50 protein-coding genes are annotated in these 57,671 nt (G+C 59.8%); 13 read left to right on the forward strand and 37 right to left on the reverse strand.

Annotated elements, in window-relative coordinates; genetic code table 11:
• From SE16_RS15450 to SE16_RS10915, 5 genes are all read right to left on the reverse strand, one after another.
• On the reverse strand, nt 1-127 hold a 127-nt coding region (locus SE16_RS15450; protein WP_236693746.1), incomplete at its 3' end, for a GTP-binding protein.
• Nucleotides 128-155: 28 nt separating this feature from the next.
• Nucleotides 156-2,249: an elongation factor G gene (gene fusA, locus SE16_RS10900; protein ID WP_054492575.1), complete on the reverse strand. Its 2,094-nt coding sequence runs from the start codon at nt 2,247-2,249 to the stop codon at nt 156-158.
• A gap of 24 nt (nt 2,250-2,273) precedes the next feature.
• On the reverse strand, nt 2,274-2,744 hold the full coding sequence (rpsG, locus tag SE16_RS10905) for a 30S ribosomal protein S7 (protein ID WP_054492574.1): 471 nt from the start codon (nt 2,742-2,744) through the stop codon (nt 2,274-2,276).
• A gap of 204 nt (nt 2,745-2,948) precedes the next feature.
• Nucleotides 2,949-3,365, reverse strand: coding sequence for a 30S ribosomal protein S12 (gene rpsL / locus SE16_RS10910; protein ID WP_054492573.1), 417 nt, complete (start codon nt 3,363-3,365; stop codon nt 2,949-2,951).
• Nucleotides 3,366-3,609: 244 nt separating this feature from the next.
• Nucleotides 3,610-7,482: a DNA-directed RNA polymerase subunit beta gene (locus SE16_RS10915; RefSeq protein WP_054492572.1), complete on the reverse strand. Its 3,873-nt coding sequence runs from the start codon at nt 7,480-7,482 to the stop codon at nt 3,610-3,612.
• Nucleotides 7,483-7,879: 397 nt separating this feature from the next.
• On the opposite strand from SE16_RS10915, the gene argS reads away from it, so the two are divergent.
• Nucleotides 7,880-9,553: an arginine--tRNA ligase gene (gene argS / locus SE16_RS10920; RefSeq protein ID WP_054492571.1), complete on the forward strand. Its 1,674-nt coding sequence runs from the start codon at nt 7,880-7,882 to the stop codon at nt 9,551-9,553.
• Nucleotides 9,554-9,612: 59 nt separating this feature from the next.
• Entirely contained in the window at nt 9,613-10,194 is a 582-nt protein-coding gene (locus SE16_RS10925; RefSeq protein ID WP_152918061.1) for a hypothetical protein, read from the forward strand.
• Between the two features lie 14 nt (nt 10,195-10,208).
• Here the strand turns inward: SE16_RS10925 and SE16_RS10930 are convergent, their stop codons facing one another.
• The 14 genes from SE16_RS10930 to SE16_RS10995 form a co-directional block, all read right to left on the reverse strand.
• Nucleotides 10,209-10,631 (reverse strand): hypothetical protein, encoded by a 423-nt coding sequence (locus tag SE16_RS10930; RefSeq protein WP_054492569.1) that lies wholly within the window; start codon nt 10,629-10,631, stop codon nt 10,209-10,211.
• Between the two features lie 119 nt (nt 10,632-10,750).
• The gene (locus SE16_RS10935) at nt 10,751-13,570 is read right to left on the reverse strand and encodes a helicase C-terminal domain-containing protein (RefSeq protein WP_054492568.1); all 2,820 of its coding nucleotides are present in this window, start codon (nt 13,568-13,570) and stop codon (nt 10,751-10,753) included.
• Nucleotides 13,571-13,674: 104 nt separating this feature from the next.
• Nucleotides 13,675-15,393, reverse strand: coding sequence for an ABC transporter ATP-binding protein (locus SE16_RS10940; RefSeq protein ID WP_054492567.1), 1,719 nt, complete (start codon nt 15,391-15,393; stop codon nt 13,675-13,677).
• The gene (locus tag SE16_RS10945; RefSeq protein ID WP_054492566.1) at nt 15,386-15,913 is read right to left on the reverse strand and encodes an ECF transporter S component; all 528 of its coding nucleotides are present in this window, start codon (nt 15,911-15,913) and stop codon (nt 15,386-15,388) included. The genes SE16_RS10940 and SE16_RS10945 overlap by 8 nt, the downstream gene beginning before the upstream one ends.
• 17 nt (nt 15,914-15,930) lie before the next feature.
• Nucleotides 15,931-16,704, reverse strand: coding sequence for a hypothetical protein (locus tag SE16_RS10950; RefSeq protein ID WP_054492565.1), 774 nt, complete (start codon nt 16,702-16,704; stop codon nt 15,931-15,933).
• A complete protein-coding gene (locus tag SE16_RS10955; protein ID WP_161804536.1) occupies nt 16,701-17,492 on the reverse strand; it encodes a type III pantothenate kinase in 792 nt (263 codons plus the stop codon). The genes SE16_RS10950 and SE16_RS10955 overlap by 4 nt, the downstream gene beginning before the upstream one ends.
• Entirely contained in the window at nt 17,489-18,919 is a 1,431-nt protein-coding gene (gene guaB / locus SE16_RS10960; RefSeq protein WP_054492563.1) for an IMP dehydrogenase, read from the reverse strand. The genes SE16_RS10955 and guaB overlap by 4 nt, the downstream gene beginning before the upstream one ends.
• Before the next feature lie 50 nt (nt 18,920-18,969).
• Entirely contained in the window at nt 18,970-19,827 is an 858-nt protein-coding gene (locus SE16_RS10965) for a purine-nucleoside phosphorylase (RefSeq protein WP_082374149.1), read from the reverse strand.
• A gap of 49 nt (nt 19,828-19,876) precedes the next feature.
• A complete protein-coding gene (locus SE16_RS16415) occupies nt 19,877-20,509 on the reverse strand; it encodes a PH domain-containing protein (RefSeq protein ID WP_054492562.1) in 633 nt (210 codons plus the stop codon).
• Nucleotides 20,510-20,526: 17 nt separating this feature from the next.
• On the reverse strand, nt 20,527-21,402 hold the full coding sequence (locus SE16_RS10975) for a tyrosine-type recombinase/integrase (RefSeq protein ID WP_054492561.1): 876 nt from the start codon (nt 21,400-21,402) through the stop codon (nt 20,527-20,529).
• 81 nt (nt 21,403-21,483) lie between these two features.
• Nucleotides 21,484-21,729, reverse strand: a complete 246-nt coding sequence (locus SE16_RS10980) for a DUF2905 domain-containing protein (protein ID WP_054492560.1) — start codon at nt 21,727-21,729, stop codon at nt 21,484-21,486.
• A 23-nt stretch (nt 21,730-21,752) separates the two neighbouring features.
• Nucleotides 21,753-22,796 carry a Holliday junction branch migration DNA helicase RuvB gene (ruvB, locus tag SE16_RS10985; protein ID WP_054492559.1) on the reverse strand — a complete coding sequence of 348 codons (1,044 nt, stop codon included), beginning with the start codon at nt 22,794-22,796 and terminating at the stop codon, nt 21,753-21,755.
• Nucleotides 22,797-22,885: 89 nt separating this feature from the next.
• Nucleotides 22,886-23,785, reverse strand: coding sequence for a 1,4-dihydroxy-2-naphthoate polyprenyltransferase (locus tag SE16_RS10990; RefSeq protein WP_060687593.1), 900 nt, complete (start codon nt 23,783-23,785; stop codon nt 22,886-22,888).
• Nucleotides 23,786-23,973: 188 nt separating this feature from the next.
• On the reverse strand, nt 23,974-24,900 hold the full coding sequence (locus SE16_RS10995; protein ID WP_054493401.1) for a proline dehydrogenase family protein: 927 nt from the start codon (nt 24,898-24,900) through the stop codon (nt 23,974-23,976).
• A gap of 182 nt (nt 24,901-25,082) precedes the next feature.
• Here SE16_RS10995 and SE16_RS11000 point away from each other — a divergent pair, with 182 nt between their 5' ends.
• The 6 genes from SE16_RS11000 (at nt 25,083) to rfbC (ending at nt 30,548) form a co-directional block, all read left to right on the forward strand.
• Complete coding sequence (locus SE16_RS11000) at nt 25,083-26,264, forward strand: ABC transporter substrate-binding protein (protein WP_054493402.1); 1,182 nt, start codon at nt 25,083-25,085, stop codon at nt 26,262-26,264.
• A gap of 184 nt (nt 26,265-26,448) precedes the next feature.
• Entirely contained in the window at nt 26,449-28,113 is a 1,665-nt protein-coding gene (locus SE16_RS11005; protein WP_054493403.1) for a hypothetical protein, read from the forward strand.
• A 9-nt stretch (nt 28,114-28,122) separates the two neighbouring features.
• Nucleotides 28,123-28,593 carry a TlpA family protein disulfide reductase gene (locus SE16_RS11010; RefSeq protein ID WP_054493404.1) on the forward strand — a complete coding sequence of 157 codons (471 nt, stop codon included), beginning with the start codon at nt 28,123-28,125 and terminating at the stop codon, nt 28,591-28,593.
• Nucleotides 28,594-28,596: 3 nt separating this feature from the next.
• Nucleotides 28,597-29,370, forward strand: a complete 774-nt coding sequence (locus SE16_RS11015) for a PIG-L deacetylase family protein (RefSeq protein ID WP_054493405.1) — start codon at nt 28,597-28,599, stop codon at nt 29,368-29,370.
• Nucleotides 29,367-29,987, forward strand: a complete 621-nt coding sequence (thpR, locus tag SE16_RS11020; protein ID WP_060687595.1) for an RNA 2',3'-cyclic phosphodiesterase — start codon at nt 29,367-29,369, stop codon at nt 29,985-29,987. Before SE16_RS11015 ends, thpR begins: the two co-directional genes overlap by 4 nt.
• 15 nt (nt 29,988-30,002) lie before the next feature.
• Entirely contained in the window at nt 30,003-30,548 is a 546-nt protein-coding gene (gene rfbC / locus SE16_RS11025) for a dTDP-4-dehydrorhamnose 3,5-epimerase (protein WP_054493407.1), read from the forward strand.
• 53 nt (nt 30,549-30,601) lie between these two features.
• Here the strand turns inward: rfbC and cobA are convergent, their stop codons facing one another.
• A complete protein-coding gene (cobA, locus tag SE16_RS11030) occupies nt 30,602-31,387 on the reverse strand; it encodes a uroporphyrinogen-III C-methyltransferase (RefSeq protein WP_201782268.1) in 786 nt (261 codons plus the stop codon).
• A complete protein-coding gene (locus tag SE16_RS11035) occupies nt 31,387-32,247 on the reverse strand; it encodes a sirohydrochlorin chelatase (RefSeq protein WP_060687597.1) in 861 nt (286 codons plus the stop codon). Before SE16_RS11035 ends, cobA begins: the two co-directional genes overlap by 1 nt.
• 410 nt (nt 32,248-32,657) lie before the next feature.
• Between SE16_RS11035 and SE16_RS11040 the strand changes: the two genes are divergently transcribed.
• The 3 genes from SE16_RS11040 (at nt 32,658) to SE16_RS11050 (ending at nt 35,062) form a co-directional block, all read left to right on the forward strand.
• Entirely contained in the window at nt 32,658-33,416 is a 759-nt protein-coding gene (locus SE16_RS11040; RefSeq protein ID WP_152918152.1) for a hypothetical protein, read from the forward strand.
• A 9-nt stretch (nt 33,417-33,425) separates the two neighbouring features.
• On the forward strand, nt 33,426-33,848 hold the full coding sequence (locus tag SE16_RS11045; RefSeq protein ID WP_054493410.1) for a hypothetical protein: 423 nt from the start codon (nt 33,426-33,428) through the stop codon (nt 33,846-33,848).
• A 155-nt stretch (nt 33,849-34,003) separates the two neighbouring features.
• Nucleotides 34,004-35,062 carry an aminopeptidase gene (locus SE16_RS11050; RefSeq protein ID WP_054492814.1) on the forward strand — a complete coding sequence of 353 codons (1,059 nt, stop codon included), beginning with the start codon at nt 34,004-34,006 and terminating at the stop codon, nt 35,060-35,062.
• Nucleotides 35,063-35,134: 72 nt separating this feature from the next.
• On the opposite strand, the gene eno is transcribed toward SE16_RS11050, so the two are convergent.
• The 10 genes from eno to SE16_RS11100 form a co-directional block, all read right to left on the reverse strand.
• On the reverse strand, nt 35,135-36,427 hold the full coding sequence (gene eno, locus SE16_RS11055) for a phosphopyruvate hydratase (protein WP_054492815.1): 1,293 nt from the start codon (nt 36,425-36,427) through the stop codon (nt 35,135-35,137).
• A 138-nt stretch (nt 36,428-36,565) separates the two neighbouring features.
• On the reverse strand, nt 36,566-38,893 hold the full coding sequence (locus SE16_RS11060; protein WP_060687599.1) for a PEP/pyruvate-binding domain-containing protein: 2,328 nt from the start codon (nt 38,891-38,893) through the stop codon (nt 36,566-36,568).
• 18 nt (nt 38,894-38,911) lie between these two features.
• Nucleotides 38,912-39,958, reverse strand: coding sequence for a DNA polymerase III subunit delta' (gene holB, locus SE16_RS11065; RefSeq protein WP_054493314.1), 1,047 nt, complete (start codon nt 39,956-39,958; stop codon nt 38,912-38,914).
• Nucleotides 39,930-40,436, reverse strand: coding sequence for a metallophosphoesterase (locus SE16_RS11070; RefSeq protein WP_054493313.1), 507 nt, complete (start codon nt 40,434-40,436; stop codon nt 39,930-39,932). Before SE16_RS11070 ends, holB begins: the two co-directional genes overlap by 29 nt.
• Before the next feature lie 71 nt (nt 40,437-40,507).
• On the reverse strand, nt 40,508-43,498 hold the full coding sequence (locus tag SE16_RS11075; RefSeq protein ID WP_060687601.1) for a glycine--tRNA ligase: 2,991 nt from the start codon (nt 43,496-43,498) through the stop codon (nt 40,508-40,510).
• Between the two features lie 168 nt (nt 43,499-43,666).
• Nucleotides 43,667-45,397, reverse strand: coding sequence for an amidase (locus SE16_RS11080; protein WP_060687603.1), 1,731 nt, complete (start codon nt 45,395-45,397; stop codon nt 43,667-43,669).
• A gap of 95 nt (nt 45,398-45,492) precedes the next feature.
• Nucleotides 45,493-46,743 carry a 2,3-bisphosphoglycerate-independent phosphoglycerate mutase gene (locus SE16_RS11085; RefSeq protein WP_054492916.1) on the reverse strand — a complete coding sequence of 417 codons (1,251 nt, stop codon included), beginning with the start codon at nt 46,741-46,743 and terminating at the stop codon, nt 45,493-45,495.
• A 23-nt stretch (nt 46,744-46,766) separates the two neighbouring features.
• Nucleotides 46,767-46,970, reverse strand: a complete 204-nt coding sequence (locus SE16_RS11090; protein WP_054492915.1) for a hypothetical protein — start codon at nt 46,968-46,970, stop codon at nt 46,767-46,769.
• 24 nt (nt 46,971-46,994) lie between these two features.
• Nucleotides 46,995-47,816 (reverse strand): SAM hydrolase/SAM-dependent halogenase family protein, encoded by an 822-nt coding sequence (locus SE16_RS11095; RefSeq protein WP_054492914.1) that lies wholly within the window; start codon nt 47,814-47,816, stop codon nt 46,995-46,997.
• A gap of 19 nt (nt 47,817-47,835) precedes the next feature.
• Complete coding sequence (locus SE16_RS11100) at nt 47,836-48,918, reverse strand: polysaccharide deacetylase family protein (protein ID WP_060687606.1); 1,083 nt, start codon at nt 48,916-48,918, stop codon at nt 47,836-47,838.
• A 169-nt stretch (nt 48,919-49,087) separates the two neighbouring features.
• Between SE16_RS11100 and SE16_RS11105 the strand changes: the two genes are divergently transcribed.
• Nucleotides 49,088-51,751, forward strand: coding sequence for a thioredoxin domain-containing protein (locus tag SE16_RS11105; protein WP_160316946.1), 2,664 nt, complete (start codon nt 49,088-49,090; stop codon nt 51,749-51,751).
• Between the two features lie 117 nt (nt 51,752-51,868).
• Here the strand turns inward: SE16_RS11105 and SE16_RS11110 are convergent, their stop codons facing one another.
• Complete coding sequence (locus tag SE16_RS11110) at nt 51,869-52,195, reverse strand: DUF2200 domain-containing protein (protein WP_235472321.1); 327 nt, start codon at nt 52,193-52,195, stop codon at nt 51,869-51,871.
• Nucleotides 52,196-52,837: 642 nt separating this feature from the next.
• Between SE16_RS11110 and SE16_RS16030 the strand changes: the two genes are divergently transcribed.
• On the forward strand, nt 52,838-53,026 hold the full coding sequence (locus SE16_RS16030) for a hypothetical protein (protein WP_161804537.1): 189 nt from the start codon (nt 52,838-52,840) through the stop codon (nt 53,024-53,026).
• 28 nt (nt 53,027-53,054) lie between these two features.
• On the opposite strand, the gene SE16_RS15455 is transcribed toward SE16_RS16030, so the two are convergent.
• The 5 genes from SE16_RS15455 to SE16_RS11130 all read right to left on the reverse strand — a co-directional run bounded on the left by SE16_RS15455 (nt 53,055) and on the right by SE16_RS11130 (nt 57,398).
• Nucleotides 53,055-53,510 (reverse strand): hypothetical protein, encoded by a 456-nt coding sequence (locus tag SE16_RS15455; protein ID WP_082374067.1) that lies wholly within the window; start codon nt 53,508-53,510, stop codon nt 53,055-53,057.
• Nucleotides 53,511-53,677: 167 nt separating this feature from the next.
• Nucleotides 53,678-54,799, reverse strand: a complete 1,122-nt coding sequence (locus SE16_RS11120; RefSeq protein WP_054492281.1) for a DUF4236 domain-containing protein — start codon at nt 54,797-54,799, stop codon at nt 53,678-53,680.
• A 114-nt stretch (nt 54,800-54,913) separates the two neighbouring features.
• Nucleotides 54,914-55,258 carry a hypothetical protein gene (locus SE16_RS11125; protein WP_054492282.1) on the reverse strand — a complete coding sequence of 115 codons (345 nt, stop codon included), beginning with the start codon at nt 55,256-55,258 and terminating at the stop codon, nt 54,914-54,916.
• Nucleotides 55,259-55,489: 231 nt separating this feature from the next.
• Nucleotides 55,490-56,299 (reverse strand): TIGR02391 family protein, encoded by an 810-nt coding sequence (locus SE16_RS15460; RefSeq protein ID WP_082374070.1) that lies wholly within the window; start codon nt 56,297-56,299, stop codon nt 55,490-55,492.
• 499 nt (nt 56,300-56,798) lie between these two features.
• Nucleotides 56,799-57,398, reverse strand: coding sequence for a hypothetical protein (locus tag SE16_RS11130; RefSeq protein ID WP_054492283.1), 600 nt, complete (start codon nt 57,396-57,398; stop codon nt 56,799-56,801).
• Nucleotides 57,399-57,671 lie beyond the last annotated feature (273 nt).

Below are 57,671 nucleotides of genomic sequence, written 5' to 3' on the forward strand. Positions count from 1 at the left end.
CCGCCCAGCCCTTCGTGCTCAATACGCGCGTAATCGCCGCCGTCAGCGTGGTCTTCCCGTGGTCAACGTGACCAATGGTCCCCACGTTGACGTGCGGTTTTGTACGTACAAATTTTTCCTTCGCCATAATTCCTCACTCCTCTTTCGCGTCTACTTTACTTCCGACGACCACTCATGACTTCTTCAGCCAGGTTCTGCGGCAACGGCGCGTAGTGGTCGAATTCCATCGTGAACGACCCACGACCACTTGTGCGCGAGCGCAAGTTGGTCGCGTAACCAAACATTTCTGACAGCGGAACCAGCGCGCGGATCGCCGTCACACCTTCACCGCGCGGTTCCATCCCCTCAATCTGACCACGGCGGCTGCTCAGGTCCCCAATCACGTCGCCCGTGTATTCATCGGGCACCGTCACTTCCACTTTCATGATGGGTTCCAGCAACACCGGGCCAGCCTTCGGCACGGCTTCCTTCAAAGCCAACGAACCGGCAATCTTGAAGGCCATTTCGCTGGAGTCCACTTCGTGGTACGAACCATCCACCAGCGTGGCCTTGATGTCCACCATGGGATAGCCGGCAATCACGCCGCTTTCCATGGCTTCCTTAATCCCCTGCTCGACCGCCGGGATGTACTCCTTCGGAATAGCACCACCGACAATCTTGTTCTCGAAAACGAAGCCTTCACCACGCGGCAGCGGTTCAAATTCAACAACCGCATGCCCGTACTGACCACGACCACCCGTCTGGCGCACGAAACGCCCTTCGGCGCGCACCGGACGCGTAATCGTTTCACGATACGCCACCTGTGGGCGCCCCACGTTCGCCTGGACTTTGAATTCACGGTGCAGACGGTCCACAATCACTTCCAGGTGCAGCTCACCCATCCCGGAGATAAGTGTCTGCCCGGTTTCGTGGTCAGTCTGCACACGGAACGTTGGGTCCTCTTCCGCCAGGCGGCGCAAGGCATCACCCAACTTGTCCTGGTCAGCCTTCGTCTTCGGCTCAATCGCAATCGAGATAACGGGCTCAGGGAATTTGATGCTTTCCAGCACAATCGGGTCGTTGGGGTCGCACAACGTATCACCTGTGAAGGTGTTTTTCGGCCCCAACACTGCCCCGATGTCACCCGCCATAATCACGTCAATTTCTTCGCGGTGGTTGGCGTGCATGCGCATCAAGCGACCAATGCGCTCTTTCTTGCCCTGGGTGCTGTTGAGCACCGTTTCACCACTACGCAACGCACCACTGTACACGCGCACATACGCCAGACGACCAACGTAGGGGTCAGTCACAATCTTGAACGCCAAAGCCGCCAACGGCTCGTTGGGGTCCGCCTTGCGTGTGATAACAGCCTCAGGGTCATCAGGGTCAGCACCCGGGCGGAAACCGCGCACAGGCGGAATATCCACCGGCGAGGGCAGATAATCCACCACCGCGTCCAGCACGGGCTGCACACCCTTGTTCTTCAAGGCCGAACCACAGAGCACCGGCACCAACTGGCGGCTAATGGTAGCGGCGCGCAGCGCCTTCTTGATTTCGGCCGGCGTGATTTCTTCCCCTTCGAGGTACTTCAACGTCAGTTCCTCATCGGTTTCCGCCACGGCCTCAATCAGGCGCTCGCGGTATTCCGCCGCTTTCTCGGCCAATTCAGCCGGGATGTCGGTATCTTCACTGCGCGTTCCCAGGTCGTCCACATAAATAATGGCGCGGTTGTTCACGAGGTCCACAACACCCACGAACGAATCTTCCGCGCCAATGGGCAACTGCACGGGGATGGGGTTGGCTTTCAAGCGCTCGCGAATCATCTCGACGGTGCGCTCGAAGTTCGCCCCCATGCGGTCCATCTTGTTGACGAAACAAATGCGGGGCACGCCGTAGCGGTCAGCCTGGCGCCACACCGTTTCCGATTGCGGCTCCACACCCGCCACAGCGTCAAACACCACCACACCACCGTCGAGCACACGCAGCGAGCGCTGCACTTCAACTGTGAAGTCAATGTGCCCCGGGGTGTCAATAATGTTGATTTGGTGCCCACGCCAGAACGTTGTCGTCGAAGCCGCGGTAATCGTAATACCGCGTTCGCGCTCCTGCTCCATCCAGTCCATCGTCGCGGCGCCTTCGTGCACCTCGCCGATGCGGTGAATCTTCTGGGTGTAGAACAGGATACGCTCGGTCGTCGTCGTCTTCCCGGCGTCAATATGGGCAATCACCCCGATATTGCGAATTTTCGTAATGTCGTACTGCTGACTCATCTCTCCACTCTCATTCTCTCGGCATTACCAGCGGAAGTGGCTATACGCCTTGTTCGCTTCCGCCATGCGGTGCACTTCTTCCTTCTTCCGCACCGCCGCGCCGGTGTTGTTGTATGCGTCTACAAGTTCAGCGGCCAATTTTTCGGCGAACGAACGCCCATTGCGGGCACGCGCGGCCTGCACCAGCCAGCGCAAAGCCAGCGACACACGACGTTCAGGGCGCACTTCCATCGGCACCTGATACGTCGAGCCACCCACACGCCGCGGGCGCACTTCCAACAGCGGCGTCACATTTTTGACAGCCTGCTCAAAAACTTCGAGCGGTGGCTTGTTCAAGCGCTCCGACGCCATATCGAACGCCTGGTACACCAAGCGCTGCGCCAGACTCTTCTTGCCGCCAATCATCACCTTGTTGATGAGGCGCGCCACCAACTCACTATTGTATTTCGGGTCGGGTTGAACGGGCCGACGTGGGGCCCTTCCGCGTCTCGGCATTTTTCACCCCTCGACTTTCTTACAAATTCATACTTCCGTCTTTCGACAACAAAAATCCCTCGCGTGGGCTCGACCGCAGACTTCACCCCAGCCGTTTTCAAGCGGCTGCCGCGAGGGATTCCAGATTCACTCTGTGCAGCGCCGATGCGCTGTTCCCTAAGCCTGCGGTTCTTATAGCCCAACGGCTACAGCGGAACCGACACGTTACTTACCCTTCTTCGTGCCGTACTTGCTACGACTCCGCTTACGTCCTTCAACACCACCAGCGTCCAACGTCCCACGGACGATGTGGTAGCGCACACCGGGCAAGTCCTTCACACGACCACCGCGCACAAGCACCACAGAGTGCTCCTGCAAGCGGTGCCCTTCACCCGGAATGTAGGCCGTCACTTCAATACCGTTCGTCAAGCGCACACGGGCAATCTTGCGCAATGCCGAGTTCGGCTTCTTCGGCGTCATCGTACGCACAACCGTGCAGACGCCACGCTTTTGCGGCGAACCTTTCGGCAAGCGCACACGCTTCCCTTTCAGCGCGTTGTACGTGTATTGAAGCGCGGGAGCCTTACTCTTCTTCTTTGTCTTTTTGCGGCCTTTTCGGACCAACTGGTTGATCGTCGGCACTGCTCAACTCCCACTCTTTGGTCTGAATTTCGTCTCGACTCGGTCTTCTTCACACAACGAACGGCCTCGCGGGACGATGCGGGCCGTTCTTCGTTTCACAAATTCCACACAGGGATTTGTTGCCCTTCCGGGCTCACAGCCGCGTACTATAGCATATCACGAAGTTTTGTCAAATGCTTTTTCTTTGTGAACGGGAGACGGTGTGGGGGCGGTCTGTTCACGCCACCGCCCCCACGGAAGACGCTTAGGAATCGAGGTTGGGCAACCCGGAAAGGTTGAGCCCACCAAAGCCCAGTTTGGGCACTGGTTCTTCCTTGACTTCCTTGACACCCAAGGGGATGCGCTGGTCGTTCTCATCAATCACTTCGACGCTCAAGCCGAGGCTTTGCAGCTCCTTGACCAGCACGCGGAACGATTCGGGAATGCCCGGCTCGCCAATCGGTTCACCCTTGACAATGGCTTCGTATGTCTTCGTGCGGCCTGTGACGTCGTCCGACTTGACGGTGAGCATTTCTTGCAGGGTGTAGGCGGCGCCATAGGCTTCCAGCGCCCAGACTTCCATTTCACCGAAGCGCTGACCACCGAATTGGGCTTTCCCACCGAGCGGCTGTTGCGTGACCAGGCTGTACGGCCCCGTCGAACGGGCGTGCACCTTGTCCTCGACGAGGTGCGCCAGTTTGAGCATGAAAATGACACCGACCGTTACGGGCTGGTCGTATGGTTCGCCGGTCTTGCCGTCGTAGAGAATTTGCTTGCCGCTGATGGGCAAGGGCCACCCGGTTTCCTGGCTCACTTCACGCGCCAGCGGGATGACGTCGTCATCTTCACCCAACGCCTGCAAGCGGTCGCCATACCCACGGTGCTCGATCCAGAGGCGCAACCCCACCTGGATGGCTTTTTCATCGGCGGCATGGCGTTCTTCAAGGGAGCGCGGGTCGTCTTCCCACACCAGCAGACTATCGGGGTCGTAGCCCTTTTCTTGCAGCCAGAGGTGCAACCAGGCGCGGCGCATGGCCGTGCGGTCTTGCAACACTTCGTCAGGGTTGGGCCACTCCGCTTCGACCAGTTTTTCGTAGAGGTACAATTGCCGCGCTTCGTGGTCGTCCCACAACTGGCTGAAATCGAAGTCCTGTTCTTTGAGCCAGGCAATGGCGCGCTCGGTCAGATCCAGCCAGGCGCGGTCAATCATCCAGGCGCGCGCCAATTCGGCGGCGATTTCGTCTTCCGTCGCACCGTCGAACACGGGGGTAATCGCGCGGAACCCAAGGCGCGATGCCGCCCAGCCAAGGTGTGTTTCCAAAATCTGCCCGATGTTCATACGCCCGGGCACGCCCAACGGGTTGAGGATAATTTCGACGGGCGTCCCGTCTTCCAGATAGGGCATGTCCTCGATGGGCACCACCTTGGAAATGACACCCTTGTTCCCGTGGCGACCAGCCATCTTGTCACCCTCGGTAATCTTGCGCACCTGGGCGACGCTGACGCGCACCATCTGTTCGACGCCCACGGGTAGCTCGCTGTGGGTCTCACGCGTGAATTCTTGCACATCCACAACCTTCCCGCGTTCACCGTGCGGCAGGCGCAGGGACGAGTCCTTGACTTCGCGAGCTTTTTCACCAAAGATGGCGCGCAGCAATTTTTCTTCGGGCGTCAGTTCAGTTTCACCCTTGGGGGTCACCTTCCCTACGAGGATATCGCCGGGACCAACTTCGGCGCCGATGCGAATGATACCGCGCTCGTCCAGGTTCTTGAGCTGGTCTTCACCCACGTTGGGGATGTCGCGCGTGATTTCTTCGGGACCCAGTTTGGTATCGCGGGCTTCGACTTCGTGCTTCTCGATGTGAATCGAGGTGTACTTGTCACGGCGCACAAGGTCTTCGCTGATGAGAATGGCGTCCTCGTAGTTGCCGCCTTCCCACGAAATGAACGCCACCAAAACGTTCTGCCCCAATGCGAGCTCGCCGCCCTCAGTTGAGCTGGAATCGGCAAGCACGTCGCCCTTCTTGACCCACTGCCCCTTGTAGACGATGGGGCGCTGGTCAATGGTCGTGCTCTGGTTGGAGCGCGAGAAACGGCGCAGTTTGTAGGTTTCGAGGTTGCCATCCATTTCGCGCACAACAATGCGCTCGCTGGTGACGCTAATCACCTGCCCATCGGCGCGGGCAAGCACTACCTGCCCCGAATCGCGAGCGGCGGGTGCTTCAACGCCCGTCCCCACAATGGGCGCATCGGCAGATACCAGTGGCACTGCCTGGCGCTGCATGTTCGAGCCCATGAGCGCGCGGTTGGCGTCGTCGTGTTCCAGGAAGGGAATGAGTGACGCCGAGACACCCACCACCTGCTTGGGCGACACGTCCATGTAGTCCACTGTGTAGATGCTGTCGCGGCGGAAGTCTTTCCCACGGCGCACCGAGGCGCGGTCGTTGATGAAATAGCCTTCGGCGTCCAGGCGCGAGTTGGCTTGTGCGATGGTGTATTGTTCCTCTCTATCCGCCGTCAAGTACTCAATTTCATTTGTCACCTTGGGGCGAATCTTAATGGTCGGGCGGTCAAGTTTCGCCAGGCGCTCGGCTTGTTCCTTGGTTGCCTTCTGCCCGGCTTCGATGATGGGGTCGCCCGTTTCGGGATCGAGGATGGTATCACGCACAATCAAGCCCACAACCGAGACGCCATCGTTGGGAACTTCCTTCAACACTTTGCGATAGGGCGTCTCAATGAAGCCGTAATCGTTGACGCGCGCATACGTCGCCAGGCGGCCGATCAGACCAATGTTGGGCCCTTCTGGCGTTTCGATGGGGCAAATACGCCCATAGTGCGAGTGGTGAACGTCGCGCACGTCGAAGCCGGCGCGCTCACGCTTCAACCCACCAGGCCCTAACGCACTCAGCGTGCGCTTGTGCGTCAATTCCGAAAGCGGGTTGGTTTGTTCCATGAACTGGCTCAGCTGTGAACCGCCAAAGAATTCACGCACGGCGGCCACAACCGGGCGAATGTTCACCAGCGAAACGGGGCTGATCTGTTCCGGGTCGCGGGTGCTCATGCGTTCACGCACCACGCGCTCCATGCGCATCAAGCCAATGCGCAGTTGGTTCTGCAAGAGTTCGCCCACCGTCTTCACACGGCGGTTGCCCAGGTGGTCAATTTCTTCGGGCTCAATTTCGCCGTTGTTGATTTGAATGAGACGACGCACAATGGCGAAGATATCCTTGTGCGTGAGCATGCGCCGATCGAGAGGAACATCTACGCCCAGCGTATTGTTGACTTTGTAGCGACCAACACGCCCCAGGTCGTAGCGGCGTTCGTCAAAGAAGAGCGATTTAATGTACGATACCGCGTTTTCGACCGTGGCGGGGTCGCCCGGGCGCATTTTCTTGTAGAATTCCACCAGCGCCTCTTCGGCGTTGTGCGTGGGGTCGCGTTCCAGCGTGGCTTGCAAATACTGGTGGTCGGGGTTGTTGTCCACATCGCCCAACAGCGCCCACAATTCTTCATCGGTTCCTTCGGTGAGCAACGGCGTGTCGTGGGTGCCATCGGGCACGAGCGCCAGCGCACGCAGGAAAATCGTGGCGGGAATCTTGCGCTTGCGGTCAACTTTCACGCTAATCACATCGCGCTTGCTGGTTTCAAATTCCAGCCACGCCCCACGGTTGGGAATCACCTTCGCCGACGCCAGTTCGCGCCCGCTGGTGCGTTCTTCTTCCAAAGAGAAGTAAACGTTTGGCGAGCGAATCAACTGACTGACGACGACGCGCTCTGCGCCGTTGAAGATAAACGTGCCTTTAGGCGTCATCATGGGGAATTCCCCCATGTAGACATCTTGCTCCTGAATCTCGCCCGTTTCCTTATTGATCAGACGCACGTTCACCCACATGGGCGCCGCATAGGTCAAATCCATGATGCGGCATTCTTCTTCGCTGTATTTGGGGTCTTCAAAGCGATAGTCGCCAAATTCGAGGGAGAGCGTGCCGTTGTACGAGTCAATGGGCGAGATTTCATCAAAGAGCTCTCGCAGGCCTTCTTCCAGGAACCATTGGTAACTCTTCTTCTGAATCTCGATGAGGTTGGGAAGGGGCAAAACTTCGGGAATCGCGGCGTACTTTTTCTTTTTCATAGGCATTTGGGAACACACTCCTTTTGGTGTTGACCGACTCTCACTTCTTCGCGCACAACCTGCTGACCTGGCAACACAAGAAGCAGACAGCGTGGCGCATTCGAGGCTTGCACGCAATGCGGATGCTCGCCATCGTGGACTGAGCCACACTGTTGCCCATGTGTCGCAATCAGAGGGTCCAGTCCGCGCGACGACGAGCGTTCGGTCCCCTCCAACTCAAACCTGAGGCACACCAAAATGGCGCCGACAGGTGTCGTCGCAACAGGTGAGTATAGTGAGGCACGCCACGGCTGTCAAATGGCAATGAGAAGCGAAGATGAAGCCCTCACACTTGCCCAAAAGCGCAGTTTGTGGACAATCGCACAATCAAACAGATTCTATTCAAGAAACAGGGTGAAGAACAATGCGTCTTATTCATCTCCAATTACAGGACATTCTTGCCGACGCTCTTCAAGCCGCTATGCAAAGCGGCGCACTGCCCGAAGTGGCGCCTGAAGCGTTGCCCGAGATTATCGTCGAACGCCCCAAGCGCGCCGAGCACGGCGATTTCGCCTCGCCGATGGCGCTCCCGTTGGCGCGCCCCATGCGCCGTGCACCACGCCAGATTGCCGAAGTGATTGTCGCGCATTTACCCGACAATGAATTGATCGCCTCGGTCGAATTGGCCGGACCGGGCTACATCAACATCCGCCTCAATCCCGGCTGGCTGACGAAGCAGGTGGACCGCATTTTGCAAGAAGGCGAAGCCTTCGCCGACCTGGACATTGGCGCGGGCAAAACCGCCCAAGTGGAATTTGTCTCCGCCAACCCTACCGGTCCCCTGACAGTGGGACACGGGCGTGGTGCGGTGCTGGGCGACACGCTCGCCAGCATTTTGCAAGCGGTCGGCTGGAACGTCACTCGCGAGTACTACTACAACGACGCCGGCCGCCAAATGCGCGTGCTGGGTGATTCGGTGCGCCTGCGCCTGCTGCAACTGCTGGGGCAAGAGGTCGAATTTCCCGAGGATTACTATCAGGGCGAGTACATCATTGACATCGCGCGCGATATTCTCAACGAGTACGGGTCCGAAGCGGCGGAAAAAGATTGGCAATTCTTCAAACACATTGCGCAGGATGTCATTTTTGCCGACATTCGCCAGACGCTAGAGCGCCTCAACATTCACCATGATGTGTACACCAACGAAGCGACCTTCTACGAAACGGGCGCGATTTGGGATGTGCTCGAACGTCTGCGTGAAAAAGGCTACGTCTATGACAAAGACGGCGCGGTTTGGTTCAAAGCAACTGAATTTGGGGCGGACAAAGACCGCGTGCTGGTTCGTTCAACCGGTGAGCCGACGTACCGCCTGCCCGACATTGCTTATCACGTCAACAAACTGGAACGCGGCTTTGATTTGATTGTGGACGTGTTGGGCGCCGACCATATCGCTGAGATGCCCGATGTCATCAACGCGGTGTATGCGCTGGGGTACACCGATGCCCCCCAACGTATCCAGCCCATTTTCCACCAGTTCGTCACACTGGTGCGTGGCGGGCAAGCCGTCAAGATGAGTACGCGCCGCGCCAACTTCGTCACGCTGGATGAGTTGATTGACGAGGTCGGCCCCGATGCAGTGCGCTACTTCATGATTAGTCGCTCCCCGAACGCTCAAATGGAATTTGACCTGGAGCTGGCGACCCAACAATCGGATGAAAACCCCGTCTACTACATTCAGTACGCACACGCGCGTACAGCCGGGATTCTGGAACGCCAGGCGCCCGAACGGGGGATTTCCTTCGACCCCAACGCGGACGTTTCGGTGCTCACTCACCCTTCAGAATTGGCCCTCATCCGCGAGATGTTGCGCCTGAGCGATGTGCTGGCACACTGCGCCGCCGAACTCGCGCCGCACCACCTGACGTTTTACGCGCGCGAGCTGGCAAGCACCTTCAACCAATTCTATCGCGATTGCCCAGTGCTGACCGCCGAGGATGAAGCCCTGGTGAAAGCCCGCTTGAAACTGGTCAAAGCAGCGCAGATTGCGCTTGCACGCACGCTCCACTTGCTGGGCATGCAAGCCCCCAGCGAGATGTAAAACGCGAGGGCGTGGCATGGTGCCACGCCCTTTTGCTTTGCCAAAGAGAGGCGATGCCTATGCGTCGGTGTGAGTATCTCGATTGGCTCGTGTTCACAAGGCAACCCCGTCCTTACGATGCGCGTATCCTGCGCCTGTTGGAAGCCATCGCCCAAACACCCACAGGTGCGCCCCTCGTCGCCTATGTGCTGCGGCGCTGGCCCCGTATCGTGTGGGGGAGACCGCCCGTAGGCAACGCCTTCGCGTTCCCCTGGCCACTTGAAACCATCATCATGCGAGACGCCGGCGATGAAGCCACCAATCTGGAAGTGCTGGCGCATGAACTGGCGCACCTGGCGCGGTGGCGTGGGCACCTTGTGGGGTCGTTGGAGCAAGAATACGACGCCTACCTGACGGGGGTGCGGGTACGTGCTGAGTGGGAAGGGCTTGACTGGCGCGACCCCAACGGTCCCGCCGCACGCCGCTGGCCGCTGTTGTTTGGGCATGAAGCCTCGCCGCAACGGTTTATGGCGTGGGTGCGTTCCCGCAATGCGTTTTATGCGTTGTTGCCGTGGAATCAACCCCGCACGTTGCCCGAAGTGGTGCGGGCACTCATCACGCAGGCGGGGTTTGGCGTGAAGATGCTGTTGAAGCGTGCATAAGGGGGTATCGCCCTTCAGGGCGCCACGCTTTCATCAAGGGGACCGAAGAAGGTTTCCCACCACTGTTGCCAATAGGGCAAGGTGGGCATTTGTGCTTCGCGCAAGATGACCGTTTCTTCCGCCACCTCTTTCCTTCGCAACGTATCGCCCCCCAACACCACCAGGCGGCGCTCGTTCGGAGCGTACAACCCCAATTCGTGGGCGAGGCGCGCCTGATACTCAGGAGAGGCAACATAGGCTTTGCGCGCCAGCAAGCGGGCTTGTTCTTCGCGCTCGGCGGCAATCGCGGCTTGCAAGACTTCCGCGCGGTGGCGCAAGCGGTAGCGTTCGACCGCACGCAAGCCAAAATTGGCCAACGACAACAGCAAAATCGTTAGCAAAAGTAGGGTCACAAACTGTGAAATTGTGAGGCTCAAACGGTTTGATTGCGCGGTCATATTTGACGGCTCTTTGTCGGTGCGGTTGCTCCACTTGATGATATGTCAACCAGTTGCCGCTGTCAACGAAAAACGCGCCCCTGAGGCATTTTCAAACAATCCTCGCACGAGAACCTCACTCACTTGAAGAACAATTTTTCGGGATGCAACCAGCGTTCCGCCAAGGGGGGCAAATCACGGGCGGGACCATAGACGATTTCGCATTCAGGAAGGGCGTTGAGGAAGTGTTGCCCGTAGGCTTTGCTTGCCACACGCCCATCGAAAATGGCGACAATGCCATGGTCGTCCTGGCTGCGAATGAGACGCCCAAACCCCTGGCGAAAGCGCAAAATCGTTTGCGGGATGGTGTACTGGTAAAAGGCGTTTTCGTAGGTTTCAGCACGCGCTTCGATAATCGGCTCACTGGGCACCGGAAACGGCAAGCGTGTGATGACCAGACAACTCAGCGCCTCACCGGGGATGTCCACACCTTCCCAAAAACTTTGTGTGCCCAACAAGACCGTGCGCTCCGCCACCTTGAATTGTTCAATCAGCGTATGCCGCGAGCCGTCAAAGTATTGCGCGATGACGGTAATCTCCTCACGCGCGAGGGGGTCGGCAACGGCTTCGTAGAGGCGGCGCAATTGCGTTTTGCTGGTGCAGAGCACCAACATGCGCCCTTGTGTGGCGCGCGCCAAATCCATGACGGATTGCGCCAGTGCGCGCGCGTAGTTGGGGCTGTTTGGTTCCGGCAGGTCGGTTGCCACATAGACCAAGGCCATTTCGCGGTAGTTGAAAGGCGAGCCAACCGCCAATTCTGCCGCATGGGGAACACCGAGGCGGTCGCGAATGTACTGGAAGCCGCCATCGCTTTGCAGGGTGGCGGACGTGAGCACCACACTGCGCCGCTTGCCAAACAGGTTCTCGCTGAGCATGTTGCCCACATGCAGAGGGGCGCGGTTGAGTTCGAGGCGGTTCCAGCGTGTGTTGACCCGCACCCAACAGACGTCGTTGGCGTCGGGGGCGATGACGATGCGGCGCAAGTTGAGCGCCAATGTGTCCAGTTGGGTATGGGTGACGTAGAGCATGTTCAACAGAAGCGACCAGCGGTCCAGGTCCAGGTCTTCGATGAGCATGTTGAGGCTGCTGGTCAGGCGGTCAATGCCCTGCATGACACGTGTGAGCGTGTCGGCGGCTTCCTCGGCGTCCTGCGCGGCGTGGTGCCAGGCGGCGGTTTCGCGAATGTCGGGCAGCAGGCGGATTTTCGCGTCGTATTCGCCACGGCGCGGCGTGTGCGGCTGGATGGCGAGTTCGACCGATTCGAACATGCGATCAAGGTGGTTGGCGGCTTGTTGGACGCCCTGCATGAGTTCTTCGGTCAGGCGGCGCAAGGGTGCTTTCTGTTCTTCGGGCAACACCGTTTTGTCTTCGCGCAAGAGCCGCGCCAACGCGCGGAAGACGCCGGGAGCGCCATGTTGCGGCTGGGCAATCAAGCCGCGCAGAAATTCGCGCGTTTCGGCGGCGTCTATGCGCCCGCCAAAATGCTCGGTGGCGCGGTCTTCCAGGTGGTGGGCTTCATCTACGATGACGTAGCGATGTTCTGGCAAAATGGCGTTATCCATCGCGGCGTCGGCAAGCAGCAAGGCATGGTTGATGACGACGATATGCGCGCCCTGCGCCTGCGCCCGTGCGCGGTAGAAGAAGCAATCGGTATGCGGACCACACCCCAGCGAGCGGCAGGCGTGCTGGTCGGCGCAGATGTATGGCCAGTACTTCTGTTCGTCGCGCTGGATAAGCAGTTCGCTGCGGTCGCCTGTGGTGGTTTGCGGCAACCAGACGAGTACGCGGGCGATGAGCCGCGCTTCGGCTTCGGTGAAACGCTCGCGCTGCAAGTAGTCGCGGAAGCGGCGCGGGCAGATGTAGTTGGCGCGCCCTTTCAGCAGTGCAATGCGGAAGGGCTTGTCGAAGGCTTGTTGCAAGCGCGGCAAATCTTTGTGGAAGAGTTGTTCCTGCAAATTGATGGTGTTGGTGGAGATGATGACCGGTTCTTGCGCCTGCACAGCATGTTCAACCGCCGGTAGCAGGTAGGCAAGCGATTTCCCTGTGCCTGTGCCGGCTTCCACCAGCAGGTGCTGCCCACGGTTGAAGGCCTGCGCCACGGCTTTCATCATCGCAACCTGTTGAGGGCGCGGCTCAAACGTCTCGAATGTTTGCGCCAGTGGTCCATCGGGGGCGAAAAACTGTTCCAGGCGGGCGATGTCAAGCACCGGCGGCGCGCCCTCGCGAAAGGTGAGCGCGGGCGGAATGGGCGGCAGTTCGCGCACCTTGCGCGGACCGCCTTCCCCCACCCCTTGCCGACGCAAGGCGGCGGCGAAGAAAGAGCGCAAGCGCCAATCGCTGCGTTGCGCCACAGCGACGATGGCGTGCAGAACGTCGGGCGGCAAGCGCCAGGCGCGTTCCCACAACGCCAGAAAGAGTTGGCGCGACATGTCGGCGTCATCCAGGGCGCGGTGGCGCGTGGGAAACTCGATCCCCAGATATTCAGCCAACTTCCCCAGGCTATAGCGCGGCGCATTGGGGAGCAAAATGCCCGCCAATTCAAACGTATCAACGCCAATAGCGCCTTGCAACGCTCCATTGGCTTGCAGAAAACGCAAATCGAAGTTGATGTTGTGCCCCACCACGGGGTAGTAGCCGACAAATTGTTCCAGGTCGGGCAGGACGGCTTCAAGCGGCGGCGCGTCGGCCACGTCTTCCTGGGTGATGCCCGTCAGGTTGATGGTGTTGCGGGCGAGTTTGCGGTAGGGGTTGACGAAGGTTTGAAACGTGTCCAGGATTTCGTCTTCTTCACCAGGCTGGTCGGCAACGCGAAATTTGACGGCTCCAATCTCGATGATGCGGTCGTTTTCGGGGTCCAAGCCTGTCGTTTCAAGGTCAAGCGCGACGTAGATACGTCCCATTTTCGGCAACTACCTTTCTAGCACTGTTCGGTCGGCTGGTTGTGAGGCGAGATTATAGATGAAGGTGGGCATTTCTGAAAGCAGATGCGCGAGGCATGCATGGTTCACGGCGTAGTTGCCCACAACGCCGCCACAGTGTCAAGCGTCAACGGCGACGGCGGCGGAATGCGGCGGGCAGCGAGCAAACGCGCCAGCGGCGGGGCTTCCAAGCCCCACTCGGCAAGCCGCTCATGCTGAATGAAGAGGTCGCGCGGGGTGGTGTCGGCAACCAGACGCCCCGCATGCAAGACCAGCACGCGCTCCGCCAGGGCGCCCACCAGCGCCATGTCGTGTGTGATGAGCAGGATGGTATGCCCCTCGGCGTGCAGGCGGCGCATGTGGTCGGCGAGGATGGCGGTGTAGTGGGCGTCCAGCCCGGTGGTGGGTTCGTCAAGCACCCAGATGGGGGGGCGCATTGCCCAGACTGCGGCGACCGTCACGAGCCGCCGAAGCCCGTAGCCCAGCACGGCGGGCGGCACGTCGGCGTAGACGTGCAAGCCAAAGCGCTGTAAGGCGTCGTCTACGCGGCGGGCGGTCTCGGACGCCGATACGCCGAGGTTGCGCAAACCGAAGGCGATTTCTTCGCGCACGGTGGGGGCGAAAATCTGATGGTCGGGGTTTTGGAAGACGTAGCCCACCATGCGCGCCAGGAATGAGACGGGGTGCGCGTGGGTTTCGTGCCCCATGACGCGCACACGCCCCTGCTGGGGTTTCAGCAAGCCGTTCAGATGGCGGGCGAGCGTGCTTTTGCCGCTTCCATTTGCACCAACGAGTGCCACGAATTGCCCTTGCGGCAAGGTACACGAGACTTCTTGCAAGGCGGGCACGGGGACGGTTTCCTGTTCGTAGGCAAAGGAAACGTGTTCGATTTCGACGGCGGGGGGTGCAGTGCGCGCCGGCGGCACAGGCGGCGCGACCACGCGGCGCGGGGCGGGAAGCGCCTGCGCGGCTTCTTCCACATGGAGACAGAGCGGCACGTCCAGCCCGTGCGCCCGCAGGCGGGCGGTGAGAGCCGCCATTTGCGGCACGGGGACGCCGTGCGCTTCCAGCAGGTGGACGTGGGCAAAGACTTCGCGCGGCGTGCCGTCCAGCCGGAGCCGCCCATCGGCGACAACGAGCACGCGGTCCGCCCAGCGCGCCACAAATTCAGCATGTTGCTCGATGAGCAGAATGGTGACGCCGTGCCGCGTGCGCAAGCGTTCCAGCAACGCCATGACCGTGCGGCGTCCCACGGGGTCAAGTCCGCCGAGCGGCTCATCCAGTACGAGGATGGGGGGGCGCATTGCCAGCACAGCGGCGATAGCCAGACGCTTCTGCTGACCGCCCGAAAGTTGCCACGGGGGACGTTCTTCCAGCCCTTGCAACCCCACATCGGCAAGGATTGCGGCAAGGCGGCGTTCGATTTCATCCGGGGGAAGCGCCAGCCCTTCCAGCCCAAACGCGATTTCGTCGGCGACGGTCATGTTGAACAATTGCTGGTCGGGCGACTGGAAGACCAAGCCCACGTCGGTGCTCATGTGTGCAGGTGGGGTGTGCGCCACATCGCGCCCATTGACGCGCGCCACGCCTTGCAGGGTGCCGCCTGTCATATGGGGCGCAAGCGCGGCGAGAATGTACGCCAGCGTGGTTTTTCCGCCGCCCGTAGGGCCGAGCAGGGCAACACGTGCGCCGGGTTCAACCTGCAGCGAAAGCCCCTGATACACGCGGACGGGGTCGCCGTTGTGTATCAGGGGCGGGTACGCGAACGTCAGATCGCGCAGAGCGATGGCCGGCTGTTCACTCATTGGCGCGGAACCGAGCCAGCGGCGGGTAGGCGCGTTGCACAAGAATGACGAGCGGAATGGCAACGATGCCGCCGCCTACGTTTTGAAGCAGGTTGGGCACCACTTCGGCGGTGGCTTGCGCCGGTCCACCCCAGCCGAACGCCGCGCCGAAAAATTCACCCACAAAGTAGATGCCTGCCATGGCGATGGTGCCGCCCAACCAGCCAACAAGCATTTTGTTCAGCGGCGCGCCGTGAACGCGGTCGTAGAGATAGCCCGCCAAAAAGCCTTGCAAGCCGTGCGCCAGGAACGTGAGCGGCGCAAATGAGGCGTAGCCCAGCGAAATATCCGCCAGCGCTGTGCCCAAACCGCCCGCAATCAAGCCCATCCAGGGGCCAAAGGCGAAGGCGATAAAGTAAATCGCCACGTCCGAAAAGTTGAAGAAGCCTTGCCCAACAGGTACGACGACAAAGCGAGTGACCACCATCACAAGCGCCGTCAGGACGCCAGCCAGCGCGATGAAACGCGGATTGGTACGCATATCTCCCCTCCTCTGTCTCACGAAAATGAAAACCGACCTCGCAACCCACCAACAATGAGGATGCCGATATTGAACAACAACAAGATGGGAACGTCAACCAAAATGGTGATGGAAAAGGCGAAGATGAGATACCACCCCAGTGAAACGAGCAGCCAGAGCAAGAAGGCGGGAACGTTGGGTCCACGCAAGCCAAATATCAGCAGGAAGGTGAACAACGCCACCCAAAAGAAGGCGCGTCGCCATTCCACGCGGTCGCTTTCACTCGGCACCATGGCATTGCTCACGCTAAACAGAATGTAGAACCAGAGCGGCGCGTCGGGCACGGATTGGATGCGGTGAACTTCTTGCCAAAACAGTGCGAGCATATCACGCCAGGTGATGGTTTCTTCAAAGAAGAGGAAAGGCCATGTCATGCCAAAGATGCGTGTGGCAATTGTGACAACCACCACCGTCCCGACGAAGAGCGGCGCCAAGCCAACCAGCGCGCTGCGAATGGGGTCGCTTTTGCGCACGAGCACATGCCCCATGACGAGTTGCCCATTCTCGAAGCGGGGGATGAGTGAAAAGCCGGACGTGGGGACGCGCATGAGTTTCGCCATGAACCAGTGGCTGGTTTCGTGCAAGAGCGTCCCCGGCAGGAGCACCAGGGCGTAGAGGTAGTAGGCGGCGCGTTCGCTGTTGGTGAGCAAGTAGAAAAAGGTGAGAATGGCGCGCGTGGTCGCGCGATCCAGCGCCAGGAAAAGGAAGAGCATGAGCAAGAACACCAACCCGAACGCCAGCAAGCCGTTCATGAGCCGTGGTGCCGCTTCCAGATTTCGTACAGCCCATCCACGGTCAGCGCCTGGTCAACAACGGTGATACAGGCGGTATGTTCCGCCATGGCTTCGGCAAGCCCACCGGTGGCAATCACAGTCGGTTGCGCACCCAATTCGGCGGTAATACGCGCGACAATGCCTTCAATCAGCGAGGCGTACCCCCACATGAGCCCGCTTTGCATGGCGGTCGCGCTGGTGTTGCCAATGACACGGGGCGGGAAGACAAAATCCACCTTGAAGAGGCGCGCCGCACGCGAAAAAAGCGCCGACGCCGAGAGTTGCAAGCCGGGCGCAATCACCCCGCCGATGTACGCCCCTTCGGGCGACACCACGTCGAACGTGGTTGCTGTGCCCAGGTCAATGACGATGGCGGGCGCGCCGTACCGTTTCACCGCTGCGACGGCATTCACCAGGCGGTCGGCGCCCACTTCGGCGGGGTTGGGCACTTGTACGGGAATACCGATGTCAATCTCGGCGCTGACAATGAGCGGCTCGGTGTGCAGATAGCGGCGCACCATTTCACTCACGGCGGCGGTGGCAGGCGGCACAACCGAGGAGATGATGCAATGCCGCAGTTCGGCAAGGCGATACCCACGCAACGCCAAAAACCGCTCGACAAGCACGCCCCATTCGTCGGCGGTGCGGTCGTGGTCGGTGACGGCGCGCCAGTCGGCGACCAGCGCGCCGTTTTCATCGAAAATGCCAAATTTGGCATGCGTGTTGCCGATGTCCACTGCCAGCAACATGGCCTGCACCTCGTTCACAAGACTTCGACGTCGTGCGGCTTGCTTTCCTGCATGCCCGCGAGTGTGATGGGCACAAATTCGGCGTTGGCTTGCAACTCAGGGATGGTGTAGGCGCCGGCATAACTCAGCCCACTCCGCAAGCCCCCCACCAACTGGCGCACAATGTCCACCACACTGCCGCGGTAGGGCACCATGGCTTCCACGCCTTCGGGCACCACCTGTTCGATGTCAATCTCGGCGCTGTCCTGGCGGCTCATCGTTGCGCCCAGGCTGGCCATGCCGCGCGTGACTTTGTAGCGCCGCCCCTGGCGCTGAACGATGCGCCCCGGGCTTTCGCGTGTGCCGGCAAAGAGACTGCCAATCATGACCGATTGCGCCCCGGCGGCGAGGGCTTTGGTGAGGTCGCCTGAGGTGCGAATGCCGCCATCGGCAACGATGGGCACACCGTATTCGCGCGCGGCTTCACTGCATTCAATCACGGCGGAGAGTTGCGGCACGCCAAACCCCGTCACAATGCGCGTGATGCAAATTGAACCGGGACCAACCCCGACTTTGACGGCGTCCGCCCCCGCTTCAGCGAGGTCGCGCACGCCTTCGGCGGTCGCCACGTTGCCCGCCATGATGCGCACGTCTTCGCCATAGGTATCGCGCAACCATTTGAGCATGTCGAGCGCGTTGTCGCTGTGCCCATGCGCAATGTCAAGCACGAGGATATCCGCACCGGCGCGAATCAGCGCTTCGGCGCGTTCACGCTCGCCCCGCTTCACGCCAATCGCGGCGCCCACGCGCAAACGCCCTTTCTCATCTTTGGTCGCCTGCGGGTATTGGCGGCGTTTGACGATGTCCTTGGCGGTAATCAAGCCGTGGACGCGCCCGTTTTCGTCCACCAGGGGCAATTTTTCCACCTTGGCGCGATGCAAAATTTTGCGCGCTTCCTCCAACGAGGTTCCCGGTGGGGCGGTCACAAGGCGCTCGCGCGGCGTCATCAATTCCGCGACGGGGCGGGTTTCGTCGTCTTCAAAAAGAATGTCGCGCGTGGTGAGGATGCCCAGCAAGTTGTCTTCGGCGTCCATCACCAGCAAACCGCCGCTTCCCCACTCGTCCATGAGGCGGCGGGCTTCTGCGACGGTGGCGGTGGGCGCGATGCGGTACGGGTCTTCGACAACCAGGTTTTCGGCACGTTTGACGCGCAACACTTCGGCGACTTGCCGCTCAATCGTCATAAAACGGTGGATGACGCCCAGACCGCCCAGGCGCGCCATGGTGATGGCCATTTCGCTTTCCGTCACGGTATCCATGTTGGCGCTGATGATGGGGATTGCCATCCGAATGCCGCGCACCAGGTCGGTGGACGTGTCCACGTCGCGGCGGGAGCGCACGGGTGAGCGACGTGGGACAAGCAAAACATCGTCGAATGTGAGTGCATGTTGGTCTCGGATACGCATAGGCGGTTTGCCTCCGTTTGCTGCTTTTATCAACCAGCCAGGTACACGGGTCATGCGCCCAAACGCGCGACAATGCCGCGCACCAGTTCGCGCAGGACGGCGGCGCGCTGGTTGCCAATCGCCACCACTTCTTCGTGCAGTTCCATCGGTTCGTCGCTTTCGCGCGGTTCGGTGATGACTTTGTTGGTGATGAGCGAAAACCCAAGCACCTTGACGCCCTGATGCCGCGCCACCACCACTTCGGGCACGGTGCTCATCCCGACCGCGTCGGCGCCAATGGCGCGCAAAAAGCGCAGTTCGGCGGGCGTCTCATAACTGGGACCACTCACCATGACGTAGACGCCATCGCGCAGGTCAATGCCTTGCTCGGCGGCCACCTCGTGCGCCAGACGGCGCAGGGTGGGGCTGTACGCGTTCGACAAATCGGGGAAGCGGGGTCCCAAGCGGTCATCGTTGGGACCAATCAGCGGGTGATGCCCAGCCATACCGGGGATGAAAATGTGATCGTTGATGCACATGATGTCGCCCACGTTGAAGGCGGGATTGATACCGCCGGCGGCGTTGGTCACAATCAGCGTCTCGATGCCCATCGTCGCCATCACACGCACGGGCAACGTCACGCGGTGCATTGAGTGCCCTTCATAGAAGTGAAAACGCCCCTGCATGACAACGACCGGCACATTCGACAAACGCCCCAGCACCAGGCGGCCGGCATGCCCCGCCACGGTGCTTTGCGGAAATTGGGGGATGTCGCCGTAGGGGAACACGTGCGCACTCTCCAACCCATCGCCCAAGCCCCCCAAGCCTGAACCGGCGATGATACCAACACGGGGGCGGTGTGGCGTGCGTTCCAAAATCCAGCGGGCAATCGCGCGGTAATCTTCAAACGTAAATGATGCTTCGTTCATGGCAACTTCCTCGTTGTCTTCAAAATTGATTGGTTGTCAGACAGGCGACCTACAAACGCGCCAGCAACTCGGCTTTCTTGCGCTCGAATTCTTCTTCGGTAATCAATCCGCGCTGGCGCAATTCCGCCAGGCGTTCAATCGCTGCAAAAACGTCATCTTCAAGTGTGCGGGGGGCGGCTTCCACTGTGCGGCTGGCGCCCGTGTGCAAATCGGTTTTGGCATTCAGCATGGCTTGTTTGAAGCGGACCGGGTGATGAATGCGCTCAAAGTGGTTGACGCCGATATCGCTTCCCGTGATGATGTGAATGTCGCCATAGCCCAGCATGCGCCCCAGCACAGATTGTTCCAACACGACATCGTTGACTTTTTCCAGCGAAGAGTCCGTCACCTGTTTGTTGAAGATGCCTTCCACTTTGAGCACACGCCGATTGGTGATGATGTAGCGTTCGTTATTCCACGCCACCAACACCAACGCCAACCGCGCCAGAACAACCGCATCTGCCAGGAGCAAGACCAGCCATGAAGGGTTTTGTTGGGCTTGCCAGAGCACGATCGCAACAACGAAAATTCCCAGCGCCAACAGGCCGTACACCAATACCGCCCGCGCAATGACAATGGGGTGCTGGCGTGTTTCAAACAAAATGGTTTCGTCTTTGCCCAACAGTTCTTCGATATAGCCCATAAACGGCGCTCCTTTCGTCAGGCGTCGGCAGATTCATCGGGCTGTGAGGCGGCTTCATCAAGTCCTTCGTACATGTGCAGACTGCGTTCGGTGAGATTTCCCAACGCCTCGCCTACATCGTGCGGGGCAGTTTGGTCTTGCATGTGGTGAACGGCAAATGTGTGGCGCAAGGTGTGCGGGCTCACCTCTTTCTCCAAGCCCGCCTTTTCAGTATATTCACGGATGATCAGCCAAACCCCCTGGCGCGTGAGTTTCGTGCCGCGCGCATTCACGAACAGCGCCTGCTCATCGGGTGAAGCGACCAGCGCGAGCCGTGCTTCTTCAACATAGCGGCGCAAGGCTTCGCACGCTGCTGTGGAAAGCGGCAGCACACGTTCGCGCCGCCGCCCTGAACGCACGCGCACCGAGCAACTGGAAAGGTCTACATCTTGCAAGCGCAGGTTGACCAGTTCGCTCACACGCACGCCGGTTGCGTACATCACCTGCAACATGGCGTGATCGCGCAAGCCTTTGGCGCCGGGTTCGCCGGCTGCCGCCGCCAGCAAGCGCTCCACTTCGTCGTGTGTGAGGACGATGGGCTTTTTCTTTTCGACGCGCGGGCTGCCGACCTTTTTGGCGGGGTTTTCGGCGAGGTCGCCACGTTTTTTCAAGAACGCAAAGAAGCGCCGCACCGCCGCCATCTTGCGCGCCACGCTGGAATTGGCGTACTCGCGTTCACGCAAGAAAAAGACAAACGCCTGCACATGCTCGGTGGTGACCTCCTGCCACGAGCGCGGGGGGGGGTCTTGTTGCCGCAAGAAATCGAGAAACTGCGTGAGATCGTTTTGGTATGCCAGGCGCGTGTTTTGACTGCTCGATAAGGTTTCAATAAATGCGGCGATTTGTTCCTGCATGCAAAGACTCCTTGCCCAATGGTCTCTGCCTCAATATGATTGAACGTATCAGAGACATGAGTTTATGTCAAACAAAAGCCGTCATCGCCCCAAACGGCTCGCCAGCCAAAGCAAGAGATTCAACCCCACGGTGAGCAAGAGGCTAAGCACAATGGACGTGGCGATAGGCACCCAACAACTCACATTGTCGCGTTCGATGTAAATGTCGCCGGGCAAACGCCCCAAGCCGGGGAGACGAGGCAACACAACGAAAAAGAGCCCCACGAGAACGAGCAACACCCCCATGAGAATGAGCGTTCGCCCGAAAGCCGATAGTTCCGGCGGCATGGTTCCCTCCTTCTCCCTCGATGCTACAAAAGCGGCGGTTGAATGGGTCCCTCACCGCGCTCATCGCGGTTGAACGGAATGCCCAAATGCTCGTAGGCGCGGCGCGTAACGACACGCCCACGCGGGGTCCGTTCCAAAAAACCGAGTTGGAGCAAGTAAGGTTCGTACACGTCCATAATCGTGTCGGATTCTTCGCTGATGGCGGCGGCGATGGTTTCCAGTCCTACCGGACCACCGTCAAACTTTTCGATGATGGTGAGTAAGACGCGGCGGTCAATGTCATCGAGCCCAAGTTCGTCAATTTCCAGCAACGCTAGGGCATCCTGCGCCACCTGGCGGGTAATCACGCCATCGGCGCGCACTTGCGCGTAATCCCGCACGCGTTTGAGCAGGCGATTGGCAATGCGGGGCGTCCCGCGTGCGCGGCGGGCAATCTCTTCTGCGCCCTCGGCGTCAATCTGAACGCCCAGAATGCGCGCACTGCGCTGGACGATTTGCACCATTGCGGGCAAATCGTAGAAATCGAGGCGTTGCACCACGCCAAAGCGGTCGCGCAAGGGTGAGGAAAGCAACGCCAGCCGCGTTGTCGCCCCCACCACGGTGAAACGGGGCAATTTGAGGCGCACGTTGCGCGCGCTCGGACCTTTGCCGATGATGAGATCGAGCACGAAGTCTTCCATGGCGGGGTAGAGAATTTCTTCCACAGCGCGGCTCAGCCGGTGAATTTCATCAATGAAAAGGATATCGCCTTGCCGCAAGTTGGTGAGAATGGCGGCCAAATCGCCCTGGCGTTCAATGGCAGGACCAGCGGTCACCTTGATGTTGACGCCCATCTCGTTGGCGACGATGGTGGCCAGGGTCGTTTTCCCCAATCCCGGCGGTCCGTAGAGCAAGATATGGTCAAGTGGTTCATGACGCTGACGCGCCGCTTCGATGAGAATTTGCAAGTTGGTCTTGACACGCTCTTGCCCAATGTACTCCGCCAAGCGTTGGGGGCGCAACGTCTGTTCCAGCGCGCTATCTTCTTGTGTTTCTTGTGGTGTTATGGTGCGTTTTGGTTCAGTCATGGTCTTGTGAAAATACCTTACCGTTTACGCCTCACATTTTTGGATTGTACCATAGATACGCCAGGCTGAATACAAAAACCCGACTTGTCCTAGGAAAGAGCAATCCCCACCGCCAGCAACAGGCTGAACACCAACGCCAAACGCGCCGTTCCAGCCAGCATCTCGTTGAGCGCGGTCCCCTGCAACTGCGCCACACCACGTACCAAGCGCAACGCCAGCGGGAACGTCAACCAGGGGAGCATCACAAAAGGCGACAAGCCCCCCACGCGCCACAAAAAGGGCAAGATGGCGTATGCCCCGCCCACCAACAAGGCGTATTCGCGTCGTGTACCACGTTCACCCAGTAGAACCGCCAGCGTGCGCTTGCCGGCGCGCGCATCGGTACGAATATCTCGCAGATTGTTGACCACAAGAATGGCGGTGATGAGCAACCCCGGCGGTACTGAAACAGCAAGCGCCAGCGGGGTTAGTGCGCGCGCCTGCACGTAGTACGTCCCCGCCACAGCCACCACCCCAAAGAAAATGAAGACGAACACATCACCCAATCCCACATAGCCATAGGGCAACGGGCCACCAGTGTAGAGCACCGCCGCGACAATCGCCGCCGCGCCCACCCAGAGCAAATGCCAGCCTGCGGTTGCCGCCAAGTAGAGCCCCGCCACTGCTGCAATGCCAAAAACAACCACCATGCCCATTTGCAACTCGCGGGGCGAAAGCAAGCCGCTCGCCGCCACGCGCACAGGGCCTACCCGGTCAGGCGTATCAGCCCCTTTGACGAAATCGAAATAATCGTTGGCAAAGTTTGAACCAATTTGCAGAAACAGCGCCACAATCAGCGCCGCGAACGCCGCCGACCAGTTGAAAACGCCGTCATGATAGGCAAGCGCACACCCCACCAGCACAGGCGCCACCGATGCAGGCAAGGTTTTGGGGCGTGCCGCCATCAGCCAGGCACGCCACTTTGGCACAGCAAGCGTCTCGTGTGCCATGCAACGCCTCCTTGAAGAGATTGAATGTTGGCGCGTTCTCCACACACCAGCGCGGGAGAGGCAGTGTACCACAGCCCGCCTGTGCGTCAACGAGTTGCCGAAAGAGGGGCAGAGGCGGTGCGCCGTGTCGAGCCGCACAAAAAACCCCCAGGCGAGAATGCCTGGGGGCGCTCCCTACCCGCGCGCATTTACCCACGCACGATATTCTTCAACAGGAAAATGACATTTGCAGGGCGCTCCGCCAAACGCCGCATAAAATAGGGATACCAATGCGTCCCATACGGCACATAGACGCGCATGCGATACCCCTGCTCTGCCAACTCCAGCTGGCGCTTGGTGCGAATGCCGTAAATCATCTGAAACTCAAACGCATCCGCGGGGATACCTTGGGCACGCACCTCATCGAGCGTCGCCGCAATCATCTTCTCATCGTGAGAGGCAATAGCAGGATACACACCTTGCTCACGGGCTTCAGGGCTGAACATGAGCCGCATGAGCCGCACAAAATTGGCGTCCACATCGGCTTTGGCGGGGAACGCCACGCTGGGCGGTTCATCATACGCTCCCTTGACAAGACGAATGCGCGGCGCCAGCGGCATCAAATCGCGGATATCCTGTTCTGTGCGATACAAGTATGCCTGCAATGCCACCAGCACATCAAACCCCGCTTCACGCAAGCGACGATAGAGCGCCAGAGTAGGGTCTACATAGGGGTGCGACTCCATGTCAATCTCAACGCGAATGCCATATTGGTGCGCCCGTGCAGCGATGGTGTGCAAATTCTCATAGCAAAACTCGAAATCAATGTCCAGCCCCAACGCCGTGGGCTTCAACGAAATATCAGCCTGCAATCCTTCGCGTGCGATGGCTTCCAGCAAACGCAGATACTCATTCATGTGGGCTTGCGCCGTCTCACGCTCGAAGACACTTTCGCCCAAAAAGTCAATCGCCGCCCACAACCCCTGACGGTTGAGCGTGCGGACAACCTCCAGGGCTTCGCTCATGGTATCGCCGGCTACGAAACGGCGCGTCATGCGGCGGGAAGGGGGAAATCGGGTGATAAAACGTTCCGCAGTCTGACTCGTTGAAAGCCGTAAAAAAACCTTGCGTAGCATGGGTACTCTCCTTTGAGTAAACAGTATTGAATTGACGCCGCCATTATCGCCAAACACGCCCAGAAAGCAAAGGTAAGTAGTACCATTTGGCGAGTGCCTTCGCAGGTCAAAATCCATATACTTTGAAGCGGCATCTACGACGCCAAATGCACTCGGCAACCAAATGAAACGTGAGGCGGGCAATGAAAAAATCGCTTCTCTTCCCTCTTCTAGCCTTGCTCGTGAGCCTTACTGGTCTCGCCTGCCAAACCGTCTCCAGCGCCACGACACCATACGGCGGGGTCATCCGTATCGGGCATAACGCCCCATTTACCGGCGCGATTCCACTCGTGGCGCTTTCCGGGCGCGAAGCGATAGACCTGTGGCTTGAAGAACACAACAACCAGATCGAATTGGACGGCAAGGTGTATCGGTTTGAAATTATCGAACGCGACAATCAGACATCCCCTGAAGTCGCCGCACGCATCACCGAAGAACTGATCACCGAACACGATATCCTTGCCATGATTGGCCCCTACGCTTCGGCTCAGGCTATTCCAGCGGGCGAGGTGGCAAACCGCCTGAAAACACCGATGATTAGCCCGTGGTCTACCAATCCCAACACCACGCGCAACCGCCCATATGTGTTCCGCATTCCCTTCCTTGATGATTTTCAAGCCGAGGTCATCGCCTATTTTCTTGCTGAAGAACAACGCGTCCAGAACGTTGCTATCCTGTACAGTGAACAAAGCGATTACTCACGCGATATTGCCCGTTTCTTCCGCGAAAACGCCCAAGCATCGGGCATGAACATCGTTTTCGATGAATCGTTCGACGCCAATGATTTGGTGAATATTTCATCACACCTGGAACGCCTCGCCCAAACCAACGCCGAAGTGCTGTTCTTGCCCCAGTATTACAATGAAGTCCCCATCATCGTGAACCAATTGGCGCAAATTGGCTGGACAGGACGAGTCATTGGCAGTGATTCATGGGCGTCAACGGAACTGCTGACGGCGTGCGGTATCAACTGTGAAGGGTTCTACTTCTCAACGCACTGGACGCCTTCCAACACAAGCGAACCCGCCCAGCGCTTCATCAAACTCTATCAAGCACGCTACAACCGCCTGCCTGACGACCTTGCCGCCCTAACGTGGGATGCCATGGAAATCCTCGCGCTGGGGCTGCAAAACTGCGGTTCGCTCAGCGGCAACCTGGAACAAGACCGCGAATGCTTGCAGCAAGGCTTAGCGGCCATTGATGCCTTTGAAGGCGCCACAGGGAAAATGCGCTTCAACGAAGAAGGCGACCCCATCAAGTGTGTGTTGCTGGTGCGCATCGAAAGTCAGCAAGCGCAGTTTTACAAACAAGTCTGCCCGCGCTAGCCGCTCAAAGGGCTGTGTGCGCAGAGGACACAGCCCTTTTTTCACCCCTCAGGCTTCCTCCGCAGACGCCCCCCGTGTTTGACCGAACCTGCCCCCTGCATAAAGTGTTAGCCGCCTGACATCGCAACAGCGCGGTTGCGAGCCATACTCGCGAAGCAACCGATACATCTCGGAGGATACACCTATGACACTGACCAAAGGCTCGATGCGTCTGACGCTTGGCGTGTATGAACGCGCCATACAACAACGTCTCAATGAATGGGAAGCACAAAATCTCGCAGGGCGCATCTGGCAACGCGACGCCACGGTTTGGACGGCGCAAACCCCACCGCCCCCGGAGTTGCTGGACCGGCTCGGTTGGCTGGACCTGCCGGTGGAGATGCGCGCCCATGTGGATGAATGGCGCACGTTTGCCGAAGAAATCCACGCAGAAGGGTTTACGCATGCCGTTTTGCTGGGCATGGGCGGTTCCAGTCTCGCCCCAGAGGTGTTTCAACAGACGTTTGGCAACCGCAACGGGTATCCCGAACTCCTTGTGCTCGACAGTACCCACCCCGACGCGGTGCGTGCGATCGAAAACCAGATTGACCTGACACGCACCCTTTTCATTGTGTCGAGCAAATCCGGCACAACGATTGAAACCATCTCGTTCTTCCGCTACTTCTGGCATCTGATGCGCGAAGCCACCGACACCCCCGGCAGCCGTTTCATCGCCATCACCGACCCCGGCACACCGCTGGAAGAACTCGCCCACGCGCGCCACTTCCGCCGCGTCTTCAACGCCCCGCCCGACGTCGGCGGGCGCTACTCAGCGCTTTCGCCCTTCGGGCTGGTGCCCGCCGCGCTCATCGGCGCGGACGTGGCGCACTGGCTGCAACTCGCCGGCGACATGGCCGACGCCTGCCGCTTGCCCGCTTCGCAAAACCCGGGGTTGGTGCTCGCCGCCGCTATCGGCGAAATGGTCCGCGCCGGGCGCGATAAACTCACGTTCATCACAGCCCCCGAAGTCGCCGCTTTCCCCGCTTGGCTGGAACAACTCATCGCCGAAAGCCTGGGCAAAGAGGGCAAAGGCGTGGTGCCGGTGGTGGGGGAAGTGCTGGGCGAACCCGGCGATTACAGCAACGACCGCATCTTTGTCGTCTTTTCGATTGGCGAAACACTCACGCCGGACCGTGAAGCCCGCCTCGCCGCCCTCGAAAAAGCGGGGCACCCCATCATTCGGCTCATGCTGCCGAACGCTGAAGCCATCATCCCCGAAATGTTTGCGTGGGAATTTGCCACCGCCGCATTGGGCGCTCTGCTGGGCGTGCATCCCTTCAACCAGCCGGACGTGCAACTCGCCAAAGATCTCGCACGCCGCGCGATGAAAAACGCCGCCGACCCACAAGACGATGATGCGCTCTCCATCGAAAACATTGACACCGTCATCGAAGCCCTGCGCGACGTGGTGGAAAGCGTCGCCCCCGGCGATTACATCGCGCTGCAAGCCTTCCTGCCGCCCCTGCCGGACATCGAAGCCTCTTTGCAAGCCCTGCGGCTGGAAGCCCGCAGTCTCTTGCGTGTGGCGACGACGCTCGGTTTTGGGCCGCGCTTCCTACACTCCACGGGGCAATTGCACAAAGGCGGTCCCAAAACCGCCATCTGCCTGCAACTGGTGGATGCTCCCATGGTGGACCTGCTCGTCCCCGAGACGGATTACACATTCGCGCAACTCATCGCCGCCCAAGCACGCGGCGACGCCGAAGCCCTGCGCCAACGCGGGCAGCGTATCGTACGCATCAACCTGGGGCATGACGTGCAGAATGGGTTGACAGCGTTGGCGGGCGCGCTCAACGAAGCCATGTTGTAGGAGCAGCCAATGGACGTTCGCGAAGGCGACCTTGCGCCACCCTTTCACGCGCTGAAAACGCTCAACGGTGCGCCGTTGCAGGTGGACGACCTGCGCGGCGCACCCGCGCTCTTGCTTTTCTTCCATGTGGGATGCGCCGGCTGCATGGGGCGCGCGCTGCCGCTCACACTGCGGCTTGCCCGCGAGTATCCGCAACTGCGCCTCGTCGGCATTCACCTCACAGGCGACGATGAACCTGAGCGCGTCGAATACTCCTTGCAAAAGGTGATTGACTACTTCAAACTGCCCTACCCCATCATCATGGATGACGGCGACGCCACCTTTCGCGCCTACGGCGTCTCAGGCACACCCCATTGGGTGTTGCTGAATGCCGACGGCACCATTCGCAAGCACTTTTTCGGCTCAATGGAAGGCGCACAACAACGCCTGTTTTATTCACTCGCCGAACTCTTCGACAGCCCACCATCGGAGCCAAACTGAACCATGCCGACCCGCCTCTTTCTCTCACCGCACCTTGACGATGCGATTCTTTCATGCGGCGGCCTCATAGCGCAAGCCCACGCCGCGGGCGACCGTCTCATCATCGCCACCATCTTCGCCGGCGACCCATCGCCACTCGCGGCGCAACTCCCGTTTGCACGCTACCAGCACACGCTGTGGGGCGACCCCATCGCCCCCATGCCGCTGCGCCGCGCTGAAGACCTCGCCGCCGCCGCCGCCCTCGGCGTGCATGACGTGGTACATCTGACGTTCGCCGACGCCGTCTATCGCCATCTTCCCACCGGTGAGGCGCTCTACACCAACGACGACGACCTCTTCGGCGCGCTGCACCCCGCCGACGAACCACTCATCAACGCCATTGCGAACGCCTTGCGCCCACTCATCGCCGAAGCCGACGACATCTACGCCCCGCTCGGTCTCGGCAACCATGTAGACCACCAACTCGTGGCGCACGCCGCCAGACGTCTCTCCACCGCCGCCCGCCTGGTCTGGTATGAAGAATTGCCCTACGCCGAATGGGACGACCCCACCGCCCACACGGCAACACGCACCAAACACCCGCACCTGGTCGCGATAGACGAAACCGCCATGATGCGTAAACTCGACGCCATGGGCTACTACCGCACCCAAATACCGGTGCTCTATCGCAACGAAATCGCCATGCACCGCCGCGTGCGCGCCTACGCCGCACGCCTTGCCGAGGGGCTATCCGCGCCCTACGCCGAACGATACTGGCTCGAAGGAGTGCCAACATGAGTGAACGTGATACCATCCGCGCTTTCCTGGCGGTCGAACTCCCCGCCTCTGTGCGTCAGACCATCGCCCGCCTGCAACGCCAGTTGCAGCGCGAACTGCCGCACGCCGACATGTTGCGCTGGGTCAACCCCGACATCGCGCATATCACGCTCAAATTTTTGGGTGAAACGCCCGTCGCCGAGATTGGGCGTGTGAGCGACGCCGTCGAAGCCGTGGCGCGCCGCCACGCCCCCTTTACCACGTCGTTAGGCAGCCTGGGCGTCTTTCCCCACATTCAGCGCCCGCGCGTGCTGTGGGTCGAAGCGACTGATGAAAACGGCGCGTTCCGCCGCCTCGCCCGCGACATTGAAACCACCATGCAGGCGCTTGGGTTTCAGCCCGCGCAGGAAAAGCGCTACATCCCGCACATCACCCTGGCGCGTGTACGCCAACGCATTCGCCGCCATGAACAGGCCGCCATCGGCGAAACCATCGGCGATTTAGAGGTGGCGCTGGACATGCAATGGCGCGTCGAAACCATTACCTTCATGCGCTCTGTCCTCACACCGCAAGGACCCCACTACACACCACTCAGCACGCACGCGCTCCAGCCGCCAACCGAAACCGAAGAAGCATGAAGGAGCAACAGAGCGATGAAAGCCATTCCCACCGCCATTCCTGACGTTCTCATTCTGGAACCACGCGTGTTTGAAGATGAACGCGGCTTCTTCTACGAAGCCTACAATGCGCGCACCTTTGAAGCCGTCACCGGCATTGTGCGCACCTTCGTACAAGACAACCATTCGCGCTCCGTGCGCAACGTCTTGCGTGGGTTGCACTACCAAATCAAACACCCGCAAGGCAAACTCGTGCGCTGTACCGTGGGGCGCATTTTCGACGTCGCCGTGGACATTCGCCGCTCATCTCCCACATTCGGCAAATGGGTAGGCGTCGAACTGAGCGCCGACAACAAACGCCAACTCTGGATTCCCGAAGGCTTTGCACACGGCTTTGTTGTGCTCTCCGACGTCGCCGAGGTGCAGTACAAAACCACCGACTACTATGCACCGGAATGGGACCGCACCATCCGCTGGGACGACCCCGACCTGGCGATTGAGTGGCCGCTTGAAGGCGAGCCCATCCTTTCGCCCAAAGACCGCGCCGGCAAATGGCTGCGCGAAGCCGACCTCTTCGACTAAACCGTCGTTCACCTACGCCCAAACAGCCCGTCCACGATGGCGGGCTGTTTTGTTTATGACGCCCGCGCCACCGCATTGGCAAGCGTTGCCAGCGCCAACGCCTGCACCTGCGAACCGATAGCCACCACCTCGCCAATCACAATCGTCGCCGGCGGGCGAATACCATTGGCGGCAATCGTTTGCGCCAGCGTTCCCAACGTGGCAAACGCCACCTGCTGGTCGGGCAAGGTGGCGTTGGCGATAATCGCCACCGGTTCATCAGGCGAACGCCCCGCGGCTATCAGGCACTCGGCAATCTGCGCGCTGTTGCGCACCCCCATGAGCACCACCAGCGTTGGCACCCGCGCATACGCCGCCCACTCCACCAAACCGCCGCATTTGTCAGGCGCTTCATGCCCCGTCACTACGGCAAACGCGGGGGCAACCTCGCGGTGCGTCACCGGAATAGCCGCCGCGGCGGGCGCGGCAACAGCCGACGTAATCCCCGGTACCACCTCAAACGGAATGCCCGCCTCGGCAAGCGCCACCATTTCCTCGCCACCACGCCCAAAGACAAAGGGGTCGCCCCCTTTCAAGCGCACCACTGTGCGCCCCAACCGCGCCTGTTCAATCAACAACGCATTGATTTCTTCTTGCGAGCACACATGCCGCCCAGGCGCTTTGCCCACGTAGAAACGCAACGCATGCGGCGGCGCTTCATCCAGCAATTCCGGCGGCGCCAGACGATCGTAGACCACCACATCGGCGGCTTGCAAAGCCCGCAACCCGCGCACGGTAATCAAATCCGGTGCGCCGGGACCACTGCCCACAAGATAGACCTTGCCAACACGCTGGTTCATCATGCAATCCCTCGCAATCCATGCTCTTCATCACTCGTTTGGGGTTGTCCAACTGCGGCTTCCATACCGGCAAAGGGGAACCGATACTTGCACGCGTCGCAATTCATCGCCGTTCGCCCATGCAACACTTCTTCCAGGCGCACATTCAGCAGGTCGAACAACAAAGGGTGCAGCCCCATATGTTCCGCGGCGATGAATTCCACCCCCCATTCCTGCGCCGCCGCCTCAGCCTGTTCGCGCACCCATTGCAGCGTCAACCCTGTGAAGAGAAAATGGGGCGCCAGCACCAGCCGCCGCGCGCCCAACCGCGCCGCACGCGCCACCGCATCGGGCACGCGGGGCGTCGTCAGGCTGAAAAAGGCAACCTCCACACTCAGCCAGGTATGCCCTTCCCAGAGCAAGCGCGCCAATTTGTAGACGTTGGAATTGGAATCGGGGTCAGTGCTGCCCCGCCCCGCCAGCAGAATGGCGGTTTCTTCCTCAACATAGTCCGGCAAAGCGGCAACCGCCTCGGCAATCCGCGCCTGCAACACGCGCACCACCAGCGCATGCGTATCGAAAGGCGTGCCATACTCAATGCGCACATGCGGCCACTGCGCCCGCGCCCAGTGAATGAGCGCCGGAATATCATTCTTCTGGTGTCCAGCCGGTCCCACCAGCAGCGGCATCACAATCACATGGCGCTCACCTGACGCCACGAGCGAGCGCAACGCCACAGCCGCCGGCGGGTCGGTCAATTCCAGGAACGCCATGTGCACCGGATACGGCAAACGGCGCGCCGCCTCGCGCCCAAACGCCTGCATCTCGGCAATACTCGCCGGGTCACGGCTTCCGTGAGCAATCAGCAAAATTGTCGGCATGGCACATTCCCTCCACATTGGTTGAACCAAACAAAAAAGCGCCCGCGTGGGCGCTTCGCTGCTTCCAGATCTCTCGCGCCCATCTCCTCACCAGCAGCGGGAGACGGGCAAGCCAACACTCAAACAGACCGGCGCGGGCTTGCACGCTCCCGCGTCGGACAACATATTGCCTGCCAGATATGTTGTGCGCGCTGTCGCCAAAACATGGTGTTGCGTTCACTCCGTTTCATGCGTCTGCGAGCACCTTACTCCACAACCCGCGCCGTTGTCAAGGGGTTCCCCACCATTTTCACCCACTTGGGCGCCTCATTCAAGACTTTTGTTGCCTATTTGGTCAACGCGCCTGCTTCTCATATACTTGACACGGTATGCAACCATTGCAATTTGAAAACGTGAATACCGAGGGAACTATGAGCGCACATCTGCTTGATCGTTCGTATTGGGAAAACGAATGGTCGCTGACCGATGAAGTAAAAGAAGCCATCCTTGACCTCTTTTTGGACGTCAACCGTCCCATGACGCCGTACTATCTGGCAAAGCAGTACCTGACGCGGCTGGTCGAAACGGCAAAGGAAGAAAGCGCCGCCGTCGCTCAAGACGTGTACAATCCCACACAAGCCTATGCGGTAGGCGCGCGCTTGCTCTTCCCGCAGTTGAAAGGGCTGGCGGGCGAAGTCGTTGCCGTGCGCGAAGGGCACAACCCACGCTATGACCCCTTCAAAGTCATCGCCGTCCAGTTTCCCAACGAAGACGAACCGCGCGAATTCGTCGCCGAATTCAACCACCCCGCCATGCTCAACTTCGACACCGCCGCCAACCTGGCGGAACTGACCCCCGACGCGGTGCTGCACGTGGCGGGCGACATCGTCGAAGCCGCTTTCGCCCGCTACCTCGAAGAAGGCGACTTTGCCGAATTTGGCGGTCGCTATCTGCCGGAAGGCATGCTGGTCGAGGTCAATCTCGGCAACCGCAACATCGCCGAAGCCATGATTGACGTGCTCGGGCAACCATTGCCCACATCCGAACTGATGAAAGAAATGGAACTTCCCAAAGAGACCAACAAAGAGGTGCTGACGTTCTCCGTCAACGTCGCGCTCGCACGCGATGAACGGTTCTACAACGCCGGCGATGAAAAATCGCCGCAGTGGCACCTGCACCGTTTGAAATAGGAGGCATCTATGCGGCTGGCACTGCTGCGCTCGACTGTGGATACACCCTTCCAAATTGATTTTTCGTGGTTCGAGAAGCAAAACATCAGCCTGGACGTGCTGTTGCGCGAGCAATTGTGCGACCAGTGCGCACGCGAGTTTGGCGACACCGTTCCCGACGAAACGCTTGACTACGTTGACCCGAACACGGGCGAGGTCTTCCGCGTTGACCCGATACGCGAAGCGATTTTGTCACACTGCCAGTGGCGTCCCGATTACATCGGGAACGAAACCCCGCTGGCGATTGCGGTTTTCCGCGCCTTGCTCGCCAACAATAACCGCCCGATGACGCCCAAAGAACTCTACCAGCGTATCCGCCGCGGTTCACCCGAAACGATTTTGCAACTGCTCACGCGCGGCGGTGTGAAGTACGGCATTCTCCCCGCCCGCTAACGCTGGTCCCACCCAGTGCGGCACACGGCGCAAGTGTGCCGCACTTTTTCTTTGCACCCGCCCACCGCGCCCACAGAACACTTGACACCCTCGCCCGCCCACGCTAGCATGAGCGCCGCTCACACCAACAATAAAACAGGAAAGCACGAAACACTATGACGACGTGGCGCGATGTAGCCGAACACGCTATCCGAGGCTTGGGTGTACGACCAGGCGAACTCATACAGGTGCGTGAACACACCGGACGCCTGGACGTGATTCTCGAAATGCTGCTTGCCATCGAACGGGCGGGCGCAACGCCTTTGCTCGAACTGACCCCGCCGACCTACATCAAGCGTTTGCTGGATGAAGCGCCGCTTTCGTACCTGCTCAATTGGGATGAGCACCGTATCCGCTGGATGGAAGAAGTAGACCGCGTGCTCGTCTTGCAAGGGGCTGGCGTGGATGCGAACGACCTCGACCCCGACGCGCTGGATGCGTGGAGTAGCGCTGTCCAGCGGCTGACAGCCCTGGAAGAAGAGCGCCACTTGCCCTACATGCTTGTGGCGGTGCCCACCGAAGAACGCGCCCAACGCGTGGGCATGTCGCTCCGCGACCTGGAAGCCTACATCCTGCCGGCGCTGGTGGTGCCGGTGGAAACATTGCGCGAGCGTATTCAAGCCGTCTTGAACGCCGTCTATCAGGCGCAAACACTCACCATCATCACCGATGGGCACGAACTCTACCTGCACCGTGGGCGTCGCCGCTGGCTCACCGACGACGGCTATGTGGATGAAGAAGACCGCATTACGGGGGCGATTACCAGCAACTTGCCCGCCGGCTCCGTTTACACCACCGTCATCGAAACAGCGACAACCGGCACGCTACGCGCACGCTACAACCGACTTCCCGTCCTGCTGACTTTCAAAGAGGGCACTATCACCGAGGTTGAGGGTGCAGGCGCTGATACGTTCCTCGCCTTGCTGGAACGCCACACCGGCGATTGCCGCCGCGTTGGGCATGTCGGCGTCGGGCTGAACCCCGCGCTCGACCACCCCATTCAGTGGACGGTCATTGATGAGCACGTGGCGGGGGCGGTGTTCATCTCGTTGGGCGAAAACCGCTACATGGGGGGACAGAACGCGAGTTCGCTCAACATTGATTTGCCCCTGGAACGGGCTACCCTGCTCGCCGACCAAACGCCCATCGTGCGCGAGGGACGCCTGGTTGTCTAACGTTTCACCCAAACAAAAAACGCGACGCACCTGGCATTGTGCGTCGCGTTTTGCTGTTGTCAGCAGAATGGGCTAGCGCAAGTTGTAGAAGGCGTCGCGCCCCAGATAGACCGCGCCCTCGTCCAACATCTCTTCGATGCGCAGCAACTGGTTGTACTTCGCCACGCGGTCGGTACGCGCCGGTGCTCCCGTCTTGATTTGCCCCGCATTGAGCGCAACCGCCAGGTCGGCGATGGTGGTGTCTTCGGTTTCGCCACTGCGGTGGCTGATGACCGCCGTCCAGCCGGCGCGCTGCGCCATTTGCACCGCGGCAATCGTCTCGCTGAGCGTCCCAATCTGGTTCACTTTGATGAGAATGGAGTTCGCGGCGCGCCGTTCGATGGCTTCTTCCAGGCGCGTCACGTTCGTGACCAGCAAGTCATCCCCCACCAACTGCACACGATTACCCAGGCGCTCGGTCAGTTTCACCCAGCCGTCCCAATCGTCTTCGCTCAAACCGTCCTCAATGCTGATGATAGGATACCGATCCACCCACTCGGCGAGGAAGTCAATCATCTCTTCGCTGGTGAGCGCGCGCCCTTCTTTCGGCAAGTGGTATTTGCCGTCCTGGTAGAGTTCACTGGCGGCGGCGTCCAGCGCCAGCACCACATCTTCGCCGGGGCGGTAGCCGGCGTCTTCGATGGCTTCCATGATGAGGTCGAAGGCTTCGGCGTTGGTTTTGAGCGACGGCGCAAAGCCACCCTCATCGCCCACGTTGGTGGCGTAGCCATGCTTTTTGAGCACGGCTTTGAGCGAGTGATAGACTTCAACGCCCATGCGCAACGCTTCGGAGAACGTCTCTGCGCCCACAGGCATGACCATGAATTCCTGGAAGTCGGCGCTATCCGCCGCGTGCTTGCCGCCGTTCAGAATGTTCATCATCGGCACAGGCAACACACGCCCATTGACCCCGCCCAGATAGCGGTAGAGCGGCAACCCAAGCGAGTTCGCCGCGGCATGCGCCACCGCCAGCGAAACCCCCAAAATGGCGTTCGCGCCGAGGTTGCTCTTGTTGGGCGTGCCATCGAGTTCGATGAGCATGTTGTCAATTTCGTACTGGTCGAGCGCGTTCCAGCCAATCAGTTCGGGAGCGATGGTCTGATTGACGTTTTCGACGGCTTGCTCGACACCCTTGCCCTTGTAGCGCGAGGGGTCATTGTCGCGCAGTTCAACGGCTTCATACGCCCCTGTGCTGGCGCCACTGGGCACAGCCGCGCGACCAATCGTGCCATCCGCCAAGAGTACTTCCACTTCCACGGTGGGATTCCCGCGGGAATCCAGAATTTGACGCGCAACGACATCTTCAATCATGGTCTCTTGCTGCATGGGGGTTCCTCCTTCATGTTCAAAGGTTGCACAGCATGTGGTGGCGCCGTTGCCAGCGGCGCCCAGTCTATCACAATTCGCGATTTTGCGCGAATATCGGTGCGTTTGTGAAATGCGCCACAAAAGCGGCGTGCGCCGCTATGCGCTTTTCAGCCGCACAATGTTGCCCTCGTAGGCGTCCACCAGCACCATATCGCCGTCGGCGACCTGTTCGACAATGCCATGCACGCCCATCACCGTCGGCACGCCATACTCGCGCGCGAGCACAGCCGCATGGCTGAGCAAACTGCCGTGCTCGGTGACGAGCGCCGCAATCTGCTCGAACATGGGCGCCCAACCTGGGTCGGCGGTGGGGGCAACCACCACCTCGCCCGGCTGAACGCGCACGAGGTCTTGTTGCGTGCGCACGATGCGCACACGCCCTTGCGCCACACCGGGGCTGACGGGGCGTCCCTGCCAGGTATCGCCCGTGTGGGTTTCCACAAGCGGCTTGTTCCCCCGCAAAAAGGTGGGGAAATGCGCATTCGGTGCGCGTTTCCACGCCGCCAGCAAGCGTTCGCGTTCGCGCATGCGGGCGGTTGCCAGGCGCGCCAGGGCAGGCGAAAGGTCTGCCGTCAAGAGTTCGCCAAACGTCAAGCCGAAGATGTGCGCCGGTTGTTGGGGGGCTTCGTGCGGGGCGGCGCTCTGCCAGGCGCGCCACATGGTGAGCGCCAACCGCCGTTGAACCGCCAAAATGCACTGCCAGGCAAAGCGCTGTTCTTCGCGCAGGCGCAACACGCCCCGCAGCCAGCGCACAAACGCCCGCAACCAGAAAGGCGGCGGCTCCGGCGGGGGGAGCGGCGTATCGCGGGCAGTGGCGAGCAGGTCGGCAAGGGCGGCGGGGGCTTCCGCCAGGGGTGGGTCGGCGCAGTCGAGCGTGAAGAAGCGATGCCCAAAGCGATGCGTGAAGTCGCGCAGGGCGGCGGCAAAGGGCGTCTCACCCAGGCGGGCGGCGGCTTCGTCGCAAGTGGGGGCGGCGCGCAAGAGCGCCAGGTCGTCGGGGGTGGCGAGCGCGGCGAGATGCGCCAGCGCTTTGTTGAGCCGCGTGGTTGAAGTATCCAGCCCACGGGTGTACGCCGCGGCGCGTTCCGCCGCCTGGGGCGCACGATGGCGCAGGCGCAGCAGGCGCAAGAGCAAGGTGTACCCCACTTCGGCGTAGAGCAGGCTCCAGCGGTGCAGGCGCAACAAGGTGTGCACTTCGCTTTGGGTTTCAGCCAACAACTGGCGGGCGGCTTGCACGGTATCATCAGGTTCCAACAGCGCAAGCGCGTTCATGCGCACGCGCCATTCCACCAGCCGCGCTTGCAAACGCCGCTCGAACGCCGACCAACGGGCGGCGTTCGCCCACGGCAACACCATGCGCCCGTCGGTGCGAAACGCCAGCCAGGCATTCCGCACGAGATGCACGCCCCAGCGCGGCTTGGACGGGATGCGCCGCTGGTTCACGTCGCCCTGCGGGAAGTAGCGGCGGGCGTCTTCGGGCAAAAGCCAGGCGGGAAAGAGTTTGTAAAGCCGCTGCCAGACCGCCACGCGCACGTAGGGGTGCCCGTTCCAGAGTTTCCAGAGCGGTCCATCTATGTCGTCCGCCCCCAACAGGATGAGCGGCCAGCGCAGGGCGTGCCATTCCAGCCCATCCGCCACCAGGCTCCACCCAAAGGGCGAAACGGGGTGCGGCAAGCGTTCGTTGAGAAACGCCGCCGTCCAGAGCCACTCATCATCACCGTAGGCGTGGGTGAAAAAGCCGGTGCTGAACGCGGTAATGGGGCGCACCTGCACGACCCACAAGCGTTCGCCGTCCCACGCCCATTCGAGGTCTTGGGGAACGCCAAAGCGCTCTTCGGCACGCCGAACAAGCGCCGCCAATTCGCGCACCACGTCTTCGGGAAGCAGGGGCGCGCCTTCCCAGGTGATGGTGTCGCCGCGCACGGTGAGCCGCACGCCGTCGGTCGTGCCGCTGAGCAACGTATCCGCCACGCCTTCCACCATTTCAACCAGCAGGGTATCCCCTTCGGTGGGATGACGCCCAAAAGCGACGCCCGCCACACGGGCGTTCACCTGCTGTTGCACCAGCACCGCCATCTCCACCCCGTTGGACGCCGAGCGCCGCACTTCTTCCACGGCACGGCAGACCGCCTCAAAGCCGCGCACATGCAGGCGCGAGAGGAATTGCCCCGCCTGGCTGGCGGTTTCGCCGTCTTCATTCGCCGCCGAGGAGCGCACGGCAACGGTGGTGTCGGGCGCCAGCCCACTGCGGGCGAACGCTTGCGCCAACATGTCGGGTGTGCAGGGGAGACCGGGGGGAATGATGAACGCCGGCGGCACAGGCCAGCCCTCGGCGGCAAGTTGCGCCAGGCGGGCGGCTTTCGCGCCCACCAGCGCCGGGTCGCGGGCTTGGGGGTCGTTCAGGGTGAAGATGTGCGCCGCCACCGAACCGTCCTCAGGTGCTCAGGTCGTCAGGCGGGGGAACGCGAGCAACAGCGTTTCCCACAACAATTGCGGTTGCACGTTGGTTTCGTGCAACAGGCGCAGTGTGGTTTGCAACTTGCGCAATACCGCCAGCACGCGCTCGCGCGGCACATGCTGGGCGACACGGCGCAACGTAGCCAGATCGTCTATGTTGGTGATGTCCTCTTCGGCGTGTGCGCCAACAAGCATGACGTCGTGCCACCAGGTTGCCCAGGTATGCAACACGTCCAGCCGTTCGGCTTGCGCCAGATGCGCCGCCTGTTCGAGGCGGTCGGTGTACGAGGCGTGCAGAAGCGTATGCACCAGGTCAACGGCTTCGCGGCGGGCGTTCAACACGTCGGGCTGGGTGGCGGCTTGCAACGCCCACCCCACGCGCCCCGCGCTCAGCCGGGCAATCAGGGCGGCTTGCTCGGCGTCGGCGACGTGTTCGCGCACCAGCGTTTCAATCTCGGTGCGGGGTACGGGGCGCAACGTGAGCACCTGACACCGCGAGCGAATGGTGGGCAACAGCAAGGCTTCGTCGGTTGTGGTCAGGACGATGACGACGAATGAGGGCGGTTCTTCCAGCGTTTTGAGGAACGCATTGGCGGCTTGCGTTGTCATGCGTTCGGCGTCGGCGACGATGAGCAGTTTGTAGCGCCCTTCGACCGGGCGGCGCGCCAATTCGGTCTGCAAGGCGCGGATGGCGTCCACCTTGTAGGCGGCGGCAACGGTTTTCTCGCCCAGCAATTCGCGCTGTGTTTCGGGTGTGAGCGTGAGCACGTCGGGATGGTGCGCCTGTTCGATGAGCGTGCAGGTGCGGCACACACCGCACGGGGCGGCGTCGCGTTGTTCGCAGAGCAGGGCTTGGGCGAAGCGTCGGGCGAGTGTTTTGCGCCCGCTGTGGGGCGCGCCGACGAACAGGTACGCATGGCTGGGTTGTGTGTGGGCGGCATGCGCCAGCAGGCGCACGGCGTGCGCATTGCCGATGAAGCGCCAACGCGCGATGGTCTGGTTGTCAGGCGTGGTTGTGGGGGATGTGGACATGCGTGAATGTTCCGCTCTCGGTCTCGTAAATGCCAAAGGTTGGTTCGCCAAAGCGCCCCATAACTTCGCCGGGGTTGGCGAGCAGGGTGCGCCCCACCATTTCGCTATGGCGCGTGTGGTCGTGTCCGTAGAAGACGGCGTCGAACGCGCCGCTTTCGGCAATGCGACGGGCGATGTCGGGATAGTGGTTGATGGCAATGCGCCGCCCCCCGTATTCGAGTTCGGCGTATTGCCCATGCAAGGTGACATGCGCAAACCGGGCGGCAACCTGCGAGAGCAAGAAGGGGTCGCCGTCGTTGTTGCCAAAGACGGCGTGGATGGGACCGGCAAATCCTTCGGCAATCTGCGCCAGTGTGAAGGGGGCGCAAAAATCGCCCAAGAAGAGCAAAACGGCGGCTCGCTCTTCGTTGACCAGCCGCAAGGCTTCCGCCAGGTTCCAAATGTTGTCGTGGGTATCACTCATGACGGCGATGCGCATGGTTCCCCTCCCTGTGCAGTCGGATGGGGGCGGCGCAGATTGGGCATGCGCCGCCCCCGTGTTCAACGCGGTTAGAAGCCCTGAATGTGCGACAAGTCCACAATGCCGTCAGCCAATCCGGCAACAGCAGCCATGAGCGCCAGGCGGTTGGCGCGCACCGTTTCATCTTCCGCCATGACAAAGACGTTCTCGAAGAAGGTGTCAATGGGCGCGACCAGCGTCTCGAAAGCGTCCACAAATTCGCGCACACTGCTTTCGGGCGAGAGGCAAGCACGCGCGGCGAGATAGGCTTCCCACAAGGCGCGTTCTTCCTCATGCTCAAAAAGGTCGGGGTTGACGGTGGCGCTCACCTCGCGCCCGCGCACAATGCGCGCGGGGCGGGAGTAGGCGGTGAGCACGCGCTGGAAGCGTTCGGTCTCCACCAGGTCGGCGAGTTCTTGCAACGTTGCCACCGCCCAGGCGGGGTCGTAGGCGCGGGTAGCCAGCACGGCTTGCACCAGGTCGTGCCGCCAGTTTTGTTCAAGGAGCCACTGTTCCAGGCGGCGCGTGATGAACGCCAGCACGTCGGCTTGCACGTCTTCGCTGACGGGCACAGGCTGTACCTCAGCCGCGGCGCGAATGGCGGCGCGGAGATCGAGGCGGATGTTGTTTTCGACCAGGATTTGCACCACCCCCAACGCGGCACGGCGCAAGGCGAAGGGGTCGGCGGTTGCTTTGGGCTGCAACCCGACGGCGAACAAGCCCACCAGGCTATCGAAGCGGTCCGCCAGCGCCAGCACGATGCCGGGTTTGCTGGTGGGCAGTTTATCGCCGGCGTAGCGGGGCAGGGTGTGTTCGAAAATGGCATTGGCAACGGCGGGGCGTTCGCCACTGTGCAGGGCGTAGTAGCGCCCCATGATGCCCGCCAGCGAGGTAAATTCGACCACCATTTGCGTCACAAGGTCGGCTTTGCAGAGGTAGGCGGCGCGCTCGGCAACGGCGCGCTCGTCAGCGTTCAACCCCAGCATGTCGGCGAAGAGCGGCGTCAAGCGTTCAATGCGCTCGTTCTTGTCGAGCATGGAGCCGAGTTTTGCCTGGAAGGTGAGCCCGCTCAGTTTGGGGCGAAAGGCTTCCAGCGGCTGGGCGATGTCGTGTTCCCAGAAGAAAGCGGCGTCGGCGTAGCGGGCACGGATGACGGCTTCGTTGCCCGCCCGCACGGTGGGAATGTCCACACGCCCGTTGGCGACGGTGATGAAGTAGGGCAAGAGGTTGCCTTGGGCGTCTTCCACCGGGAAATAGCGCTGGTGCTTGCGCATGACGGTCACCAGCACTTCACGCGGCAGGCTGAGATACTTTTCTTCAAACGCACCGCGCAGGGGCACAGGCGCTTCGTTGAGGTTGGCGACTTCATCAAGCAGGTCGCCTTTGGCTTCTTCGGGCACGCGCCCGCCCACTTCGGCGGCGAGGGTTTGGGCGGCTTCCCAGATGGTTTCGCGGCGCTCGTCCATGTCCAGCATGATGCCGTGCGCGGCGAGCGTGCGTTCGTACACGTCGGCGCTGGCGATGTCGAGGGTCTCCGGCTGGGCGCGGCGCACGTTGCGCGTGGTGCGCCCGCTCACCACACCGGCGTACTCGAAAGGAATCACCTGTTCGCCCAGCAACGCCACAATCCAGCGCAGGGGGCGGGCGTAGGCGACGTTGGTCCAGTTCCAGCGCATGCTCTTGGGGAAGGAGATGCCGGCAATGAGCGCGGGCAAGGCTTCGGCGAGCACGTCGCCGGCGGGGCGACCTTCTTCACGCACATGGGCGACAACGTATTCGCCCCCGTCTATCTCGCGCCGTTCGAGGGTGCTCACGTCCACGCCTTGCGAGCGGGCAAAGCCCAGGGCGGCTTTGGTGGGGTTCCCCTCGGCGTCGAATGCGATGCGTGCGGGGGGACCCTTCACCACTTTTTCTTCATCGCGCTGGCGCGGCGACATGCCCTCGACAATCACGGCGAGACGGCGCGGCGTTCCTTCAACGCGCACGCGCTCGTAGTCAAGGCGCAGGTCGCTGAGCAGTGTGGGAACACGCTCGCGCAGTTGCGCCACCGCCAGCGGCACGTTATCGGCGGGCAATTCTTCGGAACCGATTTCCAGCACGAAGGTTTGCGGTTTGTCCAGCACCCAGGCGGGGCGCGGCGGCACTTTGACGTCCGGCGGGGTGATGGTGCCAAGCGGGAAGCCCATTTCCTCGCGCTTTTCGAGCCACAAACGCGCCACGTCGCGGGCGAGGTCGCGCATGCGCTGGAAGTAGCGCTGCCGTTCGGTCACGCCAATCGCGCCGCGCGCGTCCAGGATGTTGAAGGTGTGCGATGTTTTGAGCATGTAGGAATAGGCGGGAATGGGCAGGCGCTGTTCGATGAGCATTTTGGCTTCGGCTTCGTAGAGGTCGAAGAGTTGCGCCACCCGTTCGACGTTGGCGGCGTCGAGGTTGTAGACGCTCATCTCGTATTCATTTTGCCCCAGCACTTCATCGTAGGTAATGCCCGGCGCGTAGATGATTTTCTTGAAGTGGTCTACCCCCTGCAACGCCATGATGATGCGTTCCAGCCCGTAGGTGATTTCCACCGCCACGGGGTCCAGGTTGAAGCCGCCCGCCTGCTGGAAGTAGGTGAATTGCGTGATTTCCAGCCCATTCAGCCAGACTTCCCAGCCCAGCCCCCAAGCGCCCAGCGCGGGTGATTCCCAGTTGTCTTCGACAAAGCGCACGTCGTTTTTGCTCAGGTCAATGCCCAACGCTTCCAGGCTTCCCAGGTAGAGTTCTTGCGGGTTGCCGGGGTCGGGTTTGAGGATGACCTGGTACTGCGTGTGCATTTGGATGCGGTTGGGGTTTTCGCCGTAGCGGCTATCGTCGGGGCGCACGCTCGGCTCGACGTAGCCGACGTTCCACGGTTCGGGTCCCAACACGCGCAGAAAGGTGGCGGGGTTCATTGTGCCCGCGCCGACTTCGGTGTTGTAGGGTTGCCACAACAAACACCCGGTTTTCGCCCAGTAGTCTTGCAGGCGCAAAATCATGTCTTGGAAGGTGAGTTGGTCGCTCATGGTCTGCCTCTGTGTTTTGGGTTGGGTTCTTTTGGCTGGGGAAAAGGATATGCGATGTGGGGGAGAAGGCAAGGAGTGGTGAACGGGTAGGCAGACGAGCAACGGCGCACCTGCTCGCCGTTGCGTGCGCGGTGCGCCGTCTTCGCGCTGTGGGGTGATGGGGTGTGCTCAGGGATGTTGGGTATGCCAGGGCGTGGCGGCTTCATACGCCGCGCCGATGCGCAAAATGGTGCGCTCCTCGAAGGGACGCCCCACCAGTTGCAAGCCCACGGGCAATCCGTGCGGTGTGAAGCCGCACGGCACGGAGAGCGCAGGCTGTCCGCTGACGCTGAAGGGCGCTACAAAGCGAATCATCGCTTCCTGGACGGCTTCTTCCTGCCCGTCAGGGTAGCGCCAGCGTTGTTGCCCAATGCGCGGCGCGGGGATGGGCATGGTGGGGGTGGCGATGGCGTCGAACGTCTGCATGACCAGCGCCATTTCGCGGGCGAGTTCGCCACGCAAGCGTTGCCCTGTGAGGTAGTCGCGAGCGGTGATGAATTGCGCCACTTCCAGGCGCGCGCGCACGTCGGGCGCGTACTGGTCGGCAAAGCGGCGGAGCAAATCGGCGTGGTAGGCGCCCGCTTCGCCCATGGTAATCAGGCGGTTGACGAGCGTCATCACGTCGGCGGGCGGCAGGTCGGCGGGTTCGACGGTTGCCCCCAGTTCGCGCAGAACGTCCAGCGCGGTGTCGAATGCGGCGCGCACGTCGGGGTCCACGCGCGTATCGAGCCACGCGGTGGGAACGCCAATGCGCAAGCCGCGCAGGGTCTCCTCGCGCCCCCGACGGACGGCGTGCTGGTAGTCGTCGGGCGGGATGGGGACGGTGCTGGGGTCGAGCGGGTCGCCCCCAGCGAGCAGACGCAACGCCAAGGCGGCGTCGGCGACGGAGCGCGCCAGGGGTCCCACGTGGTCAAGCGACCAGGAGAGCGGCAGGACGCCGAATTTGCTCACGCGCCCGTAGGTGGGTTTGAGCCCCACCACGCCGCACGCGGCGGCGGGCATGCGCACAGAGCCGCCCGTATCGGTGCCCAAGGCGAGCGGCACGATGCCCGCAGCCACGGCCGCCCCAGAGCCGCCGCTGGACCCCGCCGGCACGTGGTCGGGGTTCCAGGGGTTGCGTGTGGGTCCCAGGTAGGGGCTATCGGTTGTCGGTCCAAAGGCGAATTCGTGGGTGGTGGTTTTGCCCAGGCTGACGGCGTCGGCGGCGAGCAGGCGGCGCACGGCGGTGGCGTCGCGTGTGGGGACGTAGTCGGCAAGGACGTGCGAGCCGCCTGTGGTGCGAACGCCCGCCGTCTCGAAGAGGTCTTTGAACGCGACGGGGACGCCCGCCAATGCGCCGGCTTCGCCACGCGCCAGCGCGGTTTCGAGCCGTTGGGCGGCGGCGCGCGCCTGGTCCTCGGTGACGGTGACGAAGGCGTTGAGCGTCGGTTCGAGGGCGTGGAGCCGTGCGAGCGCGGCTTCGACCACTTCGGTGGGGCGCAGGTCGCCTTTGCGGAGCGCCGCCGCCAGCGTGGTCGCGTCCCACCAGAGCCATTCGGGGCTGTCGTTGGCGATGGGCTTGGGTGTGTGGGGGGCGGCTTCCACGCCGGTGGTGCCGCGTCCGCCGTAGCCGGTGCCTTCGCCCTGGGCGAGCGGTTCCCAGACGGGCGGCGTTTGCGGGGGCACGGCGTAGGCGGCGGCTGAGGGGTTGAACGCCATGGCGGGCAAGAGATCGCGCAGGCGGGTTTCGTCGAGCGTGCGCAGGCGGGCGAGCAAGGTGTTCAGGCGGGCGGCGGTTTCGTTGGCGATGTCGTCGGGGAAGTTCTCACGTTCGAGCCATTCACGGGCAAACCGTTGTAGCAATTCGGGAGAAACGGGCATGGTCTCATCCTTTCGTCGCTTTGCACCCACCTCTTTGTGGAAGAAAAGCGGGGTGAGCGTGGATGCGGCGCTCACCCCGCACAAGCAACGAAACGTCAGGCGCCGAACTTCTTCATTTTGAGCGCGTTCGCCAGCACCAGCGGCATGAGGTCGAGATGGCGCAGAGTGCCCAGACTGCCGCCGCGTGCGTCCATTTCGGTGAAGCGGCGACCGTCGCGGCGCACATGCGGACCGTAGATGAGCACCGGCAGCGGGTGCCACGAGTGCGCCTTGACGCCCACGGGCGTCGAGTGGTCGCCTGTGATGAGCACCACGTCAGGCTTCCACGCCAGCAAGTCGGGCAAAATGGCGTCGAAGTCTTCAATTTGCTTCTTCTTCATTTCAAAGTTGCCGTCTTCGCCGTAACTGTCGGTCTTCTTCACGTGGAAGAAGATGAAGTCGTACTTGTCGCCATGCTCGCGCAAGAGTTTGAGTTTGGTTTCGGTGCGTTCGCCGCTGCCGCTCCAATCGGCGGGCGGGGTTTCCATGCCAACCAACCGCGCCACGCCGCGGTACATGGGATAACTGGCAATCGCGCCGGGCGTGAGTTTGTACACTTGCTGGAAGGGCGGCAAGTTGGGCTTGGTGTCCACACCGCGGATGAGCACGGTGTTGGGCGCGGGGTCATACTCTTTGACAATATCGGCTTCATGCAGGACGTGCGTGGCTTTTTCGACAAACTGCTGAATGATGCGCGCCGTCTTCTGGTCGCGCGGGTCCTGGGTGGTGGCTTGCGCAGGGCGCGGCGGTTCGCCGGTGCGGCCGGGGTCGGTGTCGGCGACGCGCCCGCCAAGCCCGTCGCCCGTCAGCACCAGCACGAAACGGTACTCGGCTTCGGTGTAGAGGTTCACCTGCACGTCCTCGATGGATGGGATGGCGTCTTGCAAGAGCGCGATGAGGCGCTTGTTGAGGTCGGTGGGGATGCGCCCCGCGCGACGGTCGGCGATGGTGCCGTCGGGGGCAAGGGTGGCAAAGTTGCCGCGCGCCGCCACCTGGTTGGGCGACAGGTCCAGCCCGATGCCCAACGCGGAGAGCACGCCACGCCCGACTTCGTAATGCAGTGGGTCGTAGCCAAAAAGCGCCAGGTGTCCCGGTCCACTTCCCGGCGCAACACCAGGCGCAACGGGGGTTGAAAGCCCAAGCGAGGCGTCACGGGCAAGCGCGTCGAGGTTGGGGGTGTTGGCGGCTGAAAGCGGTGTTTCCCCATTGATGGGCACGTCGCCCACCCCGTCCAGCACGACGAAGAGGATACGGCTATCGGTCTTGATGGCGAGTCTTTCGGTCCAATGCAATGGGTAGGGCAGCATGGTCTCGCTCCTTCCTGTTGGTTTCAGAGGGCTTGCCACGCCAGGTAGAGCAAGCCCAATAAAATGAAAAGCGGCGCCACCGTCCAGAGCCATTCGATGGGGCGATTTTGAGACGTGAGGCCCCGTTGCCGCACGGTGCGCCGTGTAGAGACGATGATACCAATTTGCGCCAGAAGGACAATCAGCGCGAGGAAGAGAAAAAGCCAAAAACGGAGTGGCGATGTCATGATGTCAACCCTCGTGTTCTTCTTTCAAACAGACGCTTTACCGCCGATGCGCACAACCTGCACACGTGCGCCGGAGCCAATGCCCCATTGACGGCGCGCATTGCCCTGGCGCACCGCCAGTTCCAGAAAGCCGCTACTGCCGATGTAGGCGACGGGCATACCGGGCGGCACGTCGCCAAATGTGCGCGAAATGCCTTGAATCTGCACGGGTCCCGCCACCACCAGCCACTTTTGCATGTCGGGTTGCAGGTCTTCGGCGCGCAGATTTGTGATCAAATTGCCGAAATGGTCGGCGTGGATGATGGTCGCCACCCAGCCGCTGGCATGCGGTTCGGGGTGAGGCCATTCAAGGCGCACCATCGCATCGCTTGCCAGGGGCGTGCCAACGTCGGCAAGGGGGACGCCCGCCGCCAGGTGCGCCGCCACGGGGGCAAAGATGTCGCGCCCGTGGAAGGTGTGGCTCACGTTGGGGAGATGATACCGTGGGTTGTCGAGTACCACCACCTGTTCGAGGCTGTTTTCGTCCAGAAGCGGCGTCAGCAAGCCGTTGTCGGGCAGGACGAAGGTGTAGCGTGCACCGTTCGGCGTGCGCAAGGCGGCGGCAATGGGACGCCGCGCCGTACCGACGCCGGGGTCCACCACGACGCAAAACACCGTGTCCGCGGGAAAATAGCGGTACGAGACCAGCAGATGAAACGCGCCCGCGCGCACGTCTTGCGGCGGGACGTGGTGGTTCAGGTCCACGATGGCGGCGTTCGGCGCAATGCCGCGGATGACGCCCTTCATCACGCCGACGTAGGTATCTTCAATGCCAAAATCGGTGAGCAAAGCGATGGTGGCCGACATGCGCTTCTCCTTCTGCGTGTCAGGGTTGCAAGAGTTCGCTGAGCGTCACGGCTTCGTAGCCTTCCTGCGCCAGCAAATCGAGGATTTCGGGCAAAGCGGCAAGGCTGGCTTCGCTACTGCCATGCTGAACGATGATAGCGCCGGGGCGCAAACCGCGCGCCACCGTCCAGCGCACTTCATCAGGGCGAATGCCTTCCAGCCAGTCGAGGCTGTCAATCGTCCAATCCACGATGTAGAAGCCTTCTTCGCCGGCTACGCGCTGAACTGTTTCGTTGACATAGCCAAAAGGCGCACGGAAGAAGGGGCGCGTGGTCGCCGTGGGGACGATGCTTTGCACAATGGCTTCGGTGTCCAGTAGTTCGGCGCGCACTTGCTCGGCGCTCATTTTGGTCATGTCTTTGTGGCTCCACGAATGGTTAGCGAGTTCGTGCCCATTGGCGACGATGTCGCGCACCACGTCGGGGTACTGCTCAACACCGCTCCCCACCACAAAGAAGGTCGCCCGAACGCCACGCTCAGCGAGCATTTGCGCAATCTGGCGGTTGATGTCGGGGTTGTAGCCGGTGTCGAACGTCAGCGCCACCTGCTTGCGCTCCGGTCCCAGGTAGATGATGGGGGCTTCGGCGGGCGGCACATTGGCGACAAACGTGGGCAGAGGCACAGGCGTGGGCACAGGCCACTGTTCGGGGGGAATCGCCCCCTCGGGCAAGAGCAACACAGTGCCTTTCTTGATGATGTTGGCGTCCTCGCGGGTCAGGTTGTTCACCGCCAGCAACGCATCCAGCGAGACGCCGGCGTTGAGCGCCACCGCGCCCAACGTATCGCCGGGGCGCAGGCGGTAGGTGGCGGGGCCCGGCGTGGGCGTGGCGGTGGGCGTCGCCGTGGGGGAAGCCGTCGGCGTCGGGGATGGTGTGGCGGTCGGCGACGCAGGGATGGGGGTTGACGTTGGGGCGGGTTGCGCCGCCAACGCGGTTGTCGGTTCCGCCGATGGGGGTTCAGCCGGCGCTGTCTGGGTGGCGGGGGCGGCGGTTTCAGCCGGCACGCCACACGCCGCCAGTGCGAAAATGCTCAGCAGAGCGAAAGCCAGCACGCGCAAACGCATAGGTGTTCATCCTTTCTCTTGCAAGAGTTTGACGCTGTGGATGGTATTCAGAATGGCGCAGTGAACAAGGTCAGAGCGCCGCACAACGCCGCCAAACATTTGTCGGTGGACAACAGGCGAGTACGATAAGGGACGTCGAAGTCGTACAAACGAAATGGAGGAAGTTCCTTTGAAACGTCTGCGTTTTTTGTTGTTCGCACTGGTGCTTGTGCTCAGCGCCTGTGGCACGTCCACAACGTCTGAACGTCAGCCAACCCCAACCAACGCCCCCGAAGTGAAGGCGTCTTCTCCCGCCAATACATCCGCAGAGGCCACAACGGGGCGCGTTGCGTTCATGGGACCTTACGCGCAAAGTTTCCAGGTCTTTGTGATGAACGCCGACGGTAGCGGTTTGCGCCTCGTCTCGGACGGCGAGACCGAATCGCTCTTCCCGTCGCTCTCCCCCGATGGGCGCTATGTCGCCTACACCGCCGTGGTGGGCAACAACAACCTGGATATTGTGCGCTACGACCTTGAAACCGAAGAACGCACCCTGCTCACCAGCGGCCCCGACATTGACAGTCAGCCGGTCTATTCGCCCGACGGGACGCGCATTGCCTTTGTGAGCAACCGCGATGGGCGCTTGGGGCTGTTCATCATGGATGCGAACGGGCAAAATGTGCGCCGCCTGATTGACCTGGAAGGCGAAACCATCAACCCACTGGGCAATTGGAGCCCCGACGGGCGGCGTCTGGTGTTTGCCGACACACAGCGCGACGGCACGCAAACGATTCGCGTGGTGGATGTTGAAACCGGCGAGGTTACCACGCTTGTCGAGCGCAACGGCGTGGACACCGCACCCACCTTCTCGCCGGACGGCACGCGCATTCTCTTCTTCTCCGACCGCGACGGCGGTATGGACGTGTATGTCATGGACACGGACGGGCAAAACGTCCAGCGCCTGACGCAAGACGGCGACAGCATTTACCCCGTCTGGCACCCTGAGGGCGACGGTTTTCTCTTCACCCGTGTTGACCATGAGCGCTTTGTCATTTTCTGGCGCGGGCTTGATGAGACGACCGCCACGCCTATTCCCAACGTGGAAGGTGTGGTGACGTCGTGGGTGACCGCGAGCGAACCGCTTGCCGATATTGGCTTTGAGCAGAAGCCGCGCGTCAGCGAGGCGCTTTTACGCGACGCCCCCGCGAAAGGCAACCCCGACGCGCCGGTGACGATTGTGGCGTTGAGCGATTACCAATGCCCCTTCTGCAAAGAGTTCGCCGAAACCACACTCCCCGAATTGAACACACTCATCGAAGAGGGGAAAATCCGCCTGGTCTGGCTGGATTTGCCGCTGGACAATCTGCACCCCAACGCACGCGCCGCCGCCCAAGCCGCGCACTGCGCCCGCGCGCAAGGCGGCGATGACGCTTACTGGGCGATGCATGATGCGCTCTTTGCCGAACAAGCCACGTGGGGCAACGCCCCCGACCCCCTGCCCACGTTCGCCAAACTGGCGCAACAAGCCGGGCTGGACGGCAAGGCGCTGCGCGATTGTGTGGTCGCCGAGACGTATGCCGAGACCGTCGAGGCGGGTGTGCAGGAAGCCAAGCGGCTGAACGTCACCAGTACGCCCACCTTCCTCATTGGCGATACGGTCATCAGCGGGGCGCAACCGCTGGATGTGTTCTACGAGGTGATTGGCGAGGCGTTGGGCGAAGACCTGCGCCCCACCTACACGGTGAACGCCGACATTGTGGCGAACGCCCCCGCCAAAGGCGACCCCGACGCGCCGATCACCGTGGTTGAATTCAGCGATTACCAGTGCCCGTTCTGCGAACGGTTCTATCAGGAGACGCTGCCGCAATTGCAACCACTGATTGACGAAGGCAAAGTGCGCCTGGTGTATGTGGATTTCCCGCTGGAGCAGATTCACCCACAGGCGCGCATGGCGGCGCGCGCCGCGCACTGCGCCCGTGAACAGGGGGGCGATGAAGCCTACTGGGCGATGCACGACCTGCTGTTCGACAATCAGCAAGCGTGGGGCGTCGCCAACCCGGTGCCGGTCTTTGCTGAGTTGGCGCTCCAGGCGGGGCTGGACCCAAAAGCGCTGCAAGCCTGCCTTGAAAGCACGCGCTACGATGAGACCGTCACCAGCGGGCTGCGCGAAGGGTTGCGGCTGGGCGTCAGCGGCACGCCGACGTTCTTCATCGGGGGTGAACGCCTGGTGGGTGCGCAACCCGTCTCGGCGTTCTTCAGCATTTTCGAGCGCCTGCTGGGTGAACCGCTTGCCGCGCCCACGCCCACGCTGGACGAAGCCGCACTTGCGGCTTTTCCCGCCAAAGGCGACCCCAACGCGCCCATTACGGTGGTCGAGTTCAGCGATTACCAGTGTCCCTTCTGCGAACGGTTCTATCAGGAGACGCTCCCACAACTTGAACCGCTGATTGATGCTGGTGAAGTCCGCTTCGTCTATGTGGATTTCCCGCTCACGAACATTCATCCGCAAGCCTTCGACGCCGCCCAAGCCGCGCACTGCGCCCGCGAACAGGGGGGCGATGCGGCCTACTGGAGCATGCACAACGCGCTGTTTGAGGCCCAGGCGGAGTGGAGCACCAACAACGCGCTTGATGTGTTCGCCGCGCTTGCCGCGCAACAGTGGCTGGACGGCGAGGCGCTGCGCACCTGCGTTGCCGAGGGGCGCTATGCCGCGCTGGTGGAGCAAGGGCTGCAACTGGGCATGCAACTGCAAGTGAGCGGGACGCCAACGTTCTTTGTGGAAGGGGAGCGTCTTGTAGGGGCGCAACCGTTCAGTGCGTTCGAGGCGGTGTTTGCCCGCGTGCGCGGCGAATAAAGCCGACTTTGCCATACATGCGATGCGACGCACGTAAGGTGCGTCGCATTTTTGTTTGGCATGTTGCGCTGCGCACTTTCCGCCCGGAGGCAAGGCGTCCGGCTGACGAGTGACGGTTCATGAACGCAGAATCTTCTCTAGCGGTTTCCCACGGGCGAGTTCATCAATCAATTTATCCAAATAGCGGATTTCGCGCATCAAGGGGTCTTCAATTTCTTCGACCTGCACCCCACAAACTTTCCCTTTGATCAACGTACGGTTCAGGTTCAGCGCCGGAGCCTGCGCCAAAAAGGTTTCGAGATCGTTGCCTTGTTCGATTTGTTGCTGCAAGCCGGCTGGGTCATAGCCCGTCAACCAGCAGATAATGCAGTCAACTTCTGCTCGCGTACGCTGCTTGCGTTCCGCTTTTTGCACATAGAGCGAATATATTTTGGCAAAGGGCATAGCGAAAAAACGCGGTTTAGATATTGTCTTGCTCCTCTCGTTTGAATCTGAATGCGCCTGCTATCGTGGCAACTGGGCTGCCTCATCATCGCCACCAGCGCATGGTTTGCGGAAGACGCTTGCGGGCGGTGGAGTATGGGGGCATGAAGCATTGGGGGGCGGTTTTGCCGCCCCCCTCACACACCAAATCCCTTTTATTCAGAGTCGCACGGTACTTTCCACACCAAAGCACGCCCGCATCCCTTTGTCCGCGTAAGCCCAATCTCTTTCTCAAGACGCGCAACCCAGGAAGGACAAGGGCGGCGATAGGGCAGGTCAAGCGCCTCGCGCAACTCCGACCAAGTCATTCCCTCTGGTGTGCGCTGCAATTGGTGTTGGATGATATCTCGAAACTCTGTGTAGCGCATGGCTTATTTTCTCCGACGGCTAGCGGGAGCGTGAGCGCGCCGAGAAGGCGTCCCCCGCATTGAGTATGGTAGGCTTTGTCAGCTTCCCAATTTTGTAAAGATACCGACCGCGAGCTCTGACCACACATAGAGAAATACCGCTGCGATCACAACACCGATTGCAAGCCAATACTTGCGATGCACCTTCCTCGCTACCAAGACACCTATGCTCCCAGCCCCAAAGAGGAGCGAGCCCATGACCACGAAATCTGAAATGCTCCAGTTGACTGCGTCCGTGAACTGCATAGCGACCAAAGGGACAAGCAATATGACAACTGTTGCCAGGGCAATCCACACAAACACATTTTTTCGCATGATGAAGCTCTTCGCTGTTGTACTTATTGGTTCCTACGCCCCATCGTCTGGTGATGGCGTCAGCAGCTGATACGAGTGGTTAAGCCGCCTTCCAAATCTCAAAGGCCAAGTAAATCCCAGCGTTCCAAGAATTGTCCTTCCGGATCACGAAATTTCCGTACGGGATTATCTTTATGAGGCTGCCCATCTTTCCCTGGCGTCTCTAACCAATTTTGATGGTCAGTCCTAACAAAGTTGGCGACAACCTTGCTGGGAACGATATAAAAATCTGGGCGCTCATTAGGGCTCTTCAGATTTACAAACACGTAAAACAAATTGTCGGAATAGAAAGTCTCGACTTTTTTATTCAAAACCCATTCCGGCTTACTTTTCTGGTTTGTCTTTACCTGAATTGCAACTTGCCGTGTAGCAGTAGCGTTGGACACAAGAATATCAATACCTCTTGTGTTCCGTAATGTGATAGATGCAACGTAACCAAGACGTGATAGTTCGGCCGCTACAAAGTACTCTCCCGCCACGCCAGTCAGCCCTTTTGGTAGTTTATTAGACGGCATAAATGTCCTCCCAAATGGTAATGATGATCATGTTACGGCCTAACGATAAGCGTCAGCGGCGCGGCGCTGATGTCCTTCTACCATCGCTCGCGCATGATTTTGGGCCGAAAATTCAACAACATTGGCTCGCTGCACAGCCACGCCTGCCGGACGCTGGGTTAAGATTCTCATTGTTCAAAAGGCTCTATAGCCGATATTACTCCTGTCTTTGAGATTTTCCGGCGAACTTCAAAGCGATCAAAACTCGCTACTACATCCAACGCCACCAAGTTAGAAAAATTAATTTCGCGCCATTTATCCCTAGGAACACGCACACTGTAGAGATATTCATCTTTTATGGTACCAGTCCGTTTATCAACCCGTTGGGAATACGCTGACAACACCACCACTTCTACTGTGGGTAAATGCGCAAATATCTCCCCGATAATGCGAAAGCCTACAGCGTGTATATGCTTTAGATAATCCAACCGAATTTGCTTTTGAGAGCGTTTCTGAATAGTGAGCCGTAAATCCCTCCGATTAACCTTCGCCTCCTTGGTAGGCATATCTTCTATTTCTGGTAAATCCACATCTACAAGAACCTTGCGTCCATCATCTGCTATCTCAAAATTGACAATAGTTTCTCGAGGCCATTGCAACGAAGAAAGCGCTTTGCCCAAAACCTGCTCCATTACATCAACATTCGTCCTAAGAGATTCTTCTGCTTGTTTCCACTTTTCCAAAGCCTTCAAATATTTTTGCTGAGCGGCTTTGTTCTTCTCTTCTATCCGCTTTCGATACCCCTCAAATATCTTTGCCATTATTCCTGGCTTCTCCAAACGCGGCGGCTTGGGTTTAGGATTTACTATCACCTTACCTTCAGGCGGTGGGGTGGACAGGTGAATGTTGAGGAAATCTTGAAGATTAGCATTATATTGATGACATTGTTCCTCTAACCAAGCCTCGATAGAAGCCCTTTGCTGTTGCTTAGCTTTCCTAACTACAGCATCGGGAAGGGGCTGCCCTTTCCCATCCTCAAAAATCAGTGAACCATCTTCTGAAAGTTTCAGAGTTACTTGAAGGATTTCTTTCTTCGTCTTACTCCGAGAAGTGCGAGTTTTCCCGCGAGAAGTACTACCACCTATTTTGGTCCGATACGAGATACCAGTACCGGGGATACTAATGTTTTGATAGATACCCCTTTTCCCAATGTTAGTCTTTCCTACACTGATACTACTCACACCTCGTTTCCCTACATTCACACGCACTCCCGGAGCAATTTTTATAGATTTACGGAATCGGAATCCCATAATGCTTTCTCCTTATTCATAAAAAGCCCAATGGTCTGCATTTCACTTATCGCCGCTTCGCGGTGTCGGCTGGATACGCGGATTAGGCTGGCATTCTAAATTATCATCCCTTGGTTATCCCATAGACAAACGGACGTATCTGACACCAGAGTCGCGCGCCCATTCAACCACACGCAGGAGATCAACCAAATCCTGTTTGAAGAATCCTTTTACAAAGTATGGCTTGGAAACGCCAAGTCTAAAGAAAACATCGGGCGAATTGTCCAAGGCTTGAATGAATGTCTGAAGATATTGAATCAGTTCCTGAGGAGATTGCCAAGCAGCTCTATTCATTTCCATCTGCTTGCGCCATTCCACTTCATCACCATGGCCTTCAGCCAACCAATCTTCAAGACTGATGTCTTCTGATGCCACCTTCAACAAGGGTTCGATCTCAAGACCAAAGTGCTCTTTTAGCATCCCTACAACATCTGGATCGTATCCAACTTGCCATAGATGCTCAATGAAAACATAGATGCAGAAGAACCTTGGAGTTCATTTTGGTGAACCAGTATAGACACGGTTGACCCGTATCTGTTGCGAGATGTAGGGTGAACATGTTATTGCCTCCTAACGGTTTGCGATTCAGCCGCAGTGCTACACAAGGGTAGTGTCGGCTCTAACTTGCTAGTTAGTTAGGTGGTCAGATGATTATACAGTCGTATTCTCAGATTCATCTATTAATTTTATAAGTAAATCTACAAGGACTAGCAATTTCATTGCCATTTGTTCATTCTCTTCAACGGTCCTGTGCATTCGTGGGTTTCGAAAGACAGCATAGGCTCCAGACATAAAATTACGTGCTCCAACTCGTTCTGATGGTACGGTTCCATAACTCAGATTACCATTTCCACCATAAGCCTGATTTATAAGATTTTCACCATAGAGTTCTAATCCGGCACCAATTCTTTTACGAAGGTGAGATTCAAACGAGGTAAACGCATATTGCACAATCGCTTGAGGATTTCTTCGTACATCTGCATACGTAATACGTCCTAAACTACGTGCTTCCAATGAAACAGGCATAACTTCACAAATGAGCTCGCCAGTGTTCTCTACTACTCCTTGAACTTTAGTTCTCAATCTGTCCACCACTGTCATCAGCTGATTGTTTGAAAGAACAAATTGGTCTAAATTTCTATAGGATTTTACTTGCTGAATAAGATCTATAACATCGTTAACAGCCTCTAGGAGTGTGCTAATGTCAAGGTACAGGCCACAGCCTCTGAAGGCAATTGCTAGTGCTTCTGCTCGATCTCTGATTCTTCTTGCACACTCATCAATGCTCGAGAGATGTACTTGAAGTTCTACAGGTTCATCAACCCCATCACGATATCCTACGCTTTCCATATTTTCCAAATATGAGATGATGGCAGCATCGTGATAGAGTTCTCCCAAATCGCAAATGATTTGACTTATCAGAGCACTAGACTTAACAGCCAATTGTCCCACTCGATGCATTTTTTTCTCCTGAATGCCGCTATTGTGAGTCTGTTTGGTCCCTTAAGGGGCGGTTGCAAGCGCATGTTAGCCAGCGTTAGATGGCGTAGTAGCCTACGACGTGGGCACGCCTCCACGCGCTTGTGGCAACACACCACCACACCGCGCTTGCCAGCCCACCAACACGCCCCCGCATCTAACCAGTCCCCACCTTTCTGAGAAGGTGCACACAAGCCGTCTTGCCCTTCAGTTAGTCAGTGCTGGAATGAAATGACAAGCAACGCCGACAAGCCATAGCCTCACTCTTCGTTCGTCACGCCAGGTCAAGCGGCCTGCTTGGACCGGCTGTGTGTGAAGATGGCGGCAAGGTGTCTACAGCGTTCTTGCCATCACTTGAGCAATGTCTCCCCACACGAGATGGAGCGCTGACAAAGAGGCCTTTCTGGTACGGTGTGCGCTTCGTCCTGTCAAAGTACAAGCGAATGAGAGGCTGGTTAGCCTGTCGCACGATTTAATCAAATCATATCCATCCCTTGGTGTACTTGCAGTAATTGTACTCGTCTATTGCTTTCAATGGATTTCGGCCAATGGTTTGTTCTCCACCAAGGCTTTGAACTTGCTCCTTCACAATTCGCATAAAACGACAGTACCTTTCGGCATTTGTGCCTATCTTCCCTAGGGGAAAACCGTAAGCCTTAGCTATAGCGCGGTCCCAAAGGGGAAAGAAATGCGGTGCTAGCAAATGCAAACACTTTGCAGCACCTACAGGGCCAAGTATCACCTCAAAAGCCTTGAAAACACTCCTAATTTTGCCTTCGTCCTCTTGGTTAAAGTCTTCTATAGACCGTTGCCTGAAAGTGAGCAATAGCGAATAATGGTCACTGATAAGTCGCTCTATGTCGGCAAAATGTTGGCTATCAAATTTTCTATATTGATAGAACATCTTGTTCCAAGTCTGCAGGAGTACAGCCAAAGCTTCGGCAACACTCAATGATGTCCTGCCTTCCAGTGCAAGTGATACCAATTCCGTTGCAGCACGATAAAAAAGATCTCGGGGCTCATTTGCCTCAAAAGATCGCCTAGCTGCTTCAATATCCTGTATGGTTGGTATTTGAACCATTCGTCTCTCTTGCCTCAAGACAGGCTAACTATTGATTAGACACACCACCTCAGAAACAACAACAACAGCGGATTCCATCTTTGCCACCATTATTATCCAGCACACAGCCTGTGTCAACCCCCCAGAGGTCTCCAAAGCAACAACACCCTCACCAAAGAGCCAACAAAGCGCGAGGGCACATCCTTCTCCAGTGTCTCTTGCACCTCTGTGGGAGGCAATCTGCCCAATCCGGTAGTGCGTTCAGATTGTTGGAACAGTTCATTTCCCAGATTT

Source organism: Ardenticatena maritima, assembly GCF_001306175.1.
Classification (GTDB): domain Bacteria; phylum Chloroflexota; class Anaerolineae; order Ardenticatenales; family Ardenticatenaceae; genus Ardenticatena; species Ardenticatena maritima.

Bases quoted from the DNA above. Each gene is read 5' to 3' on its own strand.
- SE16_RS11000 (WP_054493402.1), top strand. From the start codon at position 25,083: ATGAAAAAATCGCTTCTCTTCCCTCTTCTAGCCTTGCTCGTGAGCCTT.
- SE16_RS15455 (WP_082374067.1), bottom strand. From the start codon at position 53,510: ATGCCGTCTAATAAACTACCAAAAGGGCTGACTGGCGTGGCGGGAGAG.
- SE16_RS10995 (WP_054493401.1), bottom strand. From the start codon at position 24,900: ATGCTACGCAAGGTTTTTTTACGGCTTTCAACGAGTCAGACTGCGGAA.
- ruvB (WP_054492559.1), bottom strand. From the start codon at position 22,796: ATGACTGAACCAAAACGCACCATAACACCACAAGAAACACAAGAAGAT.
- SE16_RS11090 (WP_054492915.1), bottom strand. From the start codon at position 46,970: ATGACATCGCCACTCCGTTTTTGGCTTTTTCTCTTCCTCGCGCTGATT.
- SE16_RS11085 (WP_054492916.1), bottom strand. From the start codon at position 46,743: ATGCTGCCCTACCCATTGCATTGGACCGAAAGACTCGCCATCAAGACC.
- SE16_RS10935 (WP_054492568.1), bottom strand. From the start codon at position 13,570: ATGGGACGTATCTACGTCGCGCTTGACCTTGAAACGACAGGCTTGGAC.
- SE16_RS10925 (WP_152918061.1), top strand. From the start codon at position 9,613: ATGCGTCGGTGTGAGTATCTCGATTGGCTCGTGTTCACAAGGCAACCC.
- rfbC (WP_054493407.1), top strand. From the start codon at position 30,003: ATGAAAGCCATTCCCACCGCCATTCCTGACGTTCTCATTCTGGAACCA.
- SE16_RS10980 (WP_054492560.1), bottom strand. From the start codon at position 21,729: ATGCCGCCGGAACTATCGGCTTTCGGGCGAACGCTCATTCTCATGGGG.
- SE16_RS11010 (WP_054493404.1), top strand. From the start codon at position 28,123: ATGGACGTTCGCGAAGGCGACCTTGCGCCACCCTTTCACGCGCTGAAA.
- SE16_RS11035 (WP_060687597.1), bottom strand. From the start codon at position 32,247: ATGCCGACAATTTTGCTGATTGCTCACGGAAGCCGTGACCCGGCGAGT.
- SE16_RS11130 (WP_054492283.1), bottom strand. From the start codon at position 57,398: ATGGTTCAAATACCAACCATACAGGATATTGAAGCAGCTAGGCGATCT.
- SE16_RS11095 (WP_054492914.1), bottom strand. From the start codon at position 47,816: ATGTCGGCCACCATCGCTTTGCTCACCGATTTTGGCATTGAAGATACC.
- SE16_RS15460 (WP_082374070.1), bottom strand. From the start codon at position 56,299: ATGCATCGAGTGGGACAATTGGCTGTTAAGTCTAGTGCTCTGATAAGT.
- SE16_RS10940 (WP_054492567.1), bottom strand. From the start codon at position 15,393: ATGAGTGAACAGCCGGCCATCGCTCTGCGCGATCTGACGTTCGCGTAC.
- SE16_RS11125 (WP_054492282.1), bottom strand. From the start codon at position 55,258: ATGCTAAAAGAGCACTTTGGTCTTGAGATCGAACCCTTGTTGAAGGTG.
- SE16_RS11110 (WP_235472321.1), bottom strand. From the start codon at position 52,195: ATGCCCTTTGCCAAAATATATTCGCTCTATGTGCAAAAAGCGGAACGC.
- SE16_RS10965 (WP_082374149.1), bottom strand. From the start codon at position 19,827: ATGAACGAAGCATCATTTACGTTTGAAGATTACCGCGCGATTGCCCGC.
- fusA (WP_054492575.1), bottom strand. From the start codon at position 2,249: ATGAGTCAGCAGTACGACATTACGAAAATTCGCAATATCGGGGTGATT.
- SE16_RS11075 (WP_060687601.1), bottom strand. From the start codon at position 43,498: ATGAGCGACCAACTCACCTTCCAAGACATGATTTTGCGCCTGCAAGAC.
- SE16_RS11070 (WP_054493313.1), bottom strand. From the start codon at position 40,436: ATGCGCATCGCCGTCATGAGTGATACCCACGACAACATTTGGAACCTG.
- SE16_RS10990 (WP_060687593.1), bottom strand. From the start codon at position 23,785: ATGGCACACGAGACGCTTGCTGTGCCAAAGTGGCGTGCCTGGCTGATG.
- SE16_RS16030 (WP_161804537.1), top strand. From the start codon at position 52,838: ATGACCACGAAATCTGAAATGCTCCAGTTGACTGCGTCCGTGAACTGC.
- SE16_RS11005 (WP_054493403.1), top strand. From the start codon at position 26,449: ATGACACTGACCAAAGGCTCGATGCGTCTGACGCTTGGCGTGTATGAA.
- SE16_RS11080 (WP_060687603.1), bottom strand. From the start codon at position 45,397: ATGCCCGTTTCTCCCGAATTGCTACAACGGTTTGCCCGTGAATGGCTC.
- SE16_RS11045 (WP_054493410.1), top strand. From the start codon at position 33,426: ATGCGGCTGGCACTGCTGCGCTCGACTGTGGATACACCCTTCCAAATT.
- SE16_RS16415 (WP_054492562.1), bottom strand. From the start codon at position 20,509: ATGGGCTATATCGAAGAACTGTTGGGCAAAGACGAAACCATTTTGTTT.
- argS (WP_054492571.1), top strand. From the start codon at position 7,880: ATGCGTCTTATTCATCTCCAATTACAGGACATTCTTGCCGACGCTCTT.
- eno (WP_054492815.1), bottom strand. From the start codon at position 36,427: ATGCAGCAAGAGACCATGATTGAAGATGTCGTTGCGCGTCAAATTCTG.
- SE16_RS10950 (WP_054492565.1), bottom strand. From the start codon at position 16,704: ATGAACGGCTTGCTGGCGTTCGGGTTGGTGTTCTTGCTCATGCTCTTC.
- SE16_RS11050 (WP_054492814.1), top strand. From the start codon at position 34,004: ATGACGACGTGGCGCGATGTAGCCGAACACGCTATCCGAGGCTTGGGT.
- holB (WP_054493314.1), bottom strand. From the start codon at position 39,958: ATGTCCACATCCCCCACAACCACGCCTGACAACCAGACCATCGCGCGT.
- SE16_RS11100 (WP_060687606.1), bottom strand. From the start codon at position 48,918: ATGCGTTTGCGCGTGCTGGCTTTCGCTCTGCTGAGCATTTTCGCACTG.
- guaB (WP_054492563.1), bottom strand. From the start codon at position 18,919: ATGCGTATCCGAGACCAACATGCACTCACATTCGACGATGTTTTGCTT.
- SE16_RS11040 (WP_152918152.1), top strand. From the start codon at position 32,658: ATGAGCGCACATCTGCTTGATCGTTCGTATTGGGAAAACGAATGGTCG.
- cobA (WP_201782268.1), bottom strand. From the start codon at position 31,387: ATGAACCAGCGTGTTGGCAAGGTCTATCTTGTGGGCAGTGGTCCCGGC.
- rpsG (WP_054492574.1), bottom strand. From the start codon at position 2,744: ATGCCGAGACGCGGAAGGGCCCCACGTCGGCCCGTTCAACCCGACCCG.
- SE16_RS11015 (WP_054493405.1), top strand. From the start codon at position 28,597: ATGCCGACCCGCCTCTTTCTCTCACCGCACCTTGACGATGCGATTCTT.
- SE16_RS10975 (WP_054492561.1), bottom strand. From the start codon at position 21,402: ATGCAGGAACAAATCGCCGCATTTATTGAAACCTTATCGAGCAGTCAA.
- SE16_RS10945 (WP_054492566.1), bottom strand. From the start codon at position 15,913: ATGCGTACCAATCCGCGTTTCATCGCGCTGGCTGGCGTCCTGACGGCG.
- SE16_RS11120 (WP_054492281.1), bottom strand. From the start codon at position 54,799: ATGGGATTCCGATTCCGTAAATCTATAAAAATTGCTCCGGGAGTGCGT.
- SE16_RS10930 (WP_054492569.1), bottom strand. From the start codon at position 10,631: ATGACCGCGCAATCAAACCGTTTGAGCCTCACAATTTCACAGTTTGTG.
- SE16_RS10915 (WP_054492572.1), bottom strand. From the start codon at position 7,482: ATGCCTATGAAAAAGAAAAAGTACGCCGCGATTCCCGAAGTTTTGCCC.
- thpR (WP_060687595.1), top strand. From the start codon at position 29,367: ATGAGTGAACGTGATACCATCCGCGCTTTCCTGGCGGTCGAACTCCCC.